General features: G+C 63.8%; 45 protein-coding genes (1 of these 45 cut by a window edge). 23 read left to right on the top strand and 22 right to left on the bottom strand.

The annotated features are described in order from the left end of the window. The 3 genes from ABE493_RS03185 to ABE493_RS03195 all read right to left on the bottom strand — a co-directional run. Window positions 1-746 carry the 5' portion of an aminoglycoside phosphotransferase family protein gene (locus ABE493_RS03185; protein ID WP_346497207.1) on the bottom strand. It extends 55 nt beyond the left edge of the window, so 746 of the gene's 801 nt are visible here — the first part of the coding sequence; it begins with the start codon at window positions 744-746; its stop codon lies off the left edge, out of view. 242 nt (window positions 747-988) lie between these two features. Next, a complete protein-coding gene (locus tag ABE493_RS03190) occupies window positions 989-2,800 on the bottom strand; it encodes a TonB-dependent receptor (protein ID WP_346497209.1) in 1,812 nt (603 codons plus the stop codon). Then, window positions 2,800-3,582: a TonB-dependent receptor gene (locus ABE493_RS03195; protein ID WP_346497211.1), complete on the bottom strand. Its 783-nt coding sequence runs from the start codon at window positions 3,580-3,582 to the stop codon at window positions 2,800-2,802. Before ABE493_RS03195 ends, ABE493_RS03190 begins: the two co-directional genes overlap by 1 nt. 791 nt (window positions 3,583-4,373) lie before the next feature. Between ABE493_RS03195 and ABE493_RS03200 the strand changes: the two genes are divergently transcribed. Continuing rightward, window positions 4,374-5,471, top strand: coding sequence for a serine hydrolase domain-containing protein (locus tag ABE493_RS03200; protein ID WP_346497213.1), 1,098 nt, complete (start codon window positions 4,374-4,376; stop codon window positions 5,469-5,471). Between the two features lie 112 nt (window positions 5,472-5,583). On the opposite strand, the gene ABE493_RS03205 is transcribed toward ABE493_RS03200, so the two are convergent. After that, on the bottom strand, window positions 5,584-6,714 hold the full coding sequence (locus tag ABE493_RS03205) for an alpha/beta fold hydrolase (protein ID WP_346497215.1): 1,131 nt from the start codon (window positions 6,712-6,714) through the stop codon (window positions 5,584-5,586). Window positions 6,715-6,755: 41 nt separating this feature from the next. Beyond that, window positions 6,756-7,622 (bottom strand): AraC family transcriptional regulator, encoded by an 867-nt coding sequence (locus ABE493_RS03210; RefSeq protein WP_346497217.1) that lies wholly within the window; start codon window positions 7,620-7,622, stop codon window positions 6,756-6,758. Window positions 7,623-7,761: 139 nt separating this feature from the next. Here ABE493_RS03210 and ABE493_RS03215 point away from each other — a divergent pair, with 139 nt between their 5' ends. Continuing rightward, window positions 7,762-8,139 (top strand): SRPBCC family protein, encoded by a 378-nt coding sequence (locus ABE493_RS03215; RefSeq protein ID WP_346497219.1) that lies wholly within the window; start codon window positions 7,762-7,764, stop codon window positions 8,137-8,139. A 52-nt stretch (window positions 8,140-8,191) separates the two neighbouring features. Here the strand turns inward: ABE493_RS03215 and ABE493_RS03220 are convergent, their stop codons facing one another. The 3 genes from ABE493_RS03220 to ABE493_RS03230 all read right to left on the bottom strand — a co-directional run bounded on the left by ABE493_RS03220 (window position 8,192) and on the right by ABE493_RS03230 (window position 10,184). Beyond that, window positions 8,192-8,488, bottom strand: coding sequence for a hypothetical protein (locus tag ABE493_RS03220; protein ID WP_346497221.1), 297 nt, complete (start codon window positions 8,486-8,488; stop codon window positions 8,192-8,194). Window positions 8,489-8,519: 31 nt separating this feature from the next. Next, window positions 8,520-9,161 carry a CDGSH iron-sulfur domain-containing protein gene (locus tag ABE493_RS03225; RefSeq protein WP_346497223.1) on the bottom strand — a complete coding sequence of 214 codons (642 nt, stop codon included), beginning with the start codon at window positions 9,159-9,161 and terminating at the stop codon, window positions 8,520-8,522. A 180-nt stretch (window positions 9,162-9,341) separates the two neighbouring features. Next, window positions 9,342-10,184 carry a class I SAM-dependent methyltransferase gene (locus tag ABE493_RS03230; protein ID WP_346497225.1) on the bottom strand — a complete coding sequence of 281 codons (843 nt, stop codon included), beginning with the start codon at window positions 10,182-10,184 and terminating at the stop codon, window positions 9,342-9,344. A 287-nt stretch (window positions 10,185-10,471) separates the two neighbouring features. Here ABE493_RS03230 and ABE493_RS03235 point away from each other — a divergent pair, with 287 nt between their 5' ends. After that, window positions 10,472-11,974, top strand: coding sequence for a SulP family inorganic anion transporter (locus ABE493_RS03235; protein WP_346497227.1), 1,503 nt, complete (start codon window positions 10,472-10,474; stop codon window positions 11,972-11,974). Window positions 11,975-12,381: 407 nt separating this feature from the next. Here ABE493_RS03235 and ABE493_RS03240 read toward each other — a convergent pair whose 3' ends face one another. Beyond that, window positions 12,382-14,130: an acyl-CoA dehydrogenase family protein gene (locus tag ABE493_RS03240; RefSeq protein WP_346497229.1), complete on the bottom strand. Its 1,749-nt coding sequence runs from the start codon at window positions 14,128-14,130 to the stop codon at window positions 12,382-12,384. A gap of 183 nt (window positions 14,131-14,313) precedes the next feature. Here ABE493_RS03240 and ABE493_RS03245 point away from each other — a divergent pair, with 183 nt between their 5' ends. Then, window positions 14,314-15,276: a hypothetical protein gene (locus ABE493_RS03245; protein WP_346497231.1), complete on the top strand. Its 963-nt coding sequence runs from the start codon at window positions 14,314-14,316 to the stop codon at window positions 15,274-15,276. 187 nt (window positions 15,277-15,463) lie between these two features. Continuing rightward, entirely contained in the window at window positions 15,464-16,534 is a 1,071-nt protein-coding gene (locus ABE493_RS03250) for a chitinase (RefSeq protein WP_346497233.1), read from the top strand. Window positions 16,535-16,680: 146 nt separating this feature from the next. On the opposite strand, the gene ABE493_RS03255 is transcribed toward ABE493_RS03250, so the two are convergent. Continuing rightward, window positions 16,681-16,989 (bottom strand): hypothetical protein, encoded by a 309-nt coding sequence (locus ABE493_RS03255; RefSeq protein ID WP_346497235.1) that lies wholly within the window; start codon window positions 16,987-16,989, stop codon window positions 16,681-16,683. Between the two features lie 121 nt (window positions 16,990-17,110). On the opposite strand from ABE493_RS03255, the gene ABE493_RS03260 reads away from it, so the two are divergent. Beyond that, the gene (locus tag ABE493_RS03260; RefSeq protein WP_346497237.1) at window positions 17,111-17,884 is read left to right on the top strand and encodes a lytic transglycosylase domain-containing protein; all 774 of its coding nucleotides are present in this window, start codon (window positions 17,111-17,113) and stop codon (window positions 17,882-17,884) included. Window positions 17,885-18,154: 270 nt separating this feature from the next. On the opposite strand, the gene ABE493_RS03265 is transcribed toward ABE493_RS03260, so the two are convergent. Next, entirely contained in the window at window positions 18,155-18,616 is a 462-nt protein-coding gene (locus ABE493_RS03265) for a hypothetical protein (protein ID WP_346497239.1), read from the bottom strand. 87 nt (window positions 18,617-18,703) lie between these two features. Between ABE493_RS03265 and ABE493_RS03270 the strand changes: the two genes are divergently transcribed. After that, window positions 18,704-20,785 carry a gluconolaconase gene (locus tag ABE493_RS03270; RefSeq protein ID WP_346497241.1) on the top strand — a complete coding sequence of 694 codons (2,082 nt, stop codon included), beginning with the start codon at window positions 18,704-18,706 and terminating at the stop codon, window positions 20,783-20,785. A gap of 82 nt (window positions 20,786-20,867) precedes the next feature. Here ABE493_RS03270 and ABE493_RS03275 read toward each other — a convergent pair whose 3' ends face one another. Together ABE493_RS03275 and ABE493_RS03280 are read right to left on the bottom strand one after the other, a co-directional pair. Beyond that, window positions 20,868-23,900, bottom strand: a complete 3,033-nt coding sequence (locus ABE493_RS03275; RefSeq protein ID WP_346497243.1) for a TonB-dependent receptor — start codon at window positions 23,898-23,900, stop codon at window positions 20,868-20,870. 381 nt (window positions 23,901-24,281) lie between these two features. Next, window positions 24,282-24,656: a YciI family protein gene (locus ABE493_RS03280; protein ID WP_346497245.1), complete on the bottom strand. Its 375-nt coding sequence runs from the start codon at window positions 24,654-24,656 to the stop codon at window positions 24,282-24,284. A 164-nt stretch (window positions 24,657-24,820) separates the two neighbouring features. Here ABE493_RS03280 and ABE493_RS03285 point away from each other — a divergent pair, with 164 nt between their 5' ends. The 10 genes from ABE493_RS03285 to ABE493_RS03330 all read left to right on the top strand — a co-directional run bounded on the left by ABE493_RS03285 (window position 24,821) and on the right by ABE493_RS03330 (window position 34,877). Beyond that, on the top strand, window positions 24,821-25,252 hold the full coding sequence (locus ABE493_RS03285) for a YciI family protein (RefSeq protein WP_346497247.1): 432 nt from the start codon (window positions 24,821-24,823) through the stop codon (window positions 25,250-25,252). Between the two features lie 30 nt (window positions 25,253-25,282). Next, window positions 25,283-25,723 (top strand): VOC family protein, encoded by a 441-nt coding sequence (locus ABE493_RS03290; protein ID WP_346497249.1) that lies wholly within the window; start codon window positions 25,283-25,285, stop codon window positions 25,721-25,723. Next, window positions 25,720-26,127 carry a VOC family protein gene (locus tag ABE493_RS03295; protein ID WP_346497251.1) on the top strand — a complete coding sequence of 136 codons (408 nt, stop codon included), beginning with the start codon at window positions 25,720-25,722 and terminating at the stop codon, window positions 26,125-26,127. The genes ABE493_RS03290 and ABE493_RS03295 overlap by 4 nt, the downstream gene beginning before the upstream one ends. 13 nt (window positions 26,128-26,140) lie before the next feature. After that, window positions 26,141-26,497, top strand: a complete 357-nt coding sequence (locus tag ABE493_RS03300; RefSeq protein WP_346497253.1) for a DUF1428 domain-containing protein — start codon at window positions 26,141-26,143, stop codon at window positions 26,495-26,497. Between the two features lie 222 nt (window positions 26,498-26,719). Next, window positions 26,720-27,970 carry an RNA polymerase sigma factor gene (locus tag ABE493_RS03305; protein ID WP_346497255.1) on the top strand — a complete coding sequence of 417 codons (1,251 nt, stop codon included), beginning with the start codon at window positions 26,720-26,722 and terminating at the stop codon, window positions 27,968-27,970. Between the two features lie 65 nt (window positions 27,971-28,035). Then, the gene (locus tag ABE493_RS03310; protein WP_346497257.1) at window positions 28,036-29,685 is read left to right on the top strand and encodes a M28 family metallopeptidase; all 1,650 of its coding nucleotides are present in this window, start codon (window positions 28,036-28,038) and stop codon (window positions 29,683-29,685) included. Between the two features lie 237 nt (window positions 29,686-29,922). Then, window positions 29,923-31,896, top strand: coding sequence for a WD40 repeat domain-containing protein (locus tag ABE493_RS03315; protein ID WP_346497259.1), 1,974 nt, complete (start codon window positions 29,923-29,925; stop codon window positions 31,894-31,896). 499 nt (window positions 31,897-32,395) lie between these two features. Continuing rightward, complete coding sequence (locus ABE493_RS03320) at window positions 32,396-33,751, top strand: histidine kinase (protein ID WP_346497261.1); 1,356 nt, start codon at window positions 32,396-32,398, stop codon at window positions 33,749-33,751. Beyond that, window positions 33,741-34,514: a LytR/AlgR family response regulator transcription factor gene (locus ABE493_RS03325; RefSeq protein WP_346497262.1), complete on the top strand. Its 774-nt coding sequence runs from the start codon at window positions 33,741-33,743 to the stop codon at window positions 34,512-34,514. The genes ABE493_RS03320 and ABE493_RS03325 overlap by 11 nt, the downstream gene beginning before the upstream one ends. A gap of 27 nt (window positions 34,515-34,541) precedes the next feature. Then, window positions 34,542-34,877 carry a hypothetical protein gene (locus ABE493_RS03330; protein WP_346497264.1) on the top strand — a complete coding sequence of 112 codons (336 nt, stop codon included), beginning with the start codon at window positions 34,542-34,544 and terminating at the stop codon, window positions 34,875-34,877. A 318-nt stretch (window positions 34,878-35,195) separates the two neighbouring features. Here ABE493_RS03330 and ABE493_RS03335 read toward each other — a convergent pair whose 3' ends face one another. Continuing rightward, complete coding sequence (locus ABE493_RS03335) at window positions 35,196-35,798, bottom strand: hypothetical protein (protein WP_057629895.1); 603 nt, start codon at window positions 35,796-35,798, stop codon at window positions 35,196-35,198. Between the two features lie 331 nt (window positions 35,799-36,129). Between ABE493_RS03335 and ABE493_RS03340 the strand changes: the two genes are divergently transcribed. Beyond that, window positions 36,130-37,056 carry an oxygenase MpaB family protein gene (locus ABE493_RS03340; RefSeq protein WP_346497267.1) on the top strand — a complete coding sequence of 309 codons (927 nt, stop codon included), beginning with the start codon at window positions 36,130-36,132 and terminating at the stop codon, window positions 37,054-37,056. Window positions 37,057-37,152: 96 nt separating this feature from the next. Here the strand turns inward: ABE493_RS03340 and ABE493_RS03345 are convergent, their stop codons facing one another. After that, window positions 37,153-39,255 carry a M13 family metallopeptidase gene (locus ABE493_RS03345; protein ID WP_346497269.1) on the bottom strand — a complete coding sequence of 701 codons (2,103 nt, stop codon included), beginning with the start codon at window positions 39,253-39,255 and terminating at the stop codon, window positions 37,153-37,155. 321 nt (window positions 39,256-39,576) lie between these two features. On the opposite strand from ABE493_RS03345, the gene ABE493_RS03350 reads away from it, so the two are divergent. Then, window positions 39,577-42,522: a bifunctional diguanylate cyclase/phosphodiesterase gene (locus ABE493_RS03350; protein WP_346497271.1), complete on the top strand. Its 2,946-nt coding sequence runs from the start codon at window positions 39,577-39,579 to the stop codon at window positions 42,520-42,522. On the opposite strand, the gene ABE493_RS03355 is transcribed toward ABE493_RS03350, so the two are convergent. Continuing rightward, entirely contained in the window at window positions 42,514-43,416 is a 903-nt protein-coding gene (locus ABE493_RS03355; protein ID WP_346497273.1) for a LysR family transcriptional regulator, read from the bottom strand. The two genes, ABE493_RS03350 and ABE493_RS03355, sit on opposite strands and share 9 nt — an antisense overlap. A gap of 97 nt (window positions 43,417-43,513) precedes the next feature. On the opposite strand from ABE493_RS03355, the gene ABE493_RS03360 reads away from it, so the two are divergent. Together ABE493_RS03360 and ABE493_RS03365 are read left to right on the top strand one after the other, a co-directional pair. Further along, window positions 43,514-44,308: a DODA-type extradiol aromatic ring-opening family dioxygenase gene (locus ABE493_RS03360; protein ID WP_346497275.1), complete on the top strand. Its 795-nt coding sequence runs from the start codon at window positions 43,514-43,516 to the stop codon at window positions 44,306-44,308. 251 nt (window positions 44,309-44,559) lie between these two features. Beyond that, complete coding sequence (locus ABE493_RS03365) at window positions 44,560-46,203, top strand: Na+/H+ antiporter (RefSeq protein WP_346497277.1); 1,644 nt, start codon at window positions 44,560-44,562, stop codon at window positions 46,201-46,203. Between the two features lie 253 nt (window positions 46,204-46,456). On the opposite strand, the gene ABE493_RS03370 is transcribed toward ABE493_RS03365, so the two are convergent. Beyond that, on the bottom strand, window positions 46,457-46,705 hold the full coding sequence (locus ABE493_RS03370; RefSeq protein ID WP_346497279.1) for a DUF3297 family protein: 249 nt from the start codon (window positions 46,703-46,705) through the stop codon (window positions 46,457-46,459). 129 nt (window positions 46,706-46,834) lie between these two features. Between ABE493_RS03370 and ABE493_RS03375 the strand changes: the two genes are divergently transcribed. Next, a complete protein-coding gene (locus ABE493_RS03375; protein WP_346497281.1) occupies window positions 46,835-47,377 on the top strand; it encodes a DUF6630 family protein in 543 nt (180 codons plus the stop codon). A gap of 233 nt (window positions 47,378-47,610) precedes the next feature. On the opposite strand, the gene ABE493_RS03380 is transcribed toward ABE493_RS03375, so the two are convergent. The 5 genes from ABE493_RS03380 to msrB form a co-directional block, all read right to left on the bottom strand. Beyond that, complete coding sequence (locus ABE493_RS03380) at window positions 47,611-47,889, bottom strand: DUF4031 domain-containing protein (protein WP_346497283.1); 279 nt, start codon at window positions 47,887-47,889, stop codon at window positions 47,611-47,613. 13 nt (window positions 47,890-47,902) lie between these two features. Continuing rightward, entirely contained in the window at window positions 47,903-48,382 is a 480-nt protein-coding gene (locus ABE493_RS03385) for a hypothetical protein (RefSeq protein WP_346497285.1), read from the bottom strand. Window positions 48,383-48,657: 275 nt separating this feature from the next. Then, window positions 48,658-49,599 carry a flagellar motor protein MotB gene (gene motB / locus ABE493_RS03390; RefSeq protein WP_346497287.1) on the bottom strand — a complete coding sequence of 314 codons (942 nt, stop codon included), beginning with the start codon at window positions 49,597-49,599 and terminating at the stop codon, window positions 48,658-48,660. 12 nt (window positions 49,600-49,611) lie between these two features. Then, window positions 49,612-50,466 (bottom strand): flagellar motor stator protein MotA, encoded by an 855-nt coding sequence (gene motA, locus ABE493_RS03395; protein ID WP_346497289.1) that lies wholly within the window; start codon window positions 50,464-50,466, stop codon window positions 49,612-49,614. Between the two features lie 242 nt (window positions 50,467-50,708). Beyond that, complete coding sequence (gene msrB, locus ABE493_RS03400) at window positions 50,709-51,176, bottom strand: peptide-methionine (R)-S-oxide reductase MsrB (RefSeq protein ID WP_346497290.1); 468 nt, start codon at window positions 51,174-51,176, stop codon at window positions 50,709-50,711. A 122-nt stretch (window positions 51,177-51,298) separates the two neighbouring features. Between msrB and ABE493_RS03405 the strand changes: the two genes are divergently transcribed. Further along, window positions 51,299-51,682: a classical arabinogalactan protein 4 gene (locus ABE493_RS03405; RefSeq protein ID WP_346497292.1), complete on the top strand. Its 384-nt coding sequence runs from the start codon at window positions 51,299-51,301 to the stop codon at window positions 51,680-51,682. Window positions 51,683-51,782: the final 100 nt, after the last annotated feature.

The raw sequence follows: 51,782 nt of genomic DNA on the forward strand, positions 1-51,782 counted from the left end.
CCCGGCGCGACGTTGTCGTTGAGCATCCAGATTGCCGACAAACCAGTCCAGGCGAGCACCCACTGCAATAATCTGTGGCGGTCCATATCTGAAGCCGCGGCTACCACTTCTATTCGCTTTGCGAAGCGACCTGGCGCAAGCGCGCTCATAGCATCGGGATTGCAGAAGATGTTCGCATAGTCAAAGCCGCGTTCACCGCACAGCCCTTTGGGATCGATCGCAAGCCAGCCGGAAGTGCCGAAATCAAGCACGTTGCCATGGTGGATGTCGCCATGCAGTACCGTTACATCGCGCGGATCTGAGAGCAGCTCGCGTGCGGTTCTTGCGCAGTGCTCAAGAATGCCCCCGTGCGTCTTCGCTCCGCACAAGAGAGCCTCGAACCAGCGCTCCAATGGAACCAATGGCGGTGGTGGCGCAGTACGTGGTTTGTGAAGCCGTGTGCAAACGCTGCAGAGGATGCGACTGGCTTCGTCGTCCAAGCCACTACCCACCATCTGCACCAGTGACGCCGATCCGAGTGCGCGCTGCATGAGCAAGGCCTCGCCTTCCTGTGCCAGCACGGGCGCTGCACCGTCACCGTTCCACCACGCCATCAGCAAGCTTCCTGCCTGCTCTTCGGCAAGTTTCGAAATTTTAAGCATTGCGGGAAGGCCGCGCTGACGAACTGGAAGCAGGTAGCCATTCAACGAAGCAAACGGGTCGCCGTCCTTCGTTAGATCCCATTTTTCCAGATATTCATCAAACATCGTTTTACTCAATCAAGAATCTCTTGATGATACCCGTGAGGATTCGCTTTCGATAAGCGTACAGGTGACACTTGGCCTTGTTGTTGTTTCGTTACCCGGAGTTCTGCGGTGTAGGCATTGGGATCGAAGCAGCGCAATGGCCCGGACGCCGCTGCGTACCACTCTTGCTTGCGATGGATCATGGGGAAGAACAGAAAAGGGGGCGCTTTAATCAGCGCCCCCTTCTGTTCACAGCGGTTGCATCAGAAGTCGTAGGTCACGCCAAGGCGCATGCTGCGTGGAGTCTGCCAGGACAGGACCTGGCGATAGATGCCGGGGCCGTAGTCCGGCTCCAGACGGGTAGCCTTCTGTTCGTTCAAGGCATTCAGCACGTCAACGGTGAAAGCCAGTTTTCCGTCAGCGAATGAGGGACGGTACTCGGCACTGAGGTTGAGATTCTTGATCCAGGGCGTTTCACCGGCGTCGCCCATCTTGGCCGGCTTGCCGCCACACCAATGGTAGTAGTTGCCAGGGTAGGCCGGGTAGGTCTCATCCGGACCATAGGCCCCCTGACAGGAGTTCGGCGTCCCGCTCATGATCTGCAACGTACTGCTGACGCTCCATTCCGGGTTGATCTGCCACATGCCCATTGCCTTGAGCTGGTGGGTACGATCATTCGGAAGGTGGCCACCGGCATATTCCATCAGGGATGGGTAGTCCCAGTCCTGCGTAGCCGAGATGTCGCTTTGGCCGATGTCGGACTTCACCTGACCTTCGGTGTTGCCGCGACTGTGGGCGAAGGTGTAAGTCACGCGCCCCCACAGCCTGCCGTCGAACGGGTGTTCGATATAGGCATCCAATGCCGTATAGGTGCGCTTTACCTTTGAATAACCGAAGTCTGCGTTGGTGATGGCCAGTTCGGTGTAACCGCCCTGGCTATTGGGCAGGTTGAACACCGCGGCCCTACCGGGGTTGAAGAAATAGCAACCGCGTAGGCCAGTGGTATCAATGCCTTGAGCAGCAGCCATTTCCTCGAATTTCTCGATGTAGCAGGTGTCGTCGATGGCGTTGTTCAACTTGCGGTATGTCAGCTTGGCGCCGTAGTTCCAGTTCTCGTTGAAGACCTTGTCAAAGCCCACGATGTACTCATCCTGCGATTGGGCCTTCAGGTTCTTTGCCGTAACCGTCTTCGGATCCGGCGACTGGCCGTATTCGCGATTGGCCGAGTAGGGGGCGCCCGGGCCGTTGATTGTGTCGATCGCGGTCAGGCCGGTCGGGTTGCCGTTCGCATCGATGCCCGTGTAGGTGTAGTACTCGTTGGTATAGATGGAACCCGCGGCGCCGCGTGCAGCCAGTGAGTTTGGCAATGCGAGGTAGTAGCGCCCAGCGTTACCGTAGACCTTGAATGTGCTGTCGCCATTGACATCCCAGGCGAAGCCCAATCGCGGTGCCCACTGCGGCTTGGTCTGCCTGATGTAGGCCTGGCCTTCCGGGTTGTAATTGATGAACTGGTCATTGCGCAGGCCGAGCTTGACCAGCCAGCGGTCGTTTACCTGCCAGTTGTCCTCGATGTACTGAGCGCGCTGCATGACTTTGACCGAGGCGCGGGTTTCCTGGATGTACTTGGAAACGTAGTAGCCGGTCTCGCCGCCGGGATAGTTGCCGGGAGCGCCCACTCCTCCTTCGCTGATGGGCGTCATCGCGTTCGGCTTGCGGCCGTAGAGCCAAAGGTAACCGGCGTCCGGCGCCATGATGGTGCTGTCGTTGCGGTCTTCGGTCCGCTGGTTGTCGATGCCGGCGGTGATCGCGTGATCGCCCAGATGGTAGGTCACATCCAAGCGGTAGTTTGCGCCAAACGTCTGATGCCTGGGGTCGGATATCTGCGCCAGCTTATTGGCATTGGTGATGGGAATTCCGCCGTTCAGGGCCGGGTTCTGATTGACGCTGCCACTGACCGGTATCAGGTTGGAGAACTTGTTGTCTGGATCGGACTCCAGGTCCGTCTTCTGTTCGCCATACTGGGCATTGACCGTCAGGTTGTCCGTCAGATAGCCCGTGTACTTGGCGATCCACATCACCGCCTTCGTGTCAGTCGCGGTCGCGTTGCTGAGGTAGTCACCGCGGTTGAAGGTGTTGTAGTTGTAGCGGTAGTTCTACCAATCTGGTTGATGACGCCACCGGTGGTGCGCCCGTACGCAGCGCCATAGCCGCCGGTCAACACTTCCTGCTGCTCAATGGAGCCATAAGGCAATTCAATGCCGCCGAAACCTTTCAGCGGATCGGTGACGTTCATGCCGTTGATGTAATAGGCGTTCTCGGAAACAGAAGCACCGCCGAAGGAGGACAGTCGCTGACCGTTGGATGCATTGACGAAGTCGTTGGACCCTTGAATGACGCCAGGAGCCAACTGTGCGATGGCATCAGCGCTACGCGCGATCGGCAGCTTGGCCAACTGTTCGGCCGTGATGACCATGCGTGAATCGACCTGGGTCACGTCGATGGGCTGCATTCGCGTGCCCACTACTTCGACAGCCGACAGCGTCGTGGCGTTGAATGAAGCATCTGCGGTGGATGAAACCGCAACGGTGATACTGCGGGTGCCAACGGTAGCGCCATCCTTGATCTGCTTCACCGTATAGGCGCCAACCGGCAAGCTACTCACGCTGTAGCGCCCGTTTGCGTCTACCACCACGGAGCGCGAAAGGCCTGATGTACTTTCAATAACGATGGTGCTTCCAACTTCGGCCGAGCCGCTGATGGCGCCCGATGTGGATTGTGCGTGTGCACTGAAACTCAATACAGCACTCATCAGGGCAACCGTAAGCCCGGAACGGGCCAGTACCTTTATTGTCGTCATCGCTGTTCTCTCCTGCTTAGGAATGCGCTTCGCCTGGGAATGAACGGAAGACGGAGCTTTGGTTGCTGATGTATCCAACTTCCACGAAACGCCCGAACTGTAGTTGACGGTTCAGCAGTGGTCACTGACATAAGTTATGAACTCAGCTACAGAATCGCTGACATAATTGAATTCAGAGATATATTGAAAAGTTCTATTCTTTATCTCTTCAGTGCATGCTCGCCGCCCGCGATGAGCTGATGCCATCGGTCGTAGCAAGGCCCGAGCTTTCGGGCATCGAGCTTGGCAGAGCGCAGCACTGCTGCCGACATCTACGCCTGCCTTCCGTATTTGATGAATCTGCTTTCTTCGCGGATCGGATGCCGTTGGTGGGCCGGCAGTTTTTTTCAAAGTCTGCTGAGACGGCTTTAGCCAGAAGTCAGGGGCCAAAAAGCCCTTGGCTCAACGTTGGATTGAGTCGTTGGGAGTCGCACGAAAGGGGCAACGCGGTTGTGCCCGGTGGCATAGTGGGTGCGACACGTGTGATGTCAGTGCTGGTCGGGTGATCTCAATTCCGCCATTTTTCGATCACTAGGTTTAGAACTCCGGCTAAGCTGAGCCCTCCACAAGGGAGACTGCTGGCAATGTCGATACGCACGGTTCCAGGTCGTCGCCGCTTCATCACACAGTCCGCCACGTTGGGGGTTCTCGCCGCGTTACCTTCAGCCCAAGCGTTGGCCGCTTCGTGCAAAGACACCGCCAGCAGTTCCTGGATTCCCGACGACACATTCCTCGCTGAGTTGCCTCGGATCATGCAGGCCTTCGCGGTTCCTGGCGTGGGCATCGCGGTGGTTGAAGACGGTGCTGTGGCATGGAGTCGGGGTTTTGGCTTGGCTGATGTACAGACCGGCAGACGCGTTGATGCGCGCACGGTGTTCGAGGACGCCTCGCTCAGCAAGCCGGTGTTCGCGTATCTGGTGATGCAGCTGGTGGAGCAGGGGCGGATCGATCTGGATGTTCCGTTGGTTCGATATCGCCGCCCTGATTACCTTGGCGATCATCCGTGGGTTGCGCTCATCACCGCGCGCGATGTGTTGCGACACACCACCGGGCTGCCCGATTGGCGCAAGTCGCCAGCCACCGAGAAGCTGGTGCCGATGGTGAAGCCCGGCACGCGCATCAACTATTCCGGTGAGGCATTCGTCTGGTTGCAGCTGGTCGTTGAAACGGTCACCAACCAGAGCCTGGATGAGTCGATGCAGACCTGTCTGTTTGGTCCTGCCGGGATGAAGGACAGCAGCTATACCTGGAATACGGATCTGGCCGCGCGTTCCGTTTTTGGCCATCGCGCACACGACCGCGCTGATGCGGGAATGCCGCCGCAGGTGTTGCGCGAACAGTGGAGCGCCGCCCAACGCGTCGCCGAGCGCTGGGGCAAGCCGCTGTCTGCATGGAAGTACGAAGACGCCCAGCGTGCGCTGCCGGAAGTGCAGGCCTTGTCGCCGTCAGGCTTGGTAACGTGGCCGGGCGACATCCTCGCCAACGCCGCCGCCAGCTTGCGCACCACGGTGCAGGACTATGCGACCTTCCTCTGCTTGATGATGGCGGGCCGGCAGCGTGCGGCATGGGAGATCAGCGAGACTGCGCGCCAGGCCATGCTGACACCGCAGATCAGCTTGCCGGGGCGATGGACCGAGAAAGGCCTGGGTTGGAATACCGAGCAGACCCGCGACGGCCCGATGTTCTATCACTCGGGCAGCAACAGCGGCATCTTCAAGAACTTCGCCATTGGCGATGCGCAGCGACAGCGGGGCATTGTGGTGTTGACCAATGGCGGCAGCGGTTCCTATGTGCACCGGCGGGTGGTGCGTGCTGCGACCGGATACGATCTGCTTTCGTACGATCTTTGATCGTATGCGGGTATCCGTTGTTCACGCATCCGCAGCGTGATTGCTATCTGCGATAGCCCCGCTGCCAATCAACTCGGGCCGCGCCTGCTGCCAATGCCGCGCGGCATTTTTGTCAGTGCTCGAAGACGCCATCGCCAGCCTGCTCGGCGATGGGCCGTACCTCCTGCACCAGGCTCAGCAAGGTCTTTCCCGGTTCTTCATTCATCACCTCATGCGCGGACTGTTCGAACCAGATGAGTTTCTTCTGCGGCGCATCTACGCTGGCGAACCATTCGGCAGCCAGCTCCGAGGAGACGTTGCGGTCGTGCCGGCCCAGGAACAGGAACAGCGGCGTCTTGAGCTGGCGGGTGGTGCTCATGTCGAGGGTCAGCGCATCCGCGAGCAGATGCTGCATGGAAAAATCGTTGCCCTTCCGGGCCGCGGCTATATCCGCGTCGGCATACTCCGGTGACAGCGCAAAGGCTGCGGCCTCGGCATCGCCGCCGCGACGGTTGTGGACCATGCCGCCGTAGTGGTTCAACCAATGTCGCTGCTTGAACAGTGCATCCAATGCAACCGGGGTGTTGCCTTGGGCATAGGGTGCTATTGCCTGCAGGTCAGCGATGGCCTGCGCGTTGTGGTCGTGTTGGGCCTGTTGCATTGTCCATGCCCAGCCGCGCCGCTCGCTCTCCGGCGCGTTGGATATCTGGCCCATGCCGATATAGGCATGCAGCCACTGCGGGCGTTGCTTGGCCACTTCCAGGCCCAGATAGCTGCCCCAGGATTGGCCGAGCACGAAAATCTTCTGCTTGTCGAATTCCTGACGCAGCCACGCCACCATTTCCAGCGAATCGGCGACCATGCGCTCGCGGGTCATGGTGGGTGCCAGCTGCGCTGGGTCGTTGCTCGCAAAGGTCTTGCCCGCGCCGCGCTGGTCCCACTGCACCACAGTGAAGTATTCCTCCCAACCGCGCTGGAAGTACCAGCTGGTCGGCATGGCTACCCAGCCCGGCCCACCGTGCAGCATCAGCAAAACCGGGTTGCGGGCATCGTTGCCGCGGATCGATACCCATTGATCTATCCCGCCGATGCGCACCTTCTCCAGGCGTTCGATGCCATTGTCGGCAACCACGCGGCGCATATCGGCAACGATGGCGGTGGCCTGCGCCCGATCACGGGGCGCGGGTGCTTCGGGCACGGCGGCGCTTGCGCCGATACAGACGCCAGCGGTGATGCAGAGCAGGAGCAGCGGCAACAGCTTCATAGGTTTCCCAGGGTTGGTGTCAGTTGCAGGGATGAAGCCTGTCATGTGCTGGTCGCAACGGCACCTGCAGCAGGTTTGCAAGGTTGGCCGGGCGACATGCGGAAGCCACTTGGCGTTGTGCCCAACTCCCGGCGGAAGCGCCGGTTGAACTCCGAGATATCACCAAAGCCGGCATCCAGCGCAATCTGCAGCACGCTCTCATCGCCGTCGCGCAGGCGTTGTGCGGCCTGACGCATGCGCTGTGCGAGCATGAACTGATGCGGCGTGGTTCCGGTAATGCGTTTGAACTCGCGCAGCAGATGGGCAGGGCTCAGCGCTACATGTTGAGCAAGAGTGGTCAGCGACAGCGGCTGCTGGTAGTTGGACATCAGCCAATGCACCAGTTCCTGCACGCAGCGTGTATTCCTGGCACGCGCCGCGTTCGAGGCGGAGACCAAACCGCTGCAGCCGGCATGCCGGGACATGACCGTTTCCAGCAGTTGGAAGGCGAACGCTTCTATCTGCTGCGGGTTCTCGACCACCTGGTCCGCGTGCGGCAACAGGCCGGGGCCACATTGGCGGGGGGCGAACGCTGCCTGCTTGAAACGCAGCGGGCGTGCGCCGGGCAGGGCGGCGACAACCGCTTCCTGCACTGCAGGCTCAAAATGAAAGGCAAGGCAGCGGTCGCCGCGGCTGTGTTGGTGGCCGCATTCATAACAGTCACCCGGATTGCCCAACAGGATCGCGCCGGGCACCAGAATCGACATGCCACAACGGTTGCGGTAGCCGAAGCTGCCTTCCAGCACTACCGCGATGCTGACCCCGGCATGCTGTTCTTCGAAGCGGGGATCGGTGGGGCCGGCGCTGCAGGTCATCATCGCGCTGGACCAGCCCGGGCCGCTGCCCAGCGGCTGTGCGATCAAGGTCATTGCATCGGTTCCATCAATTTTCCCCAAGATCGTATCCCAGCCTGAGCGCAGCATCCGTGTCTGCATCCCAGAAGCGCGGATGCATCACCCAGGACAACAAGGAGGCGGTTGGATGGCAACAATATGGTGGGAGCAAGCGGTGGCGGTGCCGGCAGCGGTCGCCTGGGCGGCCTTGCGCCGCGTCGACAGGGCGCAGGTGTTGTTCAGCCCGGTGCTGGTTGATGGCTGCATGCATGGCGATGTCCGCGAGTTGGTGTTTGCCAGTGGCCTGCAAGTGAAGGAGCGTATCGTCAGCGTCGATGAGCACAGGCGGCGCGTGGCCTATAGCGCGCAGGGCGCGCCCTTTGAACATCATTCCGCATCGATGCAGGTCGTGGAGGACACGCGCGGCGGTTGTCGATTGATCTGGGTAAGCGACTTTTTGCCCGATGCGCTGGAGGAGGCGGTCCGGCCCTTGGTCATCGAGGGAGCCGCGGCGTTTGCGGCAAACCTGGAAGCGGGCCGGTCACTGGATTGAGCATGAGCGGCCGCACCGGAGGCATATTCGTTGTGGCCGCTGCCCGCTGAATTCAGTCCTGCGTATCGGATTCGATCTCCAGCACCGCACCCAGTCTCTCGGCCAGGGCCTGCGCGGCGTCCAGCACGCGCGCCCGGCTTTCGTCGTTGATGGTTTCCACCTGGATCAGATAGGAGCCGGGGCCTTGGTTGTCGCTCAGGCCCGCCGAGCTGCTGTCCTCATCATCGGCGGCAAATGCGGGTTCGGTGATGTCTTCGGCTGAATCCACATCGTCCATGCCCTTGAGCATGTCGAGCATGGCCTGGGTGACGGCTTCGTCGGCGGTGAGGCGGAGTTCGAGGTTTGCCATGTAAATCTCCTTGCGGACGTGAGGGGACGGCTTATTCACCTTCGGCCTGGAAGCCCACGTTTCGGTGGCTGCCATCGCAGAAGGGCTTGTTGTTGGAATGACCGCAGCGGCACAGCCAGGTTTCACTTATGCGGTGCAGGGTACGGCCGGTGCCGCTGACCACCTCGAGGTTGCCGATGACGTGCAGTGGGCCGTTCCGGGTCGGATTGACCTGCAGGGGGCCATCGCGTTGCGGCAGTGCCTCGGATTTCTGTTCGGCCGGCTCGCCGCTGGCGGTGAAGCCACAGTCGACATGGCGGTGGTCGCAGAAAGGCTTGTTGTGCGATTCGCCGCAGCGGCACAGGGTTGCGCGCATGCCTTCATCCTTGCCGGCAATGCGCAGCGGTGCAGTGAAAGCCAGCGGGCCGTTCTCGCGGATGTGCACCAGGTTGACTACCGGCGCGGGCTCGTTGTGGGAGCCGTCGTTGTATTCGTAGCGGATGGCGCCGGAGGGGCAGTTGCGCGCGATCAGCTCCACTTCCTGCGGGGCGACCGCATCGGGGTGGATCCATTCGCCGACCACGTTGGGCACGAACACATCCGGATGGCTGAGCACGCAGTTGCGTGAGTGGATGCAACGCTCGCCATCGAAGTGGATGGTGACGGTTGTGCCGCGTACGGTTTCGGTTGCCATGGGCTGCCTCCGCTTCGGAAAGCACAGTGTCGCGCGCGGGACGTTAAGGCGGGGCGTATGCAGCCATGTCTGCTTGTAGGAGCGGCGTGAGCCGCGAAGCAAGGGCCAATGGAACAGCTATCGGGCTGGGGCTTCAGAAGGTAAGCGCTTCGCGGCTTATGCCGCTCCTACAAAACCCGGTTATTTGCGTACAGCCAGCACCCCATCCAGCGCCAGCTCGGCCTTGAAACCGGCCTTCTGTAGGCGGGTGGCCACTTCGCGCGGTACATCGCGGCCGCTGGTGAGCTTGTTCGGCGCGCCGGTGTAATGGAACAGGCGGCCGCCTTTGCGCAGCACGCGCGCCAGTTGATCGTAGAACACCTGCGAGTACAGCTCGCCGGCAATGCCGAAGCGCGGCGGATCGTGCAGCACCGCGTCCATCGAGGCATCACCGATGTGTTCGATTTGTTTGGAGATATCGCCGTGGGTCAGTTGCAGGCGGCCAGCGGTGTGCTCGCCTTCCGGATCCGGCGACCACGGGTTGAGGGTGCGCAGCCAAAGAACTTCGGTGCTCTTTTCGAAGGAGCGTATGCCAGCCACGCCTTCATCCAGGCAACAGGCGGCGAAGTAACCCATGCCGCCGCAGGTATCGAGCAGCTGCTTGCCGCGCGGCGCCACCAGCGCCACCTTGCGGCGGGCATCGTCCAGCGGCGAGATCTGCGCGCTGACCAGCATCTTGATGCCGTCGATCTCGAAGGTGGGAATGCCCCAGTCAGTGGGTACCAGCTTGTACAGGCCGCTGCCAAAGCGCGAGGCCGCGCTGAATTCGTCGCCATCCCAGTAGTAGATGGTGCGGTCCTTGAGCTTGGCCGGCCACGGGTAGTGCTGGCCGCCGTACTGCCAGCCATCGGCGCTGAGGCTGACCGTTTGCTGGCTGCGGCCCAGGTCGAGCGAGGCGCTTGCTTCGCTGTTTCCCTTCTTCAGGGCGCTTTCCAGCTGCTCGAGCAGGGGGCGGGTCAGCAGGGGGCCGGTGTAGTGAGGCATGGGGATGGCAGTGATGCGGGGGAGGGAATGCTACCGCAGGGAGGGTTTTGGGTTTTTTTGTTCTTGGCGAAGAGCCCCCTCCCCAAGCCTCCCCTTTGCTTCGCAAAAGGGAGGGGCAGAACTCCCTCCCTTTGCCGCAGGCAAGGGGAGGGCCGGGGAGGGGTAGCTTTGGATGTCCGCCCCAAGCCAACCAGCGTTCAGCCGCCATCAGCAGGCATAATTTGCGCCCCTCCCTTCGATTCCGCCCGCTCCGCCGCCTTGCCCGTCGGTGCCGGCGGCCAGCCCGTATGTCCTTCCTTCATTCTGAACTGGCGCAGTGGCGCGCCCATCCCCTGCGTGAAATGTTGGCCGGCGCCGTGGCCACCTTTGCGCTGATCCCCGAGGTCATCGCGTTCTCGTTCGTGGCCGGGGTGGACCCGCAGGTGGGTTTGTTCGCGTCTTTCGTGCTGAGCATCGTGATCGCGGTGTTCGGTGGGCGGCCGGCGATGATCACTGCGGCTGCCGGTTCGGTGGCGCTGGTGGCAGCGCCGCTGATCAGTGCGCACGGCCTGCCCTATCTGTTCGCCGCAGGCCTGCTGGCCGGCGTGATCCAGATCCTGTTCGGGGTGCTGCGGTTGGGCGTGTTGATGCGGTTTGTCAGCAGTTCGGTACGCACCGGCTTCGTCAACGCGCTGGCGATCCTGATCTTCGCCGCGCAGCTGCCGCAGCTGCACGGTGCCACCGCCGCCACTTGGGCGATGCTGGCGCTGGGCCTGCTGGTGATCTACGGCTTGCCGCGCCTGCCGCTGCCCGGCGTGCGCGCGATTCCTTCGCCCTTGATCTGCATCGTGGTCTTGAGCGTGTTGGCAGCGTGGTTGAAGCTGGATCTTCCCACCGTGAATGACCTGGGCAAGCTTCCCGAGGCGCTGCCGCAATGGATGGGCTTGCCGTCCTTGCCGTTTGATCTGCAAACCCTGCGCATCATCGCGATGCCGGCCCTGGCCATTGCGATGGTGGGTTTGCTGGAATCGATGATGACGGCGCGCGTGGTGGACGAACTCACCGACACACCCAGCTCCAAGAACCGCGAGTGCACCGGTCTGGGTGTGGCCAATATCGCCGCCAGCCTGTTCGGCGGCATCGCCGGCTGCGGCATGATCGGGCAGACCGTGGGCAACGTGAAGTACGGTGGCCGCGGACGATTGTCGACGTTGTTTGCCGGCGTGTTCCTGCTGGTGCTGATGGTGCTGTTGAAACCGTGGGTGGGGCAGGTGCCGGTGATCGCGCTGGTGGCGATCATGGTGATGGTCAGTGTGTCCACGTTTGACTGGCGCAGCCTGGGCGCGCTGGTGCGGCATCCGCGCCTGTCCGGCGTGGTGATGCTGGCGACGGTGGCGGTGACCCTGGGCACGCACAACCTTGCGGCGGGTGTCGGTGTTGGCGTGTTGCTGAGCGGCGTGTTCTTTGCACTGAAGGTGGCGCGTCTGCTGCGTATCGAGCAGCAGGACCAGGCCGATGGCAGCGTGCGCTATGCGGTGAGCGGGCAGGTGTTCTTTGCCTCGGCGGATGCCTTCATCGATGCGTTTGATCCGCGCCTGGTGCAGGGGCGTGCGGTGGTGATTGATCTGTCAGCGGCACAGCTGTGGGATATCACCGCGGTGGCGGCGTTGGAGAAGGTGGTCAGCCGCTATCGTCATCACGGCATCAAGCCGCGCGTACTGGGGCTGGATCGGCACGGGCGGGCGCTGCTGCGGCGCGTGCTGCGTGAGGGTGATCTGGCCGTAGAGGATGCGCCAGCGTCAAGCTTGTAGGAGCGGCGTCAGCCGCGAAGCTGGTAAAGGCCAATGGCGGCACAGTGTTCGCAATTGCATGGCTGCCCGCAGCTGAGGGCGCGGTGGTTTCGCGGCTGACGCCGGTCCTACAGTTGTCGGGTGGCTGGATTGCCGGTGTAGGAGCGGCATAAGCCGCGAAGCTGATGCTGTTGCCGGTTGTTGAGGTATCTGCAATTGCAGTGGCTTCCGCAACGGACAGCGCGGTAGCTTCGCGGTTTACACCGCTCCCACAATCGTCGGGTGGCTGGGTTGCCTGTGTGGGAGCGGCGTCAGCCGCGAAGCCGGTGGTGATGCCAGTTGTTGAGGTATCTGCAATTGCAGTGGCAACCGCTACGGACAACGCGCTGGCTTCGCGGCTTACGCCGCTCCTACAAATAAAAGCTGGGTTACATCACATCCCAGGCGTAACCGCCGCGCTCCAGTACCGATGCCGCCAGCGATTCGACAATGTCGTCTTCGTTGCGCTCCAGCCCGCGTACGTTGCGCGCCATGCGTCGGCGCGCCTGGCGGGCAAACAGGCGGGCGATCTTCACTGCGTCGTCGGCTGCCGGGTGTCCCGCCTGCAGCAGGCTCTCCACGCGCGACAGTACACACAGCCCGACAAACAGATCGATGGCGATATCGGCCACGCGCTTCTGTGCATGCTGCTGGTCGGCGATCTTCTTGCCGTGCTTGCGCAGCAGCCGGTCCGATGCCTTCGAAAGTTCCACCGTGTACTTCTCGCACAGGCGCGCCAGTGGCCGCAGCGCGTCGTTGATCGGTGCGCGAATGCGGCCGGTGCCGTAACCGGTGGCTTCGCGCACACGGCGGCCGGCGTAGTCGCTGAGCACGCCGAAGCCCTTGATCGGGTCGTTGAAGATGCCGCCAACCGCGCTTTGCAGTTCGCTGAGGGTTGCGCCCACGCCCTTCAGTCCATTCAGCGCCACGTACAGGCGCAGGATCTCGTTGGTGCCCTCGAAGATCGACAGGATGCGCGTATCGCGGGTCATCTGCTCATACGGCAACTCGCGCATGAAGCCGTTGCCGGCGGCAATCTGCAGGGCTTCGTAGCAGCTGCGCTGCACCGCCTCGCTGGCGAAGATCTTGCTCATCGCCGCTTCCACCGAATAGTCGGTGCGGCCGCTGTCGATTAGATGCGCCACCATCCACACCGTGCTTTCGGCAGCGAAGCAGTCGGCAGTCATCTGCGCGATCTTCTCGCGCACCAGCCCGAACTCGGCAATCGGCTGACCGAACTGCTTGCGCTCGCTGGCCTGTGCGCAGGCCATGCGGATCAGCGCACGCATGCCGCCGACGGCGCCACCGCCCAGCCCGGTGCGGCCACTGTTGAGGATGTTCATCGCCACCTTGAAGCCCTTGCCCACCAGGCCCAGTACATTGGCCGCCGGCACGCGTACCTCGTTGAAGGCAACGGTGGTGGTGGACGAGGCGCGGATGCCCATCTTGTCCTCGTGCGGGCCGTGGCTGACACCCTCCCAGCCGGCCTCGACGATGAAGGCGGTGACCTTGCCTTCCGGTGTGTCGGTGCGCGCGAACACGGTGTAGAAATCGGCGATGCCGCCGTTGGTGATCCAGATCTTCTCGCCGCTCAGGGTCCAGCTGCCGTCGTCGTTGCGATGGGCCTTGGTGCGGATGGCGGCGGCATCGGAGCCGGCGCCGGCTTCGGTCAGGCAGAACGCGGCAATCATCTCGCCGCTGGCGAGCCTGGGCAGATAGCGCTGCTTCTGCTCGTCGTTGCCGAACAGCAATAGCCCCTTCATGCCGATGGAACTGTGCGCACCGATGGTCAGCGACACCGAGCTGTCATGGCTGCTGGTCTGGCCCAGTACCCGCGCATAGGCGCCGTTGGACAGCTCCAGTCCGCCGTATTCCTCCGGGATGATCAGCCCGAACAAGCCCATCTCACGCAGCGCCTGGATGAACTCCGGCGGCTGCTCCGCGTCGCGGTCGTATTGGCGCAGATCGGCGGTCTTGTCGGCCAGGAACTGGTCGATGGCATCTGTCATCGCGCCCAGCATCTCGCGGTCACGTTCGCGGATCTGCGGATAGGGGAACAGCACATCTTCGGCGATATGGCCGAAGAACAACTGCTTGGCGATGCTTTCATCCAGGTTCTGCGCTGCAACGGTATTCACGTACGGCTCCTTGGGTGCGGGCGATGACGGCCTTTGTTGAATGATGGCCCACTCTTGCCGCGGGTTCACCCATTCGCAAGGCACAATCGTGGAACTCGTTGCGCTCTTGTCGGTCTCTGAACTGTGCGCTTGTACCGTGACAGGGCCGGTTACCGCCCTGCGTTGTGTGGCTGATGGAGTTGCATGCGTTCTGACCGTTCCGCCGAGCCGCTCTGGATCCGCCTGACTGCCGCGGTGATTGCCTTGGCATTCATGGCCGGGCTGGCGCGGCTGATGCTGCAGTTGCCAACGCTGAACGTGGTGGAAGAACAGACGCGGATACAACTGCGTTGGCTGTTGCCGGCTCACGCTACAGACGAACAGCCGCAGCCGCGTTCAGCGCCGCTGCCGCGTTTGGTGCAGGCAGACATCGCTCAGGCCGCTGACGCTCCCACGTCACCGTCAGCGCAAGCGCAAGCACCGGCCATGCCTGCGGCGCCCGCAGAACCGGCCGCATCGGCGCCCTCCCAGGCGGCATGGTCGCAACGTCTTTATGGGCGCGATGGCAGTCTGGCGGTGCCGCAGGGCGCTGCGGCATCTGCGCAGAAGAATGCTGCGCAGCGGTTATTCGAGCATCGCGATGAATTGGCTACGGGCGTGGGCGAGCGGCCGTTGGAGAAGATGGTCTCCGGTATGTTCGAAGACAAGAAAAAGCCGCCGACGCTGGGCGAAATGGGCGCGCGCTTGATCCACGGGCGGGACATCCAGCCGGCGCAGGCGCGGCGTCCGCCGGATATCGCGTTCAATCCCAGCCTGCACGAGCGCCCGTCTGATCTGGGTAGCGAAGCCACGGGGGATGCCTACAAGGCCGCACCCATCCGCTACGAGAAGGCGCCGGACATGAAAGGCGAGGCCAGCCGTCGCATTCGTGTCGCCATGGGGGCGTTGGAACAACGCTATCCGCGTTGCAATGGCGAGCAGCGCCGACGCTGGCTCGGCACCGCGCAACAGCATCTGGACGCCTTGCAGCGCGTGGAGTACCGCTACAACAACGGCGCCGATCCCGTCGAAGCCGAGCACAGCCTGCTCAGCGCGGCCGACAGTGCCTACGACCTGGCACGGCGTGCACTCTGGGACGCGGAGCGGCGCATGAAAATGTGCACTTGAGCGCAGGTCATCGCAGGCCAGTGGCGAGCCTTGTTGCCGACATTGGCAGTTCCGGTTGATGCGGCCGTATGTCACCCAACGGACAAACCGGGACAAACCAGGACGACTTTCCTAAGTTGTTGTCTTTGAATGGCTTTTTGCTGGATTTGCATGCCTAGAATCGGGCGTCTTCCATTCTGGGGTTGTGATGAAGTCGATCAGTGTGTTGTTTTCCGTATTGGCGCTTGTTTCCACATTCGGCTGTCAGGCAACGTCCAAGGCCGCTGCTGCGACCGGCGCGGGCGTTGCGCCCGGCCACAGCCATGCGCTGCCCAAGCATGCGTTGGTGGGTTATCTGCACAACTTCGACAATGGCCAGGGGCTGTTGCCGGTGGCCAAGGTGGATGACAGTTGGGATGTGATCGTGCTGGCGTTCGCCGATGACATGGGCGAGGGCAAGGTGGCGTTCAACCCGGACCCGGCGCTGGATCGCACTCAGTTGATCGCGGACATTGCCGCCAAACGTGCGCAGGGCAAGATCGTGGTGCTGTCCTTCGGCGGTGAGCTGGGCACGGTGACCTTGAACACGCAGCGCGATGAAGACAACTTCGTACGCACCACCGCCGATGCCATCAACACCTTCGGCTTCGACGGCATCGATGTCGATCTGGAAAAAATCGCCGGCGTGGTGCACGGCGCGCCGGTGATCCCGCACCTGGTGTCCGCAGTGAAGCGGCTGCATGAGATGTACCCGAACCTGTATGTGTCGATGGCACCGGAGCATCCCTATGTGCAGGGTGGGCTGGTGTCGATGGACGGTATCTGGGGCGCCTATCTGCCCTTGATCGACGGCCTGCGCGACGAACTGGACCTGCTGCACGTGCAGCTCTACAACAACGGCGGCCTGCCCACGCCCTATCGTGCCGAGAAGTACCCGGGCGGCAGCGTCGACATGATGGTGGGCTCGGCCAAAATGCTGATCGAAGGCTTTGAGCTGGCCGGCGGCAAGGGACGGTTTGCCGGGCTGCGCGCGGACCAGGTTGCACTGGCGTTGCCGTCAGGCCTGCGCGCCGCCGGCAATGGCTATGCGACAGCGACGGATATCAACCGTGCCTTCGACTGCCTGACCACTGCTACCCAGTGCGATGAGGTGAAGCCCAGCCAGCCGCGTCCGGATTTCCGTGGCGTGATGACCTGGTCGATCAACTGGGATGTGGCCGACGGCCGCGCGTTTTCCGAGCCGGTAGGCCAGCATCTGCGGGCGGCGCGCGGCCGCTGAGTGTGTGGGGAGCGTGTGCGCGTGGTGGTGCTGGACGTGTGCCGGAACGCAAACGTAGACGCTCCCTTTCATTCAGTGCCACGCACCGGCTTGCGCCCAACATGCGCAGGCCGGTGCAGGTGAAGAGGGCTGGGACAGCAGCCGCCTTACTGCACCTGGAAGTGCACCAGGGTTACCAGCTCGTCACTGCGGAAACCCGGATACAGGCGCTGCATCACCGCCAACAGCCCAGCCGGGGTACGGCATGCAGGGTCATGTTCGTCGCGCAGATCCGCTTCTTCCAGCGCATCGAAACTGCGCAGTTCGGTGTGCAGGGGCAGGGGACCCAGCTGCCCCCCTTCGCCCAGTGCGATGCAGGCCTGGGTCACGCCATGCCAGCGGGCGCCACGCCGTACGCTTGTGTTGCGCCCGGTATGGAACTGCGGGTTGTCGAAGCCTAGCAGGGGTACGCTCATGGGCTTGGGGCAGGAATGGAAAGCGGCTGTTCATTCTGGGCGCGATTGGCGTATTTTTCATCACCTGCCGTTCAAGCATGCAGGCTCAGCATCGTCCTCCTTCTGTTGATGGAATCCGGCCATGCCGCGCGCGGCTGCGCTTGTGCTGTTGCTGCTGATCTACGGGCTGTGCGGGCCGTTGCAGGCGCGCACGGTGTACCGCTGTGTGCAGAAGGCCACCGTCAGCATGGCCACTGCGCCCGAGCCCGGCTCTGTCTGCAAGGCCATCGAAATCGACGACAACGCCGTGCAGACGCCCAATCTATGGGGCAATTTCGGGGTGTTCAGCGGCACCCTGTACGAGCGTGAGCAGGACGGCAAACAGGTTTATTCCACCCGCAATCTGCCGGGCTCGACGCCTTACCTGCGCTTCACCGTGGCCACGCCGCCGGGCGAGCCCGCGCATGCCGGGCTGGGGCGGGTGGGTACACCGCAGTTGAACCGTCATGCACCGCAGTTCCGCGCTGCCGCCAAGGCCACCGGCGTGGATGATGCATGGCTGCGTGCGGTAGCCCATGCGGAAAGCGCGTTCGATGAAAAAGCGGTGTCGCCCAAGGGCGCGCAGGGTGTGATGCAGCTGATGCCGGAAACCGCGAGCGAGTATGGCGTAAGCGATCCGCTGTCGCCGGCGCAGTCCATCAACGGCGGTGCGCGTTACATGAAATCGCTGCTGCGTCGTTACAACGGTGACCGGACCTTGGCTGCGGCAGCCTATAACGCAGGCATCGGCGTGGTTGCGCGCTATGGCGGCGTGCCGCCGTATGCGGAGACGCGGCAATACGTGGACAAGGTATTGGCCTTGTACGGCCGGTATCGCGAGGCGATGGGAACCGGGCCGGAGCGGCCGGCGTTGTAGTTTGATTGTTGGGGGTTGGAGTTGGAGTGGGGCGAAGGTGACTTCACAGTTGGAGTTGGAGCCGGGAGCCGGGAGCCAAAGCCAAAGCCAAAGCCAAAGCCAAAGCACCCCTCCCCAACCCTCCCCTGCGCTGCGCGCAAGGGAGGGGGTGATAGTGCAGTGCTGACGCTTTGGCTTGAGCTCCCTCCCTTTCGCCGTAGGCGAAGGGGAGGGTTGGGGAGGGGTGCTTTGGCTTTGCGGTTGTTCCCGCTTTCGCCCCCAGCTTCCCCCTCAATCCACCCCAGCCTCAAGCAAGCGCAACTGCTGCCACCCCACGTGATGCATCAACTCGCGCACCACCACCAGGGCAGCAACGAAATTCGCCCGCTCCGGCAGCCCCATGGACTTGGCTGGCATGCCGGACGCTACCTGCGCCAGCTGGTTGAATGCCCGTTCCACCTCTTCAATATCCAACTCCCAGATCGGCTGTTGCGGGTAGCCCAGCACGCCCGGCAAGGGCGCAAGCGCTGGATCGGCACATTCCAATACCTCCAGCGAATCCTGGCGCAGGGCCGGAATCCAGGGCATGAGGGCATCCTCGATGCTGGCGATGGCCTGCTCCAATGCCTGTTCCGACGGCGGAAAGTGCTGCAGGCCCGCCTCCAGCAGCGATGACAGCGACAGCGGCAGGCTGATGTCGGTGGTTTGCCCGGCGCGCAGCCGGATCAGGTCTTCTTGCAGATACAGGTGCATACACTTCTCCAGCAGGCAGGGCTTTCGGCGGTTCCGCCGCGGGCCGTGAGCGTCTATCGTGCCGGGTCCGCAGTTGGTTGGGTGTACATGGATCGCAAACATTGGGTAATGGCCGTCATCGTCGTCACCGCTGCCGCCTTGGGTGCCAGCTTCCTGTGGCCGCCCACGGCGCCCGAACCGGCAGCGCCACCGGCGACACCGCTGGGCTGGCAGGCACGGATCGATCTGCTCGGCGGTGACGGGGTGGCGGGCAACGCTGCCGGCACTGCCGCGCAGACCCGCTTCAGTGATCCCTGGGGCCTGGTGATGGGCGGTGGCGTGCTGTTCGTAGCCGATGCCGGTGAAAACAACCGCATCCTGTATCGCGGCCTGGATGGCCGCTTCCAGCTGCTGGCAGGTAGCGTCGAGGGCCTGGCCGATGGTCAGGGCAGTGCGGCGAAGTTCAATACGCCCTCGGGTATCGCCTTGGACGCGCAGGGCAACCTGTATGTCGCCGACACCGGCAACCACGCCATCCGCAAGATCAGCACGCAGGGGCTGGTCAGCACGCTGGCGGGCAATGGCAGCCCCGGTTTTGCCGATGGCAACGGCGCACAGGTGCGCTTCAACGGGCCGATGGGGGTGGCAGTTGGGGCCGATGGCCGCGTCTATGTTGCCGATACCTGGAACGACCGCATCCGCGTGATTGCCACCGACGGCACGGTCACCACCTTGGCCGGCGGCGCGCAGCCGGGCTGGGAAGATGGCCCCGGCGCGCAGGCGCGTTTCGATACGCCCACCGATCTGAAGTTCGACGGCCACGGCAATCTCTGGGTTGCCGACCTGCAGAACAATGCGCTGCGCAGCATTGATGGCAACGGCATGGTCAGCACCCGTGTCGGCATGCCCAATGCCGAGCGCGTGCTATGGGGGCCGATGACGCTGGCGATCACCCACGACGACGTGGTCTATGTGGGCGAACGGCAGACTGGCCGCGTGGTACAGCTGTCACCGCATGGCCACATCGTCGCCGTGGCCGGCAACGATGCCCTGCGTTTTGCGCGCCCGGCCGGGCTGGCGCTGGCGCCGGATGGCAGCCTGCTGTTGAGCGATGCCGATGCCTATCGCATCCATCACCTGGTGCCACGCACGGCAGACATGCCGGAGGTGCCGCCGGAGCTCGGGCCATCGGCGGACAACCCCTTGCCAGCAAACCAGGGCCGTTGGCCACTGGCACCGCAGTCGGGCTGGCACGAGGTGACCGGCACCCTGGGCGAGGTGCGCGGCAACTTCAGCGGTGAGAGCAGGCACCATCTGCACAGTGGTTTCGATGTGCGCGGCGACGTCGGCCAGACGGTACTGGCCATCGCCAGCGGCAAGGTCAGCAGCCCGGCTTCAACCTGGACCCTGGGCGGGCAGGCCGAAGGCTTGTCGCTGGACAAACTCGATTACATCCACATGAAGGTTGGCCGCGACGCATCCAACCGCGCGCTGGACCCGGCGCGCATGCAACTGGTGTACGACGACAGCGGCCAGCTCGATCGTGTGCGCGTGCGTCGTGGCACCCGCTTCCAGCCCGGTGATGCGTTGGGCAGCATCAACAACCAGGCGCATGTGCACCTGGCGGTGGGGCCGTCCGGCTATGAGCGCAATGCCGTGCGTCTAGGTTTCTCGAACTATGCCGATCATGTTGCGCCGAAGATCGACGACATCGCCGTGCTCGACGCTGACAATCAACGCCTGGTCGAAAAAGTGGATGGGCGTCTGCGCGTGCCGCGCGATGGCGCCGGCCTGCAGCTGGTGGTGGAAGCCTGGGACCAGGTCGACAACAACCTGCCGCGACGCCGGCTTGGCCTTTACAGCCTGGGCTATCAGATCCTGGACGCCACCGGCCGCGCGCTGCCCGGCTACGAGCAGCCGCGCACCAACATCATCTTCAATCGCATGCCGCCGCAGCGCGAAGCGGTGAAGCAGGCCTATGCCGCCGACAGCGGCATCACCGTGCACGGCAGCAGCAGTACCCGCTTCCGCTATGTGCTGACCAACACCGTGCGTGACGGGCTGCTGGCCGGCGTTGCGCTGCAACTGGCCGAACTGCAGCCGGGCAATTACACGATCCGGATCAGTGCCAAGGACTTCAGTGGCAATGAGGCGGTGGCAGGGCGTGAGCTGCAGTTGCTGTTGCAATGACGGATAAAAAAACCCCGGCGCTGGGCCGGGGTTTCAAGTACTTCATTATTACAGAGAGATTGCGTTGTTGCGGTAGTTCAGATCAGAAGTCGTACGACGCGGTCAGACGCACCGAACGCGGCGCGGTGTAGTAGGTGCCCATGCCGTAGGTGTTGGAAACTGTGTACGGGATGTCGTCCTCGTACTGCGCTTCGGATTGGATCTGACGCAGCTGGTTCAACACGTTGAACACATCCAGGCCAAAGGCCAGCTTGTGCTCGGCGAACGCCGGGCGATACATCACGCCCATGTCCAGACGCGTGGTCCACGGCTGGCGTCCAGCCTGGCCGGGGCGCGAAGGTGAACCGTTGCAGTAGTGGTACGAGGAGTAATAGCCGCCAGCCGGATCGCTGCCGTCCGTACCGTAGAAGCCCAAGCAGCTCTTCGGCATGCCGGAGGTGACGCGCAGCGTTGCCGATGCGGTCCACTCATCGTTGAACTGATAGGCGCCATAGCCTTTCAGCTGATGACGACGGTCGTTGGCCAGATAGCCGCCTGCATATTCCATCAGGTACGAGCTGTCCCAGTCCTGGGTCTTGGCGACGTCATCCTGGCCGATGTCGGACTTGACCTGACCTTCGGTATTGCCGAAGTTGCGCGACCAGGTGTAATCCAGGCGGCCGTACCACTTGTCGCTCAGCGGGTGCTCGACGAACAGATCCACCGCGATGTACTCGCGCTTCGCTTTCTGGCCGTGGTAGCCCCAGTCATTGCCGCTCATCTGGAACGCGGTGTAACCCGAGCCATCGATGTGCTTGGCCATGAACGTATTGGTCTTGCCCGGGTTGAAGATCACGCAACCGGGAACATCCAGGTTGGCCGTGTCCACGCCTATCGAATCGAGCTTTTCGTACATGCGATCGGAATCGCAGGTGTCGTCGATGGCGGTCTGCAGGCGACGGTAGGTGAACTTGGCGCCGGTGTTCCAGGACTCGCCAAGGGTCTTCTCGAAGCCCAGGATCAATTCATCCTGGTACTGCGACTTGAGGTCGGTCGGGGCGACCGACAGCGGGTCGGGTGCCTGGCCATATTCGTTGTTGGTGGAAATGGGGCCCGGGCCCATTGCCGTCAGGTCGATCGGATTGCCGTTGGCATCGATGCCACCGTACGTGAAGTATTCACGCGTGTAGGTCGAGGCTGAGGCGCCGCGGATGGCAACGCTGTTGGGCAGGGCCAAGTAGTAGCGGCCCAGGTTGGCGAACACCTTCAACGAGGAGTCACCGAAAACGTCCCAGCTTGCGCCCAGACGCGGTGCCCACTGGTCGCCACTTTCAACATAGGCGATAGCGTCGCTGTTGTAGTTGGTGAATTTGTCGTTGCGGATACCCAGCGTTACCAGCCAGTTCGGCGTGACCTGCCAACGGTCTTCCAGGTAGTAGGCCTTCTGGTCGACCGACATGCTGGTGGTGGTGGAGAAAATGTACTGTGCAACGTAGTAGCCCTCGCCACCTGGGGCAGCAACACCGGCACCAGCGTTCGGGGAAACATTCGGGTCGCTGGCCTTGCTGTAGATCCACGCGTAGCCGGGGCCCGTCATTGCCTGGCCTTCGTTGTGGCCGTCGTAACGCATGTTGTCGATACCGGCGGTCAACTCATGGTTGCCGATACGGTACTGCAGGTCCATGCGCAGGCCGCGCGTCTTGCTGCCCGCATCGCCCGCCTTGGTGTACAGGTCGGGCTGGTCGTTGCGGATCGGCGAGCCACCGGTCAGAGCCGTGTTCTGGTTGCCTGCACCGCTGATGTAGGGGTTGAGTGAATTGCCGGGGTTGGATTCCAGGTTGCTCTGCTTGCTGCGGCCCCACACTGCGCTCAGCGTCAAGTCATCGGTCAGGTAACCGGTGTACTTGAAGATGTCGAAGTCATCCTTGATCTTGATGGTGTTCGGGCTGGCGCCGGTACGACCGCCTTCTGACAAATCGTCGTAATCAAAGGCGGTGTAGTAGCCGGCCTGACGGTCCGTGTTCTGCACGCGGGTGTATTCCAGCGTGTTGCTGTCGTTGATGTTCCAATCGATCTTGCCGTAGAACTTCGGCGCGCTGTAGCTGTAGTTGTTGCGGGCCTGCTGTGCGGATGCAACGCTGTTGGTGGACACGCCGTCGGTCTTGTCCGACTCGGCCGCCAGGTGCACGAACAGACGATCTTCGATCAGCGGACCGCTGACGTAGCCGCTGGCCGTGGTGCGGGTGGCAGTGTCGTTGTTGCGAGAGCGGTACAGCGTGCCTGGCAGGCTGTCGTCGGTGTAACCATAGCCATCGGGCAGCTTACGGTTCGGGTAGTACACGTCACGGGGTGATGCCGCCAGCGAGTCCGGCGCCCAGGTGGTCTGGACACCGAAGTGCCACTCATTGGTACCGCGCTTGCCGAGCTGGTTGATCACGCCGCCGGTGGAACGGCCGTAACCTGCGCTGTAACCACCGGTATAGGTTTCCTGCTGGTCGATCGAGCCATAAGGCAGGCTGACGCCACCCAGATTGCTCAACGGATTGGAGGCATTGAAGCCGTTGAGGTAGTACGCGTTCTCGGTGACGCTGGAACCGCCGAAGGAGAGTACAGAGCGCGAACCATTGGTGAACGCGCTGCTGCCGGCGACCACACCCGGGGCAAGCAAGGCGATGGCTTCAGCACTGCGGCCCAGCGGCAGCACATCCAGCTGTTCGGAGGTGATCACCGACTTGGAAACGGTGTTGCTCACGTCGATCTTGGGGATGTTGGCGGCAGTGACAGTCACCGCATCCAGCGTGGTGGCGCCTTCGCCACCGAAGGAGACTTCGGTACCCGCGCCGACGCGCAGCAATACGTTCTCGCGCTTGTCCAGGACCTGGCCATCACGCTCCAGGCTGATCGAGTACTTGCCCACCGGCAGCGAGCCGAGGTTGTAGCGGCCATTGGCATCAACCGCAACGCTGCGCTTGAGGCCGGATTCGTTCTGGACGGTGATGGTGGCACCGGCGGCAGAGGGGGCGTTGCCGAACAGGGAACCGGTGGTGCTCTGGGCAGCGGCGGCGCCGATGACCGAGGTCAGGACGAGGGCCAGCGCGGTGCGCTTGAGCCGGGTGACGTTGGTGCTGCGGGTCATCAAATTTCCTTCTCTCATTGATTTGGCAAACTGCTGTTGCAACCGCGCTGCACTGAAATGTAGTTTTCGTTACAGCTGAACGAAATCTTAATTTCACTTGAATGCATTTTGCAATATCAGCTGAAACTAATTTCAAGACATTGATTTTTATAAATAAAAATAGTGTTAATGAGAGTTTGTTCGCATTCATTTTCGCAGCTCTCGCTTGCTCGCATCGCCGTTGCGCTGAGGCCCGGTGGTGTTTGGGGCACAAAAAAACCCGGCAAGTGCCGGGTTCGGAGGAGGCATGAACATGTGTGGGGAATCAGTGCGGACAGCGTGCTCGACCTGCCTGCCGCGGCCCTCGTGATCGGCCGTCAAGGCCTTGCTGGCCCATCGTGATCACGCCCCAACCCGCGCCCGCTCAACGGCCATGTCAGCCACCGCCCGTACCTCGATGCTGCCGTAAGCCGCCCATGGGAACTGTCTGGCGATACGCATCGCCTCATCCGCATCAGCGGCCTCGATCAGATTGAAGCCGGCCAGGATTTCGCGGGTTTCGGCGAAGGGGCCGTCGGTGACCTTGCTCTGACCCTGGCGGCTGCGCAGGGTCTGGGCGCTGTCCGCTGGCTGCAGCCGTTGGGACATCAACAGGGTGCCCTTGGCCTGCAGTGCGTCGGCGTGTTGGATGCAGCCACGCATCAGGACGTCGTACTCGTCGGCGGGCAGGGCTTGCCGCAGTTGCGGGTCGATGTAGATCAACAGCAGGAATTTCATGTGCCCAGCCTCTTACGAATAGGGGCACATCATGTCGCATCCAACCTGCTGCGTTGCCGCATGAATTGATTCATAAAAAATCGACGCAGCCGTGTCGAGATTGCCTGTGTTGGTTCGTCGTACCTGTTGTGAAGCGGGCATTCCGCCTGCAACGGAGTACGGCGATGAAAGTGATGGTGTTGGTGAAGGCGACCCCCGAGACCGAAGCCGGGGTCATGCCCACGCAGGAAGAAATCGCGGCGATGGGCGCCTTCAACGAGGAACTGGTCAAGGCCGGCATCATGCTGGCCGGCGAGGGTTTGAAGCCGACTTCGCAGGCGGCGCGGGTGCGCTTTGCAGCCGATGGTCGCAGCGTGATCGACGGCCCGTTTGCTGAAACCCGCGAACTGGTGGCCGGCTTCTGGCTGTGGCAGGTGCGCTCGCTGGACGAGGCCATCGAGTGGCTCAAACGTGCCCCGTTCACGCCTTCCAATGGCAGCGCGGTGGAGGTGGAAATCCGCCCGTTCTTTGAAGCTGAAGATTTCGGCGCGGCCTTCACCCCGGAATTGCAGGCGCAGGAGCAGCGTCTACGCGAGCAGATCGAGCGCAACAACTGAACCCCAACCCCGAGCAGCAGGAGCAGGACAATGAAATTGATTCCGTTTTTGGGCTTCAACGGCCAGACCCACGAAGCGATGGCGTTCTACGCCAAGGTGCTGGGCGGTAGCGTGGTGGCGGAAACGAGTTATCGCGATATGCCGATGACCGACGAGATGAAAGGCTGCGGTGACATGCCGGTGGAAACCCTGGATTGGGTAGCCCATAGCCAACTGGAAGCCAAGGGCGCGGTATTGATGGCCGCTGACAGCCCGCAAGGCGCCGGCCCCAGTGCCACCACCATCAACATCGACGTGGACAGCATCGACGAGGCCGAACGCATCTTTGCGGCGCTGGCCGAAGGCGGGCAGGTGCAGATGGCCTTGGGCGAAACCTGCTGGGCGCACCGCTGGGGCATGCTGCTGGACCGCTACGGCAAGCCGTGGATGGTCAACTGCATGAAGCCGATGCCGGCGGAGGGCGGAGCATGAGTAATCCGCAGATGATCTTCGTCAATCTTCCGGTGCGTGATCTGCAGGCGACGCGGACGTTCTTTGCTGCCTTGGGTTACAGCTTCAATCCCCAGTTCAGTGATGACAACGCGGCCTGCATGGTGATCAGCGACAGCATCTTCGTGATGCTGCTGGTGGAACCGTTCTTCCAGACGTTCACCGTGCAACCGCTGAGCGACGCACGCCGCCAGACGGAAGTGATCATCGCGTTGTCGGCCAGCAGCCGTGGAGCGGTCGACGAAATGCTGGAAAAGGTTCTGGCTGCCGGTGGCAGCGAGCCGATGCCGGCGCGCGATTACGGCTTCATGTATCAGCGCGGTTTCGCCGACCTCGATGGTCACCTGTGGGAAGTAGCCCATATGGATGGCGAGCCCGGCCAATAACCAGGAGACGATCATGGCTTACGTGGACGGATATGTGTTGCCGGTACCCAGCGCCAGGCTTGATGACTACAAGCGTATGGCGCGCAAGGCCGGCAAGGTGTGGAAGGAGCACGGTGCGCTGGCTTATGTCGAGGCAGTGGCCGAGGACGTGAAGCCCGGCAAGCGCACCTCGTTTCCGCAGGCGGTGAAGCTCAAGGAGGACGAGGTGGTGGTGTTCGCGTACGTTTTGTTCCGCTCGCGCGCGCATCGCGACAAGGTCAATGCCAAGGCGATGGCCGATCCGCGGCTGGCAGGCATGAGCCCGAAGGACATGCCGTTCGATGGCAAGCGCATGTTCTGGGGTGGCTTCCAGCCGTTCGTGCAGTTGTGAGCCTTTGCGCTCTTGCCTTCATGTAGCGAAGGAGGCTTTCGCACCCTCCCTTTCGCGTAGCGAAGGGGAGGGTTGGGGAGGGCTTGGCTGTTGCTCCCTTCTGCGCTTCAGCAATGGACGTTCTTGAATCGGATACTTCGCCCGCTTCGCGGCTTACGCCGCTCCTGCAAGAGCGTTGTCCGCACTTGCAGCAGTCGCATCGCGATGCTCTGATCGCTGCCTATGACCGATCCACAACTGCAGCGGCTGCTCGATACCTTATGGCGCATGGAATCGCCACGTCTGGTCGCGCGCCTTGCGCGCATGCTGGGTGACCTCGACAGTGCCGAGGAACTGGCCCAGGACGCATTGCTGGCGGCGTTGGAGCATTGGCCGGAACAAGGCATCCCCGACAATCCCGCCGCCTGGTTGATGGCCACCGCGCAACGGCGTGCCATTGATCGGCTGCGGCAACGGCGCCTGCATGCGCAGCGGCAGGCACAGGTCATCGACGAACAGCAGGACTACGCCATGGGCGCGGAACAGTCCGAGCATCTGGACGACATCGGCGATGACCTGCTGCGGCTGGTGTTCGTCGCCTGCCACCCGGCGCTGCCCGCCGATGCGAGGGTGGCGCTGACGCTGCGTCTGCTGTGCGGCCTGAGCACCCATGAAATCGCCCGCGCCTACCTGCAGCCCGAGCCCACCATCGCCCAGCGCATCGTCCGCGCCAAACGCCTGCTGGCCGAGCGCAAAGTGGCGTTCGAAGTGCCGCGCCGGCAGGAACTGCCGCAGCGGCTGCAGTCGGTGCTGGACGTGGTCTATCTGGTGTTCAACGAAGGCTATGCCGCCAGCAGTGGCGAGGACTGGGTGCGCCCAGCGCTTTGCGAAGAAGCGCTGCGGCTGGGCAGGGTGCTGGTCGGTTTGATGCCAGACACGGTATCGGTACTCGGCTTGCTCGCCTTGATGGAGCTGCAGGCCTCGCGGCTGCGCGCGCGGGTGGCTGCAGATGGCGCGGCGGTGCTGCTGCTGGATCAGGACCGCAGCCGTTGGGACTGGCTGCAGATCGCCCGTGGTCAAGCTGCGTTGACGCAGGCCGTAGCGCTTGGCGGTGCAGACGATGCCTACGTGCTGCAAGCCGGTATCGCCGCCTGCCACGCCCGCGCCCGCCAGGCCGAACAGACCGACTGGCAGGCCATCGCTGCGCTGTACGGTCGCCTGCTGGAGGTGATGCCCTCGCCGGTGGTGGAACTCAATCGCGTTGTGGCGGTGGCGCAGGCGCAGGGTGCGGCGACGGCTTGGTTGTTGCTGCAACACCTGGTCGATGACCCGCAGCTGCAGGGTTACGCGCCGCTGCAGGCGGTGCGCGCCGACCTGCTGGCCCGGCTTGGGCGTGCCGCCGAAGCGCGGCAGGCGTTTGAACAGGCAGCGGCTTTGAGCGGCAATGCGCGTGAGCGCGAGGCCCTGCTGGCCCGCGCGGCAGCCGTGCAATAAGGCACTGCACGCCTTCGCGCGTGGCTGGCTACACTCCGGGGGTTGCCTCACCACTGGAGTACCGCGTGAAACGAGTCGTAATCAGCCTGTTGGCGATGTCCGTGTCCACGGCCTTGATGGCCGCCCCGCCGAAATTTGACGGCGCCCGCATCTCGGCTGACGTCCGGGAGCTTTCCTCCGACGCCTACGAAGGCCGCTCACCGGCGACCGCGGGTGAGGAAAAGACCATTGCCTTCCTGAGCAGGCAGTTTGCCGATGCTGGCATGCAGCCCGGTGGCGACCTGAAGGACGGCCAGCGCCTGTGGACCCAGGCCGTGCCGTTGCTCAAGGGCGACATCGTCGGCAAGCCGGCGCTGTCGTTGAGCAGCCAGGGCAAACCGCAGGCGCTGACACAGGGCCAGGAAATCGCCGTGCGTGCGGCGATGAACGGTGTCAGCCAGGTCGATATCCGCAACGCGCCGCTGGTGTTCCTGGGCTATGGCGTCAAGGCGCCAGAGCGCAACTGGGATGACTTCAAGGGCGTGGACCTGAAGGGCAAGATCGCCGTGGTGCTGATCAACGACCCGGATTTCGAGTCCGGCGCCGGTGATTTCGACGGCAAGGGCATGACCTATTACGGCCGTTGGACCTACAAGTTCGAAGAGGGCGCGCGCCAGGGCGCCGCCGGCGTGCTGATCGTGCATGAAACCGCACCGGCATCCTATGGCTGGGCGACGGTGGCCGGTTCCAATACCAACACCATGTTCGACGTGGTCCGGCAGAACCCGGCCGAGGCGCACCCGGCGCTGGAAGGCTGGATCCAGCGTGATCTGGCAGTGGACCTGTTCAAGCGCGCCGGCCTGGATTTCGAAGCGCTGAAGAAGCAGGCGCAGTCGCGCGACTTCCAGCCGGTGGAATTGAAGGGTGAGACCTTCTCGGCCAACTACCAGGTCAAGAACGAGGTGATCACCTCGCACAACGTGGTCGCGCGGCTGGAAGGCAGCACGCACCCGGACGAGACCCTGATCTATTCCGGCCACTGGGACCACATCGGTGTTGGCGAGCCGGACGCACGTGGCGACCGTATTTTCAACGGCGCGATGGACAATGCCTCGGGCACCGCGGCACTGGTTGAACTTGCCCGTGGTTTTGCTTCGCAGCCCAAGCCGCAGCGTTCGGTGGTGTTCCTGGCGGTAACCGCCGAGGAGAAAGGCTTGTTGGGCTCGGAGTACTACGCCAACAACCCGCTGTATCCGCTGGCCAAGACCGTGGCGGTGATCAACATGGATGGCATGTCGCCGTACAGCCCGTCGCGTGATTTCGGCATCTACGGCACGGCCAAGGTGGAATTGCTGGACCAGCTCAAGGACGTAGCCAAGGCATGGGATATCCGCTACACCCCGGACACCAAGCCGGAGGCCGGTCTGTTCTTCCGCTCCGATCACTTCCCGTTCGCCAAGCGCGGCGTGCCGGCGCTGTCGTACGGGGCAGGGCAGGACTGGATCGACGGTGGCGTGGCCGCTGGCAAGAAGGCCTCCGACGAGTACACCGCCAAGCGCTACCACCAGCAGGGCGATGAATGGCAGGCCGACTGGACCTTCGCCGGCGCCGCCCGCGATCTGGAAGTGCTGTACACGCTCGGCGAGAAGCTGGCCAACTCGCGCGACTGGCCGAACTGGAGCCCGGAAGAAAGCTTCCGCGCGGTCCGCGATGCGAGTGCCGCAGAGCGTAAATAAGGCGTGACGCAATAGCGCTTGAAGCCCCTCTCCTGCGGGAGAGGGGTTGGGGTGAGGGCAGCTTTGAAGCTTCAAAGTGAAAAGCACCCCTCCCCAACCCTCCCCTTCGCACGATGTGCGAAAGGGAGGGAGCATGAAGCCCCTCTCCTGCGGGAGAGGGGTTGGGGTGAGGGCCGCAGCTGCACAGCGCTCAAAGCTCGTCCCGACCCTCGTTCGCCGCACCACCAAGGAAGACCCATGACAAACACCAGCGCATGCCGCGCAATCCTCTGCCTGGCCTGCACGATTTTCCCGCTGCTGGCACTCGCCTCACCATTGCCGCCGAACTGGCAGATGCTGCCCAGCAATCAGCAGCAGCCGGAGAAAGGCCTGCCTGCCGCGCTGCAGGCGCCGCTGTTGGCAAAGAACCAACGTCCGCTGGGACAGGTGGAACTGGTGGTGTCCCTGCCGTTCGAGCAAGTACTGCCGGTGGTGCAGGCCAGCCTCGCACCGCTGGGCACCTTCAACGCGCCGGTGCAGCGCACCCGCGTGGCCTATATGGACCACGGTTGGGGCAATGTATTGATCGCCCGCCGTCCCGAATTGAAGGCTGAATTCATCCGTCGCTATCGCATGCCTGCGCTGCGCACAGCGGTGGAGCAGGGCGCACTGCTGGCCGAAGAGTTGCCGCTGCGCGAACAGCGCCTGCAGCACGACCCAACGGTGGATGCGCTGAGCGACAAGCTGGCCGAGCTGCAGGTTGACTTCGCCAGCTGGCAGGCCAGCGCCGAACACAGGCATGGTCTGCTAGGGCGCGCGAAAAGCACAATCGAAGTACGCGTCATGCAGGTCGACGAAGCGCTGGGCAAACCTGCTACGGCGATTACCTTGAGCCGCGTCGATGATTGGCCAAACCCGAATGGCGGTGTGATCGATCAGCTGCGCGAGTTCAACGTAATGGGCGGCGGCCCCGCGCCGAGGTTGATGCGTCGCGGTGTGCCGGAGGCTCTGTTCGCGCCCGTGTACGACGCATTGCGCAGGCTGCCCGGCGCGGCATCGCAGATCGGCGTGGGTGCCGGTGATTGGCAGCCACCGTTGGCGGCTGACAGCCGCATCGTCGAGCCGACGCTGACAGCCCCAGGCAGTGCCACCGATGCGGCGAGCGCACAGCGTCTGCTCAAGACGGAAGGCGGCCAGTACTACGACATGCGGCCGCTGGCCGACGGCAGCGTGCTGCTGCTCAGCGGCCATCCCGATGCCTTGTGGCGTTGGGCACCGGGCATGGGCAATACGCCCCAGCGTCTGTGGCAGGCCGAGGGGGATGCCGGTCGCGCCGCTTTGAGCACCGACCTGCAGGGACGCAATGCGTGGCTGGCCGTGCAGCGCCAAGTGGTCACGTATGCCGTTGGCCAGGCCGCAGCGACATCGCACCCCGTGCAATGGGCGGCGAACGTACGCCAGCCGATCAGCGGTGGCTGGAACTGGCTGGCGGATGCGCAGGGGCGTCCCGTGCCCTACGACCATGCGCTGGACGGACGCAATCCCATCCGCGAGGTGTTGCGGGTGCTGCAACTGCAGGCGGCACCGCCTGCCGAGGGCGCGGCCTGGATCTACGCACAGCGCTTCGACGCGCCGCGGCAAGGCGTGCTGGCAGGCTATCCGGGCAACACCCGGATCAAGCCGGTGCGTTGGGACGGTCCGGGGCAGGGCTTCTGGGTCGAGGACCCGGCCGGTTTGACCGAACTGGAGGCTGCGAGCGGGCGGGTCAGTCGCGTGTTGTCGCTGCCACGTCGCTTTGGCAAGGCCGATGGCAATGACGATGCGGGCATGGCGCAATGGGTGCCGGCGCCGTTGGGTTCTGCGGCCGGTGGCTGGATCGCGGTGGGTTTCGTGCTGATGGAAGGTGAACGTCGCAATCCGGGCATGCACGTGATCGACGTGGCCAACGGCAAGCTGAAACATTCGCTGGTATTGCCGGGGCTGAATTCCTTGAACGCCGCTGCGGCGTCGGCCGACGGCCGATTGCTGGCCTTGGGCAGCAACGACGGCAGCACCCCGGTACTGACGATATGGAACCTGGACAGCGGCAAGTCGCTCAGCTTGAACCCCAGCCGCTCGGCCTGCTGGGACTTGCGCCAGTTGCAGTGGGCGCCGCAGGGCGATGCCCTGCTTGGCCTGTGCGGCGACGGGGTCGCGCGCTGGTCGCTACCCACCGATTGGCACGCCCGGTAGTGCCGAGCCATGCTCGGCAGGGCTTTACCGGCAAAAGCCAACCCCTCCCCAACCCGTCCGGCCCGAAGGCACAGCCTTCGGTCGTTCATCAGGCCGCGCGCCAGTGGCGCGCAAGCAGGCCTTCTTCACCCCCTTCGCCTGCGGCGAAAGGGAGGGAGCAAAGCGGTAGTGCCGAGCCATGCTCGGCAGGGGCTTTACCGGCAAAAGCCAACCCCCGGGGTTGTTGGCTCCCCCCGGGTGCGCTGCGCTTACCCGGGCTACCAGCGGGCTGAGGTTGTGGGAGCGGCGTGAGCCGCGAAGCTGACGCCAATGAAACGCTGGACAAGGCCGTCTCCGGATACTCCACCTGCTTTGCGGCTCACGCCGCTCCCACAAGACCTCCTGCACTCCATCGCGGCCAATCCGGGTCTGGTCGCGCTTTTTGCGGGTTTCGTCGCAGGCCGTTTGCGGCCTTGCCGGGGATGCCTATGCTCACCCCCAATCCCTATGGTGATTGATCATGTTCGCCAGCCTCTTTCTAGGTTTCCGCATCCTCGCCGCCTGGGCGCTGACCATCCTGGTTGCCGCCTTCCTGTGGAGCGGCCTGTTCAGCGGCATGGACCAGTCGCCGGGCTGGATCTTCGGCCTGGCTGCCATGGCCTTGATGGTGTTCGCGCTGACCGCCGTGGTCGGCCATATCCGCCGGGTCGCCCTGATCGCCGACCGGCTCGACTCGCAGACCCTGGCCAACCGCCATCGCCGCCAGGTCGAGTTGCCGCTGGACGCGTCCACCGCGTTTGCACTGCTGGAACAGGTGATCGGGCAGATGCCGCGGATCGAGCAGCTGGAGCGTTCGGTCGGTACCCTGCAGTTGCGCGCTACCCAGCGCCGCGCCGATCCCTATGGCGAACGCCCGCCGTCACGCTGGAATCCGATGGCGCGGCTGGCCATCAAGCACAACCAGATCACCGCCCGTGTCATTCCCGGCGCCGATACCAGCAGCGTCACCCTGTTCTTCGAACCCGATGCCGGGGCCTGGGTCGACCTGCTGCTGCTCGATGAAGGCAGCAACTACGAAAACGCAGAAGCCGTCACCCATGCGCTGAGCGGAAAGGTCGCCCAGCAGCGCCGCGAGGAACGCGAACACGCCGCACGCACCGAAGCTGAAAAGGAGCTCAGCGTGGCCCGCCTGAACCTGCTGCATGCGCAGGTGGAGCCGCACTTCCTCTACAACACGCTGGCCAATGCGCAGGTACTGACCCGCAGCGATCCGGCCCGTGCCGAGCAGATGCTGGGCCACTTGATCCAATACCTGCGCAGCTCGCTGCCCGGCATCGACCAATCGGTCTCCACGCTGGGGCAGGAACTGGAACGGGTGCAGGCCTATCTGGAAATCCTGCAGATCCGCATGGGCTCGCGGCTCAACCTGCAGATCGATGTGCCCGAATCGCTGCATGGCGTCAGCCTGCCCTCGATGTCGCTGCAGACGCTGGTCGAGAATGCGATCAAACACGGCCTGGAGCCCAAGACTGGTGGCGGCACGGTATGGATACTGGCGCGCGAACTGGACGGGCAGTTGACCATCACCGTGGCCGACGACGGCCAGGGCATCAGCACTGACAACAGCGGCACCGGCATCGGCCTGAAAAACCTGCGCGAACGCCTGCGCCTGAGCTGTGGCGAACAGGCCACCTTGGCCCTGGTATCCAATTTCCCCAGCGGCATGGCAGCCACCATCAGCCTGCCCAGGCGCGCTGCATCGATGCCTACCGCAGCGGCGGCGCCGCTGCCCAGCACGGCGGCTGGCGCAGCCGCACCTGCACCTGCAGCTGCACCGGCAACGCTGAACATGCCGGAGTTGCCGCATGCACCTTGAAGCCCTCATTGCCGAAGACGAGCCGCTGCTGCGCCAAGCGCTGCTGGCCCAGTTGCAGCGCCTGTGGCCGGAGCTTGAGGTGGTGGCCGAATGCGAGGACGGTGCCGCCGCGCTGGAGGCACTGGAAACGCACAAGCCGGATCTGGCCTTCCTCGACATCCGCATGCCCGGCATCACCGGCCTGGACGTGGCCCGCGCGCTGCAGCAGCTGAGCCCGCAGACCGAAGTGGTATTCGTCACTGCTTACGACCAGTACGCGATCAGCGCGTTTGAACAGGGCGCGGTGGATTACCTGCTCAAGCCGGTCAGCGATGAGCGCTTGCTGGCAACGCGCCAGCGTGTGCTGGCCCGCCGCCAGGCCGGCAGCGCTGACCCGGGTGTGCTGGAACGCCTGTTGCAGCAACTGGCAAGGCAGCCTGCCGCGCCACTGGCCGCGCCACCGTTGGCCTGGATCACCGCCAGCAACGGTCGCGAAACCCGCTTGGTGATGTTGGACGAAGTGCTGTATTTCCGCGCCGACAGCAAATACACCGTGGTGGTCACCGCCGAGGAAGAACTGCTGCTGCGCAGCTCGCTGCGCGAGCTCTCAGCCGCTCTGGACGCCAACCACTTCCGCCAGATCCACCGCGCCACCATCGTCAACATGAAAGCGGTGGCGGCGGTGAGCCGCGAGGACAGTGGTCGCGGCGTGCTGCGGCTCAAGCACCGCAGTGAGACGCTGGTGGTCAGCCAACCCTTCATGAGTCTGTTCCGCGGCATGTGATGCCGCGCCGTATGCCGGAGTATTGCCATGCATTACCTGACAGTTTTGATCGGCAGCCTGCTGTCGATGCTGGGCATCCACGAATCTGCGGGGCAGACCTCGATCACCCGCATCAGCGGTGAGCAGAGCCTGCTCAGCCGCACCACGGTGGTGGCCGGGGTCAGCCGTTTCCAATGCCTGCAGAGTGACAGCGGGCGCTGCGGCTACCAGTTGTATCGCGAGCAGTGCAGTCGGGCAGATGGTGGCGCTGGCCAGGTCTGCAGTCGCGAAGCACTACAGGATTTCGTGGTGGTGGTAGGAAGCACGCGGGTAGTGGATGGATTGCCGGCTGGCTTTGCGCAGCAGGTGACCATTCGGCGCTGAGGGCGGCTTTGGGCGCGTGCAGACGCAGCCAAGCCCACTCCCCAGCCGCCGTCCCGCGCCCCGGCCCTTGCATTGACGCAAGAGCGCTTGAGAGACCTCGAACCGGTTTGCAAGCGGCCGCTCCAGCCCCGCAAGGAGATGACTTGAAACTCCGCGAGCGCAAGCTGCGATTGCAACTGCAACTGCAACTGCAGCTGCAGCTGCAGCTGTAGCCCTCTTCCCTTGCGGGAGAGGGGTTGGAAAGAGGGGAGCTTCACCATCCGCAAAAAAAATCGCCGCGACAAAGCGCGGCGATTGCAGCAGGAAATCCCGGCTGGCTCAGAACGCAGGCTGCAGTCGCAAGCCATCATCCCCGATGTGGTTGAGCTTGCCGACCAGTTCCGAATGCTGCCGCATGCGGCCCAGCTCACGCATGATGCGCACGTCTTCATGGCGCAGCTCACGGGTGTTGGTGACGGCCTGCTTGTAGTCCAGTACTTCCGGATAGTGTTTGGCCATCTCCAGCGCTTCGGCCACTTCGTCCACGCTGTCGGCATCGGAGCTGATCCGGGCGCGGCTGTTGAAGGCCTTCATCCAACGCTCGAAGCCGGCGGTGTGGTCGAACATGTTGGCCATGAACCAGATCACGAACAGGATCGACACCCAAGAGCCGAGCACGATCACCACGCGGGTGAAGGTGATATGGAAGTCATCGCGCCACAGGTAGTTGGTGATCAAGCCCAGGATCAGCAGTGACGAGGCCTGCCACAGCACGATCGATGCCATCAACCACTGGCACTTGGCCTTGGCCAGTACCGACACTTCCTCGCGTATCTGCTGATCGCTCAGGTTTTTCCAATGATCAACCTGCTTCTCGAACGGGCTGTTGTACAGCTCGTTGTCTTGCAACAGCAATCCCAAACCTTTGAACAGTGCGATCATGTTGAGCTCCTTGCAGATACTTGCTGGAACGAGCGACGGATGCAGGTTGAAGCGGTCAGGCAGGCTCAGTTCTAGCACTTTCGGCCGGCTTGGCAATGGGGGCCGTGCGAAGAGCCTTCCCGTGATGCCCGCCGTAGCGCTGTAGCAGCGCGAAATTTTTGCGGTGCGTCATGGCCCAGCACGAAGGACGTTTCAACTCCCGTCACATTCCTTGCTGCGGTTGCACATGCCGCACGCCGGGCGGGCGCTGGGCCTTGATGGCGGCTGTACAGCTGCCAGATCGGGGCTCCACGCAAGCCAGCTGCGCAGCCAGACCGGTACGATAGGCGGCATGTCATCCCTGTTCAGTCCCGTTTCCGCCGCCGCCACCGCCCACATCCGCCGCTGGGTGCTGGATGCCTTTCCACGTAACCAGAATGGGGTGGAGTACGACACACCCTTGGGCGACCCGGGCTGGTTTGGCCCGGGCAGCGTCACCTGGCGTATTCATTCCGAATTTCCCGGCATGTTGGCAGGCGGGCTGTGCGCGCTGATGCTGCAGCTGCTGCACCCGCGCGCGCTGGCCGGGGTCTATGACCATTCCAACTTCCGCCAGGATCTGGTCGGGCGGCTGCGCCGCACCACCAGTTTTGTCGCCGGGACCAGTTATGCGCCAGCGACCGAAGTGGAGAAGTTGATTGCCAAGGTGCGGCGTATCCATGCACAGGTGGTGGGCACGCTGCCCGATGGCCGGACCTATGCCGCGGACGATCCGCAGTTGCTGACCTGGGTGCATGTCACTGAAGCCTATGGCTTTCTGGAAGGTTGCCGGCGCTATTGCCGCGAGGTTCCAGCCGCCATTGCCGATCGCTATTACGACGAATACCGGCGTGTGGCCGAGGCCCTGGGCGCGCGCGATGTGCCTGCCAGCGAAGCGCAGGTACGTGAGTACTTCCAGGCGCAGCAGTCGCAGCTGAGCATGGATGCGCGCTCGCGCGAGGTATTGGAGGTGCTGAGCGAGGTGCGCCTGCCGGTGCCCTTGCCGGGCGTGTCGCGCGATGTGTTTCTTGCAGCCGGTGCGGCCTTGTTGCCGGACTGGGCAGTGCAGCTGCTCGGACGCAGCCGTGGCCAGCAGTTGCAGTCGGTGGTGGCAGCGCGGGTGCTGCGCAGCGTGGCGCCGTTGTTCCGGATCGCCTTGAATGACGGTATATCCACCCGCGCCTGCAAGCGGGTAGGGCAGGAGCCTGCAGTGCTGTCTGCGTGGCCAGAGTCGCCGTAGTGCCGAGCCATGCTCGGCAGGGGCGTTACGAGCGAAAAGCGACCCCTCCCCAACCCTCCCCTTGGCCTTCGGCCAAAGGGAGGGAGCGCAAAGCCTTTACCAGACCTTGACCCGCTGCTCAGGTGCCAGATACAGCTTCTGCCCCTGCTTTACGTCGAACGCCGGATACCACGCATCCAGATTGCGCACGGTCAGCGCACGGAACTGGCCCGGCGCATGCACATTGGTCAGCAGCGAATTGCGCAGCGCCTGCTCACGCGCCTTGCTGCGCCAGGCCTGGGCAAAACCGAGGAAGAAGCGCTGGTCCGGGGTGAAGCCCTCCAGCGTCTGCTCCTGCTTGCCCTGCAATGACAGCCGGTACGCGTCATAGGCGGTGCCGAGGCCAGCAACGTCGGCGATGTTCTCGCCCAGGGTCAGGCGGCCGTTGACGTGCACGCCGGGGAACGGTTCGTAGCTGTCGAACTGCATGGCCAACGCATCGCCGGCGGCGTTGAATTTCTTCAGGTCATCGGCCGTCCACCAGTTGTGCAGCTTGCCGGTTTCATCGAACAGTGCACCGGCATTGTCGAAACCATGGCTGATTTCATGGCCGATCACCGCACCAATGGCGCCGTAGTTGATCGCATCGTCCGCCGCACCATCGAAGAACGGCGGCTGCAGGATCGCGGCCGGGAACACCAGGCGGTTTTCCAGCGGCACATTCATCGCATTGATGGTCTGCGGCAGCATCGCCCACTCGCTGTGGTCCACCGGCTGGCCGAGCTTGGCGATGTTGCGCTGGTATTCGAACAACGAGGCACGCTGGGCATTGCCCAGTGCATCGTCGCGCTTCACCTCCAGCGCGCTGTAGTCACGCCACTTGCTCGGGTAGCCCATGTCCACCTTGAGCCCGGCAACCTTGGCCTTGGCGTGTGCCTTGGTTTCCGGTGACATCCATGCCAGCGCGTCGATGCGCTTGGCGAAGGCGGCGATGATGTTCTTGGCCATCTCATCGGCGCGTGCCTTGGTGGCCGCATCGAAGTGGCGCTCGACGTAGATCTTGCCAACCGCCTCGCCAACCGCGCTGTTGGTATCGGCCACCGCGCGCTTCCAGCGGTCGCTCTGCTGCGGGGTGCCGCTCATGGCGGTGCCGTGGAAGGCGAAGTGGGCGTCGGCGAAGGCCTTGGGCAGATACGCTGCTGCCTCATCCAGCGCGTGGAATGCCATGTAATCCTTCCACACATCCAGCGGCTCGCTGGCGACCAGCTTGGACAGGCCGGCTACGGCCTTGGGCTGCCAGACGATGAAGTCCTGCTGCGCACCCAGGTTTGCGCCTTCCAGGAAGGCCTTCCAATCCATGCCCGGTGCTTTGCCGGCCAGGTCGGCCTGCTTCCAGGCGTTGGCGCCCTTCTGCACGTCGTTGGTTTCTTCCTGGGTGGCGTGGGCGCGGGCGATCCTGGTTTCCAGCGCGACGATGCGCTCGGCCTTGGCGGCAGCGTCCTTGTCGCCCGACAACGTCAGCAGCTGGGCGACATAGGCTTCATAGGCTTTGCGCAGCTCGGCCATGCGACCTTCCTGCAGGTAGAAGTCGCGGTCCGGCATGCCCAGCCCGCCCTGCACCAGGTAGGGCGCGTTGCGGTCCGGTTGCAGCAGGTCCACCGACACCCACACGCCGAACAGGTGCGGTGTATAGAAATTGGTGGCATTGAGCAGGTCGACGTCGGCGCGCATGCCGGCGCCCAGTGCCTTGGCCAGCGCCGGCTTGTCGGCGATGCCGGCAATGGCCTGCAACGCCGGCTGCACCGGCGCGGTGCCGCGCGTCTCGATGCCGGCTTCGTCCATGAACGCGGCGTAGTAATCGCCAATCCTGCGCACATCGGCGGCATCGGATTTGCCGGCTTCCTCCATGATGGCGCGCGTGTCGGCCAGGGTTTTCTCGGCGATCACATTGAAGCTGCCATAGTTGGAACGGTCAGCCGGAATCTCGGTGCGCTGCACCCACTGGCCATTGGCAAAGTCAAAGAAGTTGTCGCCGGCGGCGATACTGCGGTCCATGCCGTCGGCATCGAAACCAAAACTGCCCAGCTGCGGTTTGGCTGCGGCGGCCGGCTTGGGTGGTGCGCTGCTGTCAACCGCAGGCGCGCTTGCCTCTTTGCCGCAGCCGCTGAGGGTAAGCACGGCACCGATTGCCAGTACGAGGAAGGAACGTTGCAGGACCATGACGGTATCCGGAGGATGTGTGCGACAAGTCTAGACCTCCAACCCCGTTCATAAAGATATCGATTCTGGCACTTGACGAATGTGCACAAGTACGGGGAATGCGAGAAAATTGGTCACGCACTCTTCACGCCGACGGTGGTTGTGCTGCATGCTTGAGCGAACGCGCTGTAGATGGTGTCTGGGGAGACATCGGCAGCACGGGGTATGTGGTGTTCGCATGCGGCCGGTGCAGGTCCCCACCTGACGGCTCCTAGTTGTAGTGATGCCAGGACCAACATACGTAATGCCAGCTGACCACCTACTGATGCGTTGGACTCACCGGTGACCAGAACGCCGGCTCATCCATTGCGGGTCATGGTCATTGCCGGTGTGGCGGTGGCGTTGCTGCTTGCTGCCGCCCTGATCACGATGCTGTGGAACGACCGTAACAGCCGCCTGGAAGCAGCGCAGCGGCAGTCGATGGCACTGGCCAGTGGCAGCAGCCGCCTGCTGCGAGCACAGCTGGTTACCTGGGAACGCGCGTTGCGCGGCAGCGCCAGTGATTGCCGGGAGTTCTACCGCCAGGTGCCTGATCAGGCACCTGCTTTGTTTGAGGCCAGCTTGCGGGGTGTGCTTGAGCGCAACCAGGATCTGGCCTCGGTGACCTTGGTGGATGATCACGGCACGCCGCTCTCGGCCGGTGTTGGCGATCCCACTTTGCAGAGTTGGGTGCTTGAGGAGAACCGCCTGCTCACCGGTGGCCTGTATCTGGGCGCGCTGGAGCGCATGCCTGACCAGCATTGGGTGCTGCGCGCGGCGCTGCAGGTGCAGCCGGGCCAGTGGCTGTTGACGCGGGTTCGGCTGGGTGCGTTCCAGGACGTGGTCAGCGGCCTGGACCTGGGCCGCGACGGCACTGCCTCGATTGGCAACCGATACGGTCAGTTGCTTGCCCACAGCCGTGACCCGGCCCAGTTGGTTGGCAAGGAGCTGGCACGGCCGATGAAGGTCCTGCAGCCGTCAGCGGAAGTGATCAAGCAGGGGACGGTGATCAGTCCCTACGATGGCCAACGGCGCATCGCGGCGGTCAGCGTGCCGATGGATTACCCCTTGAGCCTGTACGCGTCGCTGTCCTACCAGGAAGTGATGGCAGGCTGGTATCTGCTGCTGTACGCCTCGATCGGCATCTTCCTGTTGTACCTGGCCGGTTTTGCCTATCTGTTGTACCGCGTGGGCCGCAGCACCCGGCACCAGCGCCAGCTCAGCGAAGAGGTGCAGGCCGGCAATGCCGAGCTTGCGCTGGCCCATGAAGTGGGCAAGGTCGGTACCTGGTCCATCCATGGCGCAAGGCCAATCGTGTATTGGTCGGCGCTGACCCAGCAGATGCTGGGCCTGCCCGGGCGCAGCGCGTCGCTGGAAGGATTCCTGGCGCGGGTACACGAGGAAGACCGTGCCTGGTTGAACGACATGCTGTTGCGGGCCTTGGCCGGCAAGGGTGCCTTGAACGCGATGTTCCGCCTGCGCGGTGGCGATGGCTCATTGCGCTGGCTGTCGGCGCGCGGTGAACTGGTCGACGATGTTGGTGACAGCAAACGCCTGGCCGGCGCGGTGGTGGATATCAGCGAACGGGTCAACACCGAGGCGCGCGCACAGGAGGCACAACGCCAGTTCCGGCTGGTGTTTGATCGCAATCCGGCGCCGTTCTGGATCTTCGACCTGGTCACCCTGCGCTTTCTGGAAGTGAACCAGGCCGCGATTGACCAGTACGGCTACAGCCGCGAAGAGTTTCTGGCGATGTCGATCCTGGATATCCGCCCGGCGGTGGAGTGGGACGAGATCCGTCAGAGTGCAGGCCGCGCCTTGAGCGGTGACCTGCTCGGCCTGCAGGTCAGCACCCATCTGCGCAAGGATGGCAGCGCCTTCCTTGTGCAGGGGCACTTCGCCAAGCTGGAATTCGACGGCCGCAATGCCTGCCTGGTGCTGGCCGAAGATGTCAGCCAGCGCCTGCGTTACGAGAACGAGCTGGCCTACCGCGCCAGTCACCATGCCGGTACCGGCCTGTTGACCGTGCGCGCGCTGTCCGAGCGCCTGGATGCCGGCAGCCGTGGCTATACCATCGCCCACGTGCAGCTGCGCGGTCTGCAGATGATCACCGACACCCTGGGGCGCGACGCCGGTGAGGAGGCGCTGCGCGCCGTATCGGTGCGCCTGGGGGGCTTGGCCTCGCGTTACGGTCTGTTGGCACACCAGCCGGCCGAGGATTTCGTACTGGCCATTGAAGGCGAGCGCGATCCGCAGCTGGCACTGGATGCGCTGATGGCGGCGGTGGCCGAACCGATCCGTGGCCGCGATACCTACCACCAGCTGGAAGCGCGCATCGGCGTGGCCAGTTGCCCGCTGGATGGCGAGCTGGCCGAGCAGGTGCTGGGCCGCGCCGCGCAGGCCGCGCATGCCGCGCGCGAAACCGGCGTGGCTCTGCTGAATTTCAACGCAGGCATGGCGGCTCATTACACCGAACGCCTGCAGTTGGCCGGGCGTATCCATATCGCTATTGACCGCGGCGAATTCGTGCTGCACTTCCAGCCCATCATGGATGCCGCCGAAGGCAGCCCGGTGGCGCTGGAGGCCTTGCTGCGCTGGCCACAGCTCGACGGCAGCTTCATTCCGCCGGCCGATTTCATCCAGCTGTGCGAAGACACCGGCCTGATCATCGCGCTTGGCCGTTGGGTCATCCACGCGGCCGCGCGCGCGCAGCAGCAGTTGTCGGCGGCCGGCTGGCAGCACCTGCCAATCGCGGTGAACGTATCGGCGGTGCAGTTGTTCAACAGCGACCTGGTCGGTGAATTCAGCCGTGCCATGCAGGACCACGGCCTGGCCCGTGGCGCGCTGCAGATGGAGCTCACCGAGAGCGTGCTGATGCGTAATCCGACCCAGGCCCTGCAGACGCTTGGGCACCTGCATGCCAACGGCGTGGGCGTGGCGCTGGATGATTTTGGTACCGGCTTCTCCAGCATGTCCTACCTGCAGCATCTGCCACTGGATTCGCTGAAGATCGACCGCGGTTTCGTCACCGATGTGGAAAGCAATCCACGCAACGCCGCCATCTGCCGTGCGCTGCTGTCGCTGGGCCACAGCATGGGCTTGTCGGTGATTGCCGAGGGCGTGGAAACCGAGGGCCAGCGCCGCTGGCTGGCCGCGCACGGTTGTGACCAGGTGCAGGGCTATCTGCTGGGGCGGCCGATGCCGCTGGAGCAGGTCCTGCTGATGCTGGATGAAAGCCGCTCAGCCTGAGCCGGCAGCGCTCGGGTCCAGGCACTCGACCAGATAATCGATGAAGCTGCGCAGCTTGGGCGCCAGGTGGCTGCGGCTGGTATACACCGCATGGATGCCGATGGCCGGGCTTTCCCAATCCGGCAGTACCGGCAGCAGGCGGCCGTCGGCCAGCGCCTGCTCGATGATGAAATCCGGCTGGGCGATGATGCCCATGCCGGCGATGGCGGCCTCACGCAGCACTTCGCCATTGTTGGCGCGCAGGTGGGGCACGAACGGCACAGTGATTTCGCCCTGCGGCCCCAGCAGCTGCCAGCTGTCGCCACCGGCGGAGTAGGTATAGGCCAGGCAATCGTGGGCGGCCAGATCCTCCGGGCTGACGGGCGTGCCGCGCCGGGCCAGATAGGACGGCGCCGCGCACAGGCGGATGCGCACCTGCGCCAGCTGCCGCGCGATCAGGTTGGGTGCCGGGTGCCGGGTGATGCGGATAGCCAGGTCAAAGCCTTCCTCGACCATGTCCACCTGGCGGTCGGACAACTGCAGGTCCAGTTCCACCTGTGGGTAACGGGCGCTGTAGGCCGGCAACAGCGCGCCGAGTCGGGCGATGCCATAGCTGACCGGTGCGTTGATGCGCAGCCGCCCGGACGGTTGCAGCGCCTGCGCGCCTACCGAGGCTTCCAGATCGTCGAATTCGGCCAGCAGCTGGATGCAGCGCTGGTAATAGGCCGCGCCGGTGCTGGTCGGGCTGACCCTGCGCGTGGTGCGGTTGAGCAGGCGCGTGGACAGGCGCTTTTCCAGTGCGGCTACCTGGCGGGTGACGGCGGCGGTGGAGATGTCCAGGGCATCGGCGGCGGCGCTGAAGCCGTTGCGCTCGACCACCGTGACGAACACACGCATGGCATCGATGGTGTCCATTGTTTCCGTTTTTGAAATAAAACGTTGACGTTGAGGTTATTTGTTGCTCGAGCTCCGCGCAATAACCTGTGTGCTCCGCAAATCCCGGGAGCTTTCAATGCGCCGCCCCTTGCCTTCCCTTTATATCTCGCATGGTTCGCCGATGACCGCGCTGCAGCCGGGTTTGGTGGGGCCGCGCCTGGCTGAACTGGCCGCCGGGCTGGAGCGCCCGCGCGCCATCGTCATGGCCTCGGCGCACTGGTTGCAGCGTACGCCGCAGGTGTCGGCGGCGGCGCAGCCGCAGACCATCCATGACTTCGGTGGTTTTCCCGAGGCGCTCTATCAGCTGCACTACCCGGCGCCGGGCGCGCCTGAGCTGGCCCAGGACGTGGCCCAGCGGCTGGCCGCTGCCGGCCTGCAGCCGGGCATCGCCCCTCAGCGCGGGCTCGATCATGGCGCCTGGGTGCCGCTGCGCTACCTGTACCCGCAAGCCGATATTCCGGTGCTGCAGGTGTCCATCCAGCCCTCGCTGGGCCCCACGCATCAGTTTGCGATGGGCCGTGCACTGGCCCCGTTGCGCGAGCAGGGCGTATTGCTGATCGGCTCGGGCAGCATCACCCACAACCTGCACGACTGGCACCACTACGAGGCCGGCAAGGAGGCGCCTTATGTGCGCCCCTTCATCCAATGGGTGGAGCAGAAGCTGCACGCCGATGACCTGCAGGCGATGTTCGATTACCGCCAGCAGGCGCCGTTCGCGATGCAGGCACATCCCACCGATGAGCACCTGTTGCCGCTGTACTTCGCCATGGGCGCGGCCGGCAGTGACCGGCTCGGTGCACAACGGATCGATGCCGGCATTGATATGGGCTTTCTGGCGATGGACATCTATCGCTTCGACGGCGCGGCCTGAAAACTGGTGCTGCGTGCTGCGTGCTGCGTGCTGCGGGTGCAGTGGCAAGGGCACAGCGCACAGCCGACCAAGCTGCGTGGCTGGCGCTGGCCGATGCGGCCGCCGCCAGCCACGGCTTTCATGCATCTGCGCGTAATAAGCAACAGCAGCGACACCAGCAACATCGGATTGCTGTGGTAATTTCCCGGTATTCATCCGCCACTGCCAGTGTCGGCAGCCTGCTGTCGTGGTAGTGATTCCGTGGAACGGGCATGCACACGATTGAAGTTGTTCTGGCGATGCTGGTGGCGGTTGTCGCCAGTGGCTATCTGGTAAGAATCCTCCCCTTCTCATTGCCGTTGCCACTGGTGCAGATCGGCTTGGGCGCGCTGATTGCGGGCGTGTTCAATCGCGGGCACGCGCTTGAGCCGGATATGTTCTTCCTGCTGTTCCTGCCGCCGCTGCTGTTCCTCGATGGCTGGCGCATTCCCAAGCAGGGCCTGTTCCGCGACAAGGGCGCCATCCTGGAACTGGCGTTCGGCCTGGTGGTGTTCACCGTGGTCGGCGCCGGCCTGCTGATCCACTGGATGATTCCATCGATGCCGCTGGCCGTGGCCTTCGCGCTGGCGGCGATCATCTCGCCCACCGACCCGGTGGCGGTCAGCGCCATCGCCTCGCGCGCGCCGATTCCCAAGCGGCTGATGCACATCCTGGAAGGCGAGTCCCTGTTGAACGACGCCTCGGGCCTGGTCTGCTTCCGCTTTGCGGTGGCGGCAGTGATGACCGGTACGTTCTCGCTGGCCCAGGCCTCGCTGACCTTCCTGTGGGTGGCTCTGGCCGGCCTGATCATCGGCGTGGCGGTGACCTGGGGCGTGTCCACCTTCCAGCGCTGGCTGTGGCGCAGCTTCGGCGAAGAGCCCGGCGCTGCCTTGCTGGTGAACCTGCTGATCCCGTTCGCGGCCTACCTGTTGGCCGAAGAACTGCATGCATCGGGCATCCTGGCGGCAGTGGCGGCAGGCGTGACCATGAGTTACGTGGAGTTGACCGGCCGCATCAGCGGCAGCATGCGCGTGCAGCGCAACGCGGTCTGGAACATGGTGCAGTTCAGTTTCAACGGCATCATCTTCGTGCTGCTGGGCGAGCAGTTGCCGGGCATCGTCGAGCGTGCGATCCAGACGATGTCGGCTACCGGCCACCACAGCGCCTGGTGGCTGCTGGTGTACGTGCTGGCGATCAATGCGGTGCTGGTGGTGCTGCGGCTGGTCTGGGTGTGGCTGTCGCTGCGCTGGAACCTGCTCCGGGCGCGGATGCGTGGCGAGAAGGGAACCAGTACCTCGTGGCGGGTGGTGCTGGCGATGTCGGTGGCCGGTGTACGCGGCGCCATCACCCTGGCCGGTGTGTTGACCTTGCCGCTGATGGTCCCCGGTGGCGAACCGTTCCCGGCGCGTGACCTGGTGATCTTCCTTGCCGCGGCAGTGATCCTGGTATCGCTGGTGGGCGCCAGCCTGATGTTGCCGCGCCTGCTCAAGGGCCTGGAGCTGCCCAAGGACGATGACAGCCGGCGCGAAGAGGATCTGGCCCGCAGATCGTCCTCCAAGGCGGCGTTGGCGGCTGTGGAAAAGGCCCGCCAGGAATTGGTGCAGGGGCAATCCACCACGGCGGTGCAGCTGCTCAACGATGCGGCGGCAAGGGTGAGCCTGCTGTACCAGCGCAATCTGGAAAAAGGCCAGGGCCCGGACGAAGACCCGGAACAGGTGCGGCGCATGGAGCAGGCGTATCGCAGCCTGCGCACGGCCGGCTTGAATGCCGAGCGTGAGGAGTTGTTCCGGCTGACCCGGCGCGGGCAGGTATCCGATGAGATCGCGCGCAAGCTGATCCGCAATCTGGATTTGCTGGAGACCCGGCAAAGGGATTGAGGGGTGTGTTGTGGGGTTTGCTTGCCAGGGGCTTCCCCTCACCCCAACCCCCGCTCCGCGCCCCGGTCCTTGCGCTGGCGCAAGGCCGTTCAAGGAGCAGCGAACCAGTGGTTCGCAAGCTGCTCCTTTCACCCCGCAAGCGGGAGAGGGGCTAGTGCGCTACGAGCCGCCACAATCCGAGCCCCTCTCCCGTTCACGGGAGAGGGGTTGGGGTGAGGGCAGGCTCCTAGCTAGCCATGCAGGCTTTCAAGCTTTAAACGTTCTTCAACTCAAGAAAATACGGCTCAACCGTACCCTTGATCTTCAGCGTCATCGGGTTGCCACGGCGGTCGCGGGCCTTGCCGGCCTGTACGCGGATCCAGCCTTCCTGCACGGAATACTCTTCCACGTCATCGCGCTCGACGCCGTTGAAACGGACGCCAACACCACGCTGCAGGGCTTCAGCATTGTGGAACGGGCTCTGCGGGTTGATCGCCAGATGATCGGGAGGGGTATCGCTCATATCAGTGCTTCAGTGAAGGCCACCGTGGCCCTCTTCGGGGCGCAAGGATACCCGCTGTGACGCGCCAAGGCTTTCGCTGGCGCGCCGCTGGCCGCAGAATGCGCGGCATTACGTAGTGGAAACCGCCTCATGCCTGACAACAGCGCCGATTACGAAGACTCTGACGAACTGCAACCGGACTTCGACGAAGACGACCATCCGGCGCGGGTCTGGAACCTGCTGTGGCTGATCAATCCCGGTGACGAAGACGCCGCGCTGGCGCAGTTCGACGCCTGGCGTGAAGCGCGCGCCGGCGCCGAGGAAGATTCCAGCGACGAGCAATGGCTGTGGGACCTGAAGGATGCCATCGACTGGCGTTCAGGTTTCTACGTGGACTGGAAGGACACCGATTCCTTTGTCGCCGCGCTGAACGAAATGGCCGTGCGCTGGAACCTGGACATTGCCTGGGGGGGCGACTTCGATGACGAAGACTTCACCGCCGACCTGGACGTGCCCATGCTGATGACCACCGCCCATGACCGCCTGCGTGAGCACGGTTACACGGTGTGGAACTGGAATACCGGTGAAGACGCCTACGCCGGCTGGGTGGCCCTGAGCCGTGACGACGAAGCGATGCTGGCGCTGTGCTCGTTGCTGGGCGTGGAAGTGCGCCCCGGCAGCGACCCGTTCTAAGCCCGCAGCCCCTGTAGAGCCGAGCCATGCTCGGCTGGGGCGTTACCAGTAGCGTCCATGTGTAGAGCCGAGCCATGCTCGGCTGGGGCATTACCAGTAGTGTCCATGTGTAGTGCCGAGCCATGCTCGGCTGGGGCAGTACTAGTAGAGCTGCTGCCGAGCATGGCTCGGCTCTACATATCAGGTTTGCCGGTAAAGCCCCTTGCCGAGCATGGCTCGGCACTACGCTGCACTTATTCCGGCTGGTACAGCGCCCGCGCATTGGCAATCACGCGCCGCACCAGTGTGCGATCGGTATGCCGCGATATCGCCTGTGCGCCCAGCACGATGGCCTGCGCATGCAGCGGCGCCGGCACGTCGTAGTGCACGCCGCTGGGGCGGTTCTGGAACGCCCTGCGGGGGATCCCGAGCTGCTGCGCCAGCGCATGCAGCTCGGGCAAGGTGTCGGCCATCAGATGCGCCCAGCGCTCGCCGCGCCAGGGATGTACCGCATCGTCGATATAGACCGTCACGTTCGGCCCTGGATCAGGCCTTGGGCTTGCCGTCGGCGTCGACTTCAGCGTCCGGCACTTCTTCGGCAATGGCGATGGCGTCGTCAGCCACTTCCGTGGCCTCTTCGCCTTCGATGCCTTCAAACTCGGAAACCAGGTTTGCCAGGTAGTCGTCGGCGGTCTTGCCTTCGTCGGCGGCCAGGTCGTCGATCATCTGCTGCAGCGCTGCGGAGTACTCCAGGGTGACCTTGCGGCCTTCCTTTTCCTGCACATTGGCCAGGTGCTTGAGCATGGCCAGCATCGGCACCGGGTTGTCGGCATTGCCCATGGTCTGGCCGCCGATGGACAGCAGCCATTCGGTGCCCTGCAGGCCGATGGCGGCCACGACCTGACCTTCTTCATTCACCAGCACAGCGTGGTTCTGCACCTGCTGCTGGCTGTTGAGACGGGCGAATGGACGGCGCGGGGCCTGCTTCTTGCGCTTGTCGCGCTTGGCTTTGGAGAGCTTGGACATGGGATTCGGCTAGTGGAAAACGATGCCTATTGTAGGCGCCAAGCCGGTTTGGCGTTTGCTGGGGCTGGGCAGGGAGGTTTCATCCTGTGGGGTGAATGCTGGAATCACCCCTCCCCAACCCTCCCCTTCGCTGCGCGAAAGGGAGGGGGCTGTTCGTGCAGCCCGGCGAAATCTGGGCGCAGGCCCGCTTTCGCCCCCTCCCTTTGGCCGCAGGCCAAGGGGAGGGCTGGGGAGGGGTAGCTTCAGGTCTCCGATCGCCGAGAGAGCAACAGCCCTCACTCCACCGCCGAAGGCACCCCATCCACTTCCAGCTCTGCTGACGCAGTGGGCGGCAAGGCCAGCGTGGCGGTCTCATTGAGCGCCGCGGCCTCGGCCTCCTTGGTCATCACCACGATGCTGATGCGGCGGTTGATCGGGTTCTGCGGGTTGATCTTGTCGAACAGCACCGAGGAGGCCAGGCCGACCACGCGCGCCACTTTGATCTCCTCCATGCCACCTTCCAGCAGGGTGCGTCGCGCGGCGTTGGCGCGGTCGGCACTGAGCTCCCAGTTGCCGTAGCCGAGCTGGGTGGAATAGGCGGTGGTGTCGGTGTGGCCAGTGATGCTGATGTGGTTGGGCACCTGGTTGATGAAGTGCGACAGCTCCAGCAGGATCGTCTTGGTATACGGCATCAGGCGCGCGCTGCCGAGGTCGAACATCGGCCGGTTCTGCTTGTCCACGATCTGGATGCGCAGGCCTTCAGGGGTGATGTCCAGCAGCAGCTGGTCCTTGAACGGCTCCAGCGCCTGGCTCTTGCTGATCGCTTCCTGCAGCTCCTGCTTCAGTGCCTCCAGTCGTTGCCGGTCGCGCTCGCGTTCCTGCACCGGCGTCGGCACCGCTTCCTGCTTGTTCTGGAACGGGTCATTGCTGGTGCCGCGCGACACATCGGTGGCGCCGCCGAGTTTGATCATCGAGGTACTGGCGCCGCCGGGGCCGGCCATGCCGGGTGCAGGCGTACTGCTGCTGCCAGCCAGTGGGCTGGGGTTGCGGAAGTATTCGGAGATCGCCGCGCGCTCGGGCTTGGTGGTGGCGGCCATCAGCCACAGCACCAGGAAGAAGGCCATCATCGCGGTGACGAAGTCGGCGTAGGCCACTTTCCACGAACCGCCGTGGTGGCCGCCGCCCTGGACTTTCTTCACCCGGCGCACGATCACCGTGGGTTTGGTGTTCTCGGTCATATGCGTGGCGCCTTACTTGACCGACTTCAGATGCTGTTCGAACTCGCTGAAGCCCGGGCGCAATGCCGACGGCACGGTCTTGCGGGCAAATTCCAGCGCGATCTTCGGGTTGTAGCCGCGCAGGCAGGCCAGCAGCGCGGTCTTCACCGATTCGTAGATGCGTGCGTCCTGTTCGGCGCGCGCTTCCACCGCCGCGGCCAGCGGGCCGATGAAGCCATAGCCGAGCAGGATGCCGAGGAAGGTACCAACCAGCGCACCGGCCACGTGCGCACCCACTTCCTTGATGTCACCACCGATGGCACCCATCGTGATGACGATGCCCAGCACCGCGGCGACGATGCCGAAACCGGGCAGGCCATCGGCCACCTTGTTGAGCACGTGGGCCGGTTCCAGCGCCTCGTGGTGGTGCTTTTCCAGCTCCAGTTCCAGCAGCGGTTCCAGCTCATGCGGCTCGATGTTGGAGCCGATCATCAGGCGCAGGCAGTCGGTGATGAAGTCCAGCAGGTGATGGTCGGCCAGCACCTTTGGGTAGTTGGCGAACACCGCGCTGTCCTGTGGGTTCTCGACATGCTCTTCCAGCGCCATGAAGCCTTCGCGGCGCGCCTTGTTGAGCAGTTCGTAGAGCAGGCTGAGCACGTCCAGATAGTCCTGGCGCTTGTACTGCGGGCCCTTGAACACGCTGACGGTGGCGCGCAGGGTCTGCTTGACGGTCTTGAGCGGCGTACCGATCAGGAACGCACCCAGCGCCGCGCCGCCGATGATGACCAGCTCGTAGGGTTGCCATAGCGCGGCCAGGCGGCCGTGCGCACCGACGTAACCGCCCAGGACAGCGAAGATGACAATGAGCAGGCCGACGATGATGAGCATGGGGAACAGACGCGGGGATGGGGATATCCCGTTGTCGGCCGTCAGAGCAGAATCTGTAGAGCCCTGCCTTGTTTGGCGGATTCAGCAACCTGCCCTTGTAGAGCCGAGCCATGCTCGGCTGAGGCTCTACCGGTAAAGCTTCTGCCGAGCATGGCTCGGCACTACAACGGTAAAGCCCCTGCCGAGCACGGCTCGGCACTACGGCGGTAAAGCTTCTGTCGAGCATGGCTCGGCACTACGGGCTAGGCCGCTGGCTGTGCCTCGGCACCGCCGCGCTGCAGCGGGTCAGGGTAGGGCTGGCCGTTCTCTACGAAACCCAGCGATACCGAGTTCAGGCAATGCCGTTCAAAGGTCGGCGGTGGGCCGTCCGGGAATACATGGCCCAGATGGCTGCCACAGCGGGCACAGACGATCTCGGTGCGGATCATGCCGTGGCTGATGTCGCGGATCTCGCGCACATGCGCCGGGTCGAAGGGGGCGAAGAAGCTTGGCCAGCCAGTGCCCGAATCAAACTTGGTGCTGGAACGGAACAGCGGCAGGGCACACATCCGGCAGCAGTACACGCCGTCACGTTTGTTATCCAGGAATACGCCGCAGAACGGTGCCTCGGTGCCGTGCTGTAACAGTACGCGCTGCTCCTCGGCGCTGAGGCCGGCAACAAGGGCGTCGCGCTGGGCGGGGCTGGGAGGGCTGAGGTCGAAAGCGGTCATGGCGCGGAATCCGTGGGGCAGGTATCAATGGTAGGGGCGGGCCGGCGCCAGTCCAAGGGCGCATTCATCGCCGCGCAAGCTGTGCCGGCGCATGCTTCTACGTGCAACAACAGGAGGGGCCGATGAAACGGGCGTTGTATCTGGTGATGGCATTGCTGGTGGCCTGGCCGCTGGTGCTGCAGGCACAGCTGAAGCAGCCACCGGCACCGACGGCGACGCGCCCGGTGACCTTGCCGCCACCGCAGCTGCCGCCATCCACGCCGCGGGAGCCGCAGGGGGTGCGTCCGCCGTCGGTCAAGCCGCCCAAACCGGCTCCGAAGGTGAAGCCGATCGTGCAGCCGGCGCAGCCTGCGCGGCCGATCTACGACAGCAAGGGCCAGCCGGCGCCGCATATGCGCCAGACCAGCCCGGGCCGGGTGCTGGATACGCGTACCAATCGCTATTACGACACGGTGCCCAGCGGCGTGGGCCAGCAGGTGGTGCCGCCGCCGGCAGGCACGCACTGACCCTGTAGTGCCGAGCCATACTCGGCAGGCGTTTGGCCGTGTAGTGCCGAGCCATGCTCGGCTGGGGCATTACCGGTAAGGCTTCTGCCGAGCATGGCTC

The organism is Stenotrophomonas terrae (assembly GCF_039674165.1).
In the GTDB taxonomy this organism is placed as follows: domain Bacteria; phylum Pseudomonadota; class Gammaproteobacteria; order Xanthomonadales; family Xanthomonadaceae; genus Stenotrophomonas; species Stenotrophomonas terrae_A.

Excerpts from the sequence above, each read along its gene's own strand:
- ABE493_RS03190 (WP_346497209.1), bottom strand. The coding sequence starts at position 2,800 with ATGTGGATCGCCAAGTACACGGGCTATCTGACGGACAACCTGACGGTC.
- ABE493_RS03195 (WP_346497211.1), bottom strand. The coding sequence starts at position 3,582 with ATGACGACAATAAAGGTACTGGCCCGTTCCGGGCTTACGGTTGCCCTG.
- ABE493_RS03200 (WP_346497213.1), top strand. The coding sequence starts at position 4,374 with ATGCAGGCCTTCGCGGTTCCTGGCGTGGGCATCGCGGTGGTTGAAGAC.
- ABE493_RS03205 (WP_346497215.1), bottom strand. The coding sequence starts at position 6,714 with ATGAAGCTGTTGCCGCTGCTCCTGCTCTGCATCACCGCTGGCGTCTGT.
- ABE493_RS03210 (WP_346497217.1), bottom strand. The coding sequence starts at position 7,622 with ATGACCTTGATCGCACAGCCGCTGGGCAGCGGCCCGGGCTGGTCCAGC.
- ABE493_RS03220 (WP_346497221.1), bottom strand. The coding sequence starts at position 8,488 with ATGGCAAACCTCGAACTCCGCCTCACCGCCGACGAAGCCGTCACCCAG.
- ABE493_RS03225 (WP_346497223.1), bottom strand. The coding sequence starts at position 9,161 with ATGGCAACCGAAACCGTACGCGGCACAACCGTCACCATCCACTTCGAT.
- ABE493_RS03230 (WP_346497225.1), bottom strand. The coding sequence starts at position 10,184 with ATGCCTCACTACACCGGCCCCCTGCTGACCCGCCCCCTGCTCGAGCAG.
- ABE493_RS03235 (WP_346497227.1), top strand. The coding sequence starts at position 10,472 with ATGTCCTTCCTTCATTCTGAACTGGCGCAGTGGCGCGCCCATCCCCTG.
- ABE493_RS03245 (WP_346497231.1), top strand. The coding sequence starts at position 14,314 with ATGCGTTCTGACCGTTCCGCCGAGCCGCTCTGGATCCGCCTGACTGCC.
- ABE493_RS03250 (WP_346497233.1), top strand. The coding sequence starts at position 15,464 with ATGAAGTCGATCAGTGTGTTGTTTTCCGTATTGGCGCTTGTTTCCACA.
- ABE493_RS03255 (WP_346497235.1), bottom strand. The coding sequence starts at position 16,989 with ATGAGCGTACCCCTGCTAGGCTTCGACAACCCGCAGTTCCATACCGGG.
- ABE493_RS03260 (WP_346497237.1), top strand. The coding sequence starts at position 17,111 with ATGCCGCGCGCGGCTGCGCTTGTGCTGTTGCTGCTGATCTACGGGCTG.
- ABE493_RS03265 (WP_346497239.1), bottom strand. The coding sequence starts at position 18,616 with ATGCACCTGTATCTGCAAGAAGACCTGATCCGGCTGCGCGCCGGGCAA.
- ABE493_RS03270 (WP_346497241.1), top strand. The coding sequence starts at position 18,704 with ATGGATCGCAAACATTGGGTAATGGCCGTCATCGTCGTCACCGCTGCC.
- ABE493_RS03275 (WP_346497243.1), bottom strand. The coding sequence starts at position 23,900 with ATGACCCGCAGCACCAACGTCACCCGGCTCAAGCGCACCGCGCTGGCC.
- ABE493_RS03280 (WP_346497245.1), bottom strand. The coding sequence starts at position 24,656 with ATGAAATTCCTGCTGTTGATCTACATCGACCCGCAACTGCGGCAAGCC.
- ABE493_RS03285 (WP_346497247.1), top strand. The coding sequence starts at position 24,821 with ATGAAAGTGATGGTGTTGGTGAAGGCGACCCCCGAGACCGAAGCCGGG.
- ABE493_RS03290 (WP_346497249.1), top strand. The coding sequence starts at position 25,283 with ATGAAATTGATTCCGTTTTTGGGCTTCAACGGCCAGACCCACGAAGCG.
- ABE493_RS03295 (WP_346497251.1), top strand. The coding sequence starts at position 25,720 with ATGAGTAATCCGCAGATGATCTTCGTCAATCTTCCGGTGCGTGATCTG.
- ABE493_RS03300 (WP_346497253.1), top strand. The coding sequence starts at position 26,141 with ATGGCTTACGTGGACGGATATGTGTTGCCGGTACCCAGCGCCAGGCTT.
- ABE493_RS03305 (WP_346497255.1), top strand. The coding sequence starts at position 26,720 with ATGACCGATCCACAACTGCAGCGGCTGCTCGATACCTTATGGCGCATG.
- ABE493_RS03315 (WP_346497259.1), top strand. The coding sequence starts at position 29,923 with ATGACAAACACCAGCGCATGCCGCGCAATCCTCTGCCTGGCCTGCACG.
- ABE493_RS03320 (WP_346497261.1), top strand. The coding sequence starts at position 32,396 with ATGTTCGCCAGCCTCTTTCTAGGTTTCCGCATCCTCGCCGCCTGGGCG.
- ABE493_RS03325 (WP_346497262.1), top strand. The coding sequence starts at position 33,741 with ATGCACCTTGAAGCCCTCATTGCCGAAGACGAGCCGCTGCTGCGCCAA.
- ABE493_RS03330 (WP_346497264.1), top strand. The coding sequence starts at position 34,542 with ATGCATTACCTGACAGTTTTGATCGGCAGCCTGCTGTCGATGCTGGGC.
- ABE493_RS03335 (WP_057629895.1), bottom strand. The coding sequence starts at position 35,798 with ATGATCGCACTGTTCAAAGGTTTGGGATTGCTGTTGCAAGACAACGAG.
- ABE493_RS03340 (WP_346497267.1), top strand. The coding sequence starts at position 36,130 with ATGTCATCCCTGTTCAGTCCCGTTTCCGCCGCCGCCACCGCCCACATC.
- ABE493_RS03345 (WP_346497269.1), bottom strand. The coding sequence starts at position 39,255 with ATGGTCCTGCAACGTTCCTTCCTCGTACTGGCAATCGGTGCCGTGCTT.
- ABE493_RS03355 (WP_346497273.1), bottom strand. The coding sequence starts at position 43,416 with ATGGACACCATCGATGCCATGCGTGTGTTCGTCACGGTGGTCGAGCGC.
- ABE493_RS03360 (WP_346497275.1), top strand. The coding sequence starts at position 43,514 with ATGCGCCGCCCCTTGCCTTCCCTTTATATCTCGCATGGTTCGCCGATG.
- ABE493_RS03365 (WP_346497277.1), top strand. The coding sequence starts at position 44,560 with ATGCACACGATTGAAGTTGTTCTGGCGATGCTGGTGGCGGTTGTCGCC.
- ABE493_RS03370 (WP_346497279.1), bottom strand. The coding sequence starts at position 46,705 with ATGAGCGATACCCCTCCCGATCATCTGGCGATCAACCCGCAGAGCCCG.
- ABE493_RS03375 (WP_346497281.1), top strand. The coding sequence starts at position 46,835 with ATGCCTGACAACAGCGCCGATTACGAAGACTCTGACGAACTGCAACCG.
- ABE493_RS03385 (WP_346497285.1), bottom strand. The coding sequence starts at position 48,382 with ATGTCCAAGCTCTCCAAAGCCAAGCGCGACAAGCGCAAGAAGCAGGCC.
- motB (WP_346497287.1), bottom strand. The coding sequence starts at position 49,599 with ATGACCGAGAACACCAAACCCACGGTGATCGTGCGCCGGGTGAAGAAA.
- motA (WP_346497289.1), bottom strand. The coding sequence starts at position 50,466 with ATGCTCATCATCGTCGGCCTGCTCATTGTCATCTTCGCTGTCCTGGGC.
- msrB (WP_346497290.1), bottom strand. The coding sequence starts at position 51,176 with ATGACCGCTTTCGACCTCAGCCCTCCCAGCCCCGCCCAGCGCGACGCC.
- ABE493_RS03405 (WP_346497292.1), top strand. The coding sequence starts at position 51,299 with ATGAAACGGGCGTTGTATCTGGTGATGGCATTGCTGGTGGCCTGGCCG.